The organism is Ruegeria sp. F5 (assembly GCF_056533845.1).
The window spans coordinates 113,956-170,571 of record NZ_JBQFOU010000008.1; the positions used below are offsets into that span (position 1 = coordinate 113,956).

Annotated in this window: 55 protein-coding genes, 1 tRNA gene and 1 riboswitch (1 of these 57 only partly in view); of the genes, 40 read left to right on the plus strand and 16 right to left on the minus strand. The window is 61.8% G+C overall.

What is annotated here, in order from left to right:
- A protein-coding gene (locus tag ACR0K1_RS14020; protein WP_480851098.1) for a PP2C family protein-serine/threonine phosphatase crosses the window boundary here: on the plus strand, positions 1-852 show its 3' portion. Its footprint begins 441 nt before the window's first position; 852 of the gene's 1,293 nt are visible here — the last part of the coding sequence; the start codon falls outside the window, past its left edge; its stop codon occupies positions 850-852.
- Here ACR0K1_RS14020 and ACR0K1_RS14025 read toward each other — a convergent pair.
- The gene (locus ACR0K1_RS14025; protein ID WP_480611882.1) at positions 849-1,292 is read right to left on the minus strand and encodes an NUDIX hydrolase; all 444 of its coding nucleotides are present in this window, start codon (positions 1,290-1,292) and stop codon (positions 849-851) included. The genes ACR0K1_RS14020 and ACR0K1_RS14025 overlap by 4 nt on opposite strands.
- 76 nt (positions 1,293-1,368) lie before the next feature.
- On the opposite strand from ACR0K1_RS14025, the gene hslO reads away from it, so the two are divergent.
- The 8 genes from hslO (at position 1,369) to ACR0K1_RS14065 (ending at position 10,711) form a co-directional block, all read left to right on the plus strand.
- Positions 1,369-2,355, plus strand: a complete 987-nt coding sequence (hslO, locus tag ACR0K1_RS14030) for an Hsp33 family molecular chaperone HslO (RefSeq protein WP_480851099.1) — start codon at positions 1,369-1,371, stop codon at positions 2,353-2,355.
- Entirely contained in the window at positions 2,330-2,944 is a 615-nt protein-coding gene (locus tag ACR0K1_RS14035; protein ID WP_480611884.1) for a CoA pyrophosphatase, read from the plus strand. The genes hslO and ACR0K1_RS14035 overlap by 26 nt, the downstream gene beginning before the upstream one ends.
- Positions 2,941-4,095, plus strand: coding sequence for a CCA tRNA nucleotidyltransferase (locus tag ACR0K1_RS14040; protein ID WP_480611885.1), 1,155 nt, complete (start codon positions 2,941-2,943; stop codon positions 4,093-4,095). Before ACR0K1_RS14035 ends, ACR0K1_RS14040 begins: the two co-directional genes overlap by 4 nt.
- 196 nt (positions 4,096-4,291) lie before the next feature.
- The gene (locus tag ACR0K1_RS14045) at positions 4,292-6,130 is read left to right on the plus strand and encodes an ABC transporter ATP-binding protein (protein ID WP_480611886.1); all 1,839 of its coding nucleotides are present in this window, start codon (positions 4,292-4,294) and stop codon (positions 6,128-6,130) included.
- On the plus strand, positions 6,127-7,959 hold the full coding sequence (locus tag ACR0K1_RS14050; RefSeq protein ID WP_480851100.1) for an ABC transporter ATP-binding protein: 1,833 nt from the start codon (positions 6,127-6,129) through the stop codon (positions 7,957-7,959). The genes ACR0K1_RS14045 and ACR0K1_RS14050 overlap by 4 nt, the downstream gene beginning before the upstream one ends.
- A gap of 140 nt (positions 7,960-8,099) precedes the next feature.
- Positions 8,100-9,329 carry a class I SAM-dependent RNA methyltransferase gene (locus ACR0K1_RS14055; RefSeq protein WP_480611888.1) on the plus strand — a complete coding sequence of 410 codons (1,230 nt, stop codon included), beginning with the start codon at positions 8,100-8,102 and terminating at the stop codon, positions 9,327-9,329.
- A 21-nt stretch (positions 9,330-9,350) separates the two neighbouring features.
- Complete coding sequence (locus tag ACR0K1_RS14060; RefSeq protein WP_480611889.1) at positions 9,351-10,136, plus strand: ion transporter; 786 nt, start codon at positions 9,351-9,353, stop codon at positions 10,134-10,136.
- Positions 10,137-10,192: 56 nt separating this feature from the next.
- A complete protein-coding gene (locus tag ACR0K1_RS14065; protein WP_480611890.1) occupies positions 10,193-10,711 on the plus strand; it encodes a L,D-transpeptidase family protein in 519 nt (172 codons plus the stop codon).
- On the opposite strand, the gene ACR0K1_RS14070 is transcribed toward ACR0K1_RS14065, so the two are convergent.
- From ACR0K1_RS14070 to cysQ, 7 genes are all read right to left on the minus strand, one after another.
- On the minus strand, positions 10,695-12,152 hold the full coding sequence (locus ACR0K1_RS14070) for a nodulation protein NodH (RefSeq protein WP_480851101.1): 1,458 nt from the start codon (positions 12,150-12,152) through the stop codon (positions 10,695-10,697). The genes ACR0K1_RS14065 and ACR0K1_RS14070 overlap by 17 nt on opposite strands.
- Positions 12,153-12,158: 6 nt before the next feature.
- Entirely contained in the window at positions 12,159-13,859 is a 1,701-nt protein-coding gene (locus ACR0K1_RS14075) for a DUF5927 domain-containing protein (RefSeq protein ID WP_480851102.1), read from the minus strand.
- Positions 13,856-14,842, minus strand: coding sequence for a glycosyltransferase family 2 protein (locus ACR0K1_RS14080; protein WP_480851103.1), 987 nt, complete (start codon positions 14,840-14,842; stop codon positions 13,856-13,858). Before ACR0K1_RS14080 ends, ACR0K1_RS14075 begins: the two co-directional genes overlap by 4 nt.
- Before the next feature lie 188 nt (positions 14,843-15,030).
- Complete coding sequence (locus ACR0K1_RS14085) at positions 15,031-16,119, minus strand: glycosyltransferase family 2 protein (RefSeq protein WP_480851104.1); 1,089 nt, start codon at positions 16,117-16,119, stop codon at positions 15,031-15,033.
- On the minus strand, positions 16,079-17,062 hold the full coding sequence (galE, locus tag ACR0K1_RS14090; RefSeq protein WP_480611895.1) for a UDP-glucose 4-epimerase GalE: 984 nt from the start codon (positions 17,060-17,062) through the stop codon (positions 16,079-16,081). Before galE ends, ACR0K1_RS14085 begins: the two co-directional genes overlap by 41 nt.
- A 70-nt stretch (positions 17,063-17,132) precedes the next feature.
- Positions 17,133-17,933 carry a 3-deoxy-manno-octulosonate cytidylyltransferase gene (locus ACR0K1_RS14095; protein WP_480611896.1) on the minus strand — a complete coding sequence of 267 codons (801 nt, stop codon included), beginning with the start codon at positions 17,931-17,933 and terminating at the stop codon, positions 17,133-17,135.
- Positions 17,933-18,730, minus strand: coding sequence for a 3'(2'),5'-bisphosphate nucleotidase CysQ (gene cysQ, locus ACR0K1_RS14100; RefSeq protein WP_480611897.1), 798 nt, complete (start codon positions 18,728-18,730; stop codon positions 17,933-17,935). The genes ACR0K1_RS14095 and cysQ overlap by 1 nt, the downstream gene beginning before the upstream one ends.
- Positions 18,731-18,852: 122 nt before the next feature.
- Here cysQ and ACR0K1_RS14105 point away from each other — a divergent pair, with 122 nt between their 5' ends.
- A complete protein-coding gene (locus ACR0K1_RS14105) occupies positions 18,853-19,674 on the plus strand; it encodes an ABC transporter permease (protein ID WP_480611898.1) in 822 nt (273 codons plus the stop codon).
- On the opposite strand, the gene ACR0K1_RS14110 is transcribed toward ACR0K1_RS14105, so the two are convergent.
- On the minus strand, positions 19,671-20,273 hold the full coding sequence (locus tag ACR0K1_RS14110; RefSeq protein WP_480611899.1) for an alpha-ketoglutarate-dependent dioxygenase AlkB family protein: 603 nt from the start codon (positions 20,271-20,273) through the stop codon (positions 19,671-19,673). The two genes, ACR0K1_RS14105 and ACR0K1_RS14110, sit on opposite strands and share 4 nt — an antisense overlap.
- Before the next feature lie 214 nt (positions 20,274-20,487).
- Between ACR0K1_RS14110 and dnaK the strand changes: the two genes are divergently transcribed.
- From dnaK to radC, 13 genes are all read left to right on the plus strand, one after another.
- Positions 20,488-22,395, plus strand: a complete 1,908-nt coding sequence (gene dnaK / locus ACR0K1_RS14115; RefSeq protein ID WP_480611900.1) for a molecular chaperone DnaK — start codon at positions 20,488-20,490, stop codon at positions 22,393-22,395.
- 74 nt (positions 22,396-22,469) lie between these two features.
- Positions 22,470-23,618: a molecular chaperone DnaJ gene (gene dnaJ / locus ACR0K1_RS14120; RefSeq protein ID WP_480851105.1), complete on the plus strand. Its 1,149-nt coding sequence runs from the start codon at positions 22,470-22,472 to the stop codon at positions 23,616-23,618.
- A 239-nt stretch (positions 23,619-23,857) separates the two neighbouring features.
- Positions 23,858-23,964: riboswitch (TPP riboswitch) on the plus strand.
- A gap of 48 nt (positions 23,965-24,012) precedes the next feature.
- Positions 24,013-24,816: a bifunctional hydroxymethylpyrimidine kinase/phosphomethylpyrimidine kinase gene (thiD, locus tag ACR0K1_RS14125; protein WP_480851106.1), complete on the plus strand. Its 804-nt coding sequence runs from the start codon at positions 24,013-24,015 to the stop codon at positions 24,814-24,816.
- A complete protein-coding gene (locus ACR0K1_RS14130) occupies positions 24,813-25,790 on the plus strand; it encodes an FAD-dependent oxidoreductase (RefSeq protein WP_480851107.1) in 978 nt (325 codons plus the stop codon). Before thiD ends, ACR0K1_RS14130 begins: the two co-directional genes overlap by 4 nt.
- Positions 25,774-25,968 carry a sulfur carrier protein ThiS gene (gene thiS, locus ACR0K1_RS14135; RefSeq protein WP_480611904.1) on the plus strand — a complete coding sequence of 65 codons (195 nt, stop codon included), beginning with the start codon at positions 25,774-25,776 and terminating at the stop codon, positions 25,966-25,968. The genes ACR0K1_RS14130 and thiS overlap by 17 nt, the downstream gene beginning before the upstream one ends.
- Before the next feature lie 2 nt (positions 25,969-25,970).
- Positions 25,971-26,735: a thiazole synthase gene (locus ACR0K1_RS14140; RefSeq protein WP_480611905.1), complete on the plus strand. Its 765-nt coding sequence runs from the start codon at positions 25,971-25,973 to the stop codon at positions 26,733-26,735.
- Positions 26,732-27,328, plus strand: coding sequence for a thiamine phosphate synthase (locus ACR0K1_RS14145; protein WP_480611906.1), 597 nt, complete (start codon positions 26,732-26,734; stop codon positions 27,326-27,328). Before ACR0K1_RS14140 ends, ACR0K1_RS14145 begins: the two co-directional genes overlap by 4 nt.
- Positions 27,325-28,290, plus strand: coding sequence for a HesA/MoeB/ThiF family protein (locus ACR0K1_RS14150; protein WP_480611907.1), 966 nt, complete (start codon positions 27,325-27,327; stop codon positions 28,288-28,290). Before ACR0K1_RS14145 ends, ACR0K1_RS14150 begins: the two co-directional genes overlap by 4 nt.
- Positions 28,291-28,309: 19 nt before the next feature.
- Positions 28,310-29,245, plus strand: a complete 936-nt coding sequence (locus tag ACR0K1_RS14155; RefSeq protein ID WP_480611908.1) for an ABC transporter substrate-binding protein — start codon at positions 28,310-28,312, stop codon at positions 29,243-29,245.
- A complete protein-coding gene (gene tenA, locus ACR0K1_RS14160; protein ID WP_480851108.1) occupies positions 29,242-29,916 on the plus strand; it encodes a thiaminase II in 675 nt (224 codons plus the stop codon). The genes ACR0K1_RS14155 and tenA overlap by 4 nt, the downstream gene beginning before the upstream one ends.
- Positions 29,913-30,638: an ABC transporter ATP-binding protein gene (locus ACR0K1_RS14165; protein WP_480611910.1), complete on the plus strand. Its 726-nt coding sequence runs from the start codon at positions 29,913-29,915 to the stop codon at positions 30,636-30,638. The genes tenA and ACR0K1_RS14165 overlap by 4 nt, the downstream gene beginning before the upstream one ends.
- Positions 30,635-31,369, plus strand: a complete 735-nt coding sequence (locus ACR0K1_RS14170) for an ABC transporter permease (protein WP_480851109.1) — start codon at positions 30,635-30,637, stop codon at positions 31,367-31,369. The genes ACR0K1_RS14165 and ACR0K1_RS14170 overlap by 4 nt, the downstream gene beginning before the upstream one ends.
- A 35-nt stretch (positions 31,370-31,404) precedes the next feature.
- Positions 31,405-32,160 (plus strand): RadC family protein, encoded by a 756-nt coding sequence (gene radC, locus ACR0K1_RS14175; RefSeq protein ID WP_480851110.1) that lies wholly within the window; start codon positions 31,405-31,407, stop codon positions 32,158-32,160.
- Between the two features lie 50 nt (positions 32,161-32,210).
- On the opposite strand, the gene ACR0K1_RS14180 is transcribed toward radC, so the two are convergent.
- The 3 genes from ACR0K1_RS14180 to secA all read right to left on the minus strand — a co-directional run bounded on the left by ACR0K1_RS14180 (position 32,211) and on the right by secA (position 37,536).
- Positions 32,211-33,767 carry a phosphate ABC transporter substrate-binding/OmpA family protein gene (locus ACR0K1_RS14180; protein ID WP_480851111.1) on the minus strand — a complete coding sequence of 519 codons (1,557 nt, stop codon included), beginning with the start codon at positions 33,765-33,767 and terminating at the stop codon, positions 32,211-32,213.
- Between the two features lie 24 nt (positions 33,768-33,791).
- The gene (locus ACR0K1_RS14185; protein ID WP_480611914.1) at positions 33,792-34,718 is read right to left on the minus strand and encodes a hypothetical protein; all 927 of its coding nucleotides are present in this window, start codon (positions 34,716-34,718) and stop codon (positions 33,792-33,794) included.
- A gap of 100 nt (positions 34,719-34,818) precedes the next feature.
- A complete protein-coding gene (secA, locus tag ACR0K1_RS14190) occupies positions 34,819-37,536 on the minus strand; it encodes a preprotein translocase subunit SecA (RefSeq protein WP_480611915.1) in 2,718 nt (905 codons plus the stop codon).
- A 176-nt stretch (positions 37,537-37,712) separates the two neighbouring features.
- Here secA and ACR0K1_RS14195 point away from each other — a divergent pair, with 176 nt between their 5' ends.
- The 15 genes from ACR0K1_RS14195 to ACR0K1_RS14265 all read left to right on the plus strand — a co-directional run bounded on the left by ACR0K1_RS14195 (position 37,713) and on the right by ACR0K1_RS14265 (position 52,409).
- Complete coding sequence (locus ACR0K1_RS14195) at positions 37,713-38,561, plus strand: peptidylprolyl isomerase (RefSeq protein ID WP_480611916.1); 849 nt, start codon at positions 37,713-37,715, stop codon at positions 38,559-38,561.
- Positions 38,562-38,565: 4 nt separating this feature from the next.
- Positions 38,566-39,792, plus strand: a complete 1,227-nt coding sequence (gene argJ, locus ACR0K1_RS14200; RefSeq protein WP_480611917.1) for a bifunctional glutamate N-acetyltransferase/amino-acid acetyltransferase ArgJ — start codon at positions 38,566-38,568, stop codon at positions 39,790-39,792.
- A gap of 55 nt (positions 39,793-39,847) precedes the next feature.
- Positions 39,848-40,246 carry an 8-oxo-dGTP diphosphatase MutT gene (gene mutT, locus ACR0K1_RS14205; protein WP_480611918.1) on the plus strand — a complete coding sequence of 133 codons (399 nt, stop codon included), beginning with the start codon at positions 39,848-39,850 and terminating at the stop codon, positions 40,244-40,246.
- A 75-nt stretch (positions 40,247-40,321) separates the two neighbouring features.
- On the plus strand, positions 40,322-40,717 hold the full coding sequence (locus tag ACR0K1_RS14210) for a hypothetical protein (RefSeq protein ID WP_480851112.1): 396 nt from the start codon (positions 40,322-40,324) through the stop codon (positions 40,715-40,717).
- Between the two features lie 241 nt (positions 40,718-40,958).
- Complete coding sequence (locus ACR0K1_RS14215) at positions 40,959-42,902, plus strand: AMP-binding protein (protein ID WP_480851113.1); 1,944 nt, start codon at positions 40,959-40,961, stop codon at positions 42,900-42,902.
- Between the two features lie 65 nt (positions 42,903-42,967).
- Entirely contained in the window at positions 42,968-43,519 is a 552-nt protein-coding gene (locus ACR0K1_RS14220; protein WP_480611921.1) for a hypothetical protein, read from the plus strand.
- Positions 43,520-43,523: 4 nt separating this feature from the next.
- Positions 43,524-44,342 (plus strand): ABC transporter ATP-binding protein, encoded by an 819-nt coding sequence (locus tag ACR0K1_RS14225; protein ID WP_480851114.1) that lies wholly within the window; start codon positions 43,524-43,526, stop codon positions 44,340-44,342.
- A 29-nt stretch (positions 44,343-44,371) separates the two neighbouring features.
- A complete protein-coding gene (locus ACR0K1_RS14230) occupies positions 44,372-45,358 on the plus strand; it encodes a branched-chain amino acid ABC transporter permease (RefSeq protein WP_480611923.1) in 987 nt (328 codons plus the stop codon).
- A 3-nt stretch (positions 45,359-45,361) separates the two neighbouring features.
- The gene (locus tag ACR0K1_RS14235; RefSeq protein ID WP_480851115.1) at positions 45,362-45,619 is read left to right on the plus strand and encodes a hypothetical protein; all 258 of its coding nucleotides are present in this window, start codon (positions 45,362-45,364) and stop codon (positions 45,617-45,619) included.
- A 3-nt stretch (positions 45,620-45,622) separates the two neighbouring features.
- Positions 45,623-46,699: a branched-chain amino acid ABC transporter permease gene (locus ACR0K1_RS14240; protein ID WP_480851116.1), complete on the plus strand. Its 1,077-nt coding sequence runs from the start codon at positions 45,623-45,625 to the stop codon at positions 46,697-46,699.
- A gap of 72 nt (positions 46,700-46,771) precedes the next feature.
- A complete protein-coding gene (locus ACR0K1_RS14245; RefSeq protein WP_480611926.1) occupies positions 46,772-48,055 on the plus strand; it encodes an ABC transporter substrate-binding protein in 1,284 nt (427 codons plus the stop codon).
- Between the two features lie 71 nt (positions 48,056-48,126).
- Complete coding sequence (locus ACR0K1_RS14250; RefSeq protein WP_480851117.1) at positions 48,127-48,960, plus strand: ABC transporter ATP-binding protein; 834 nt, start codon at positions 48,127-48,129, stop codon at positions 48,958-48,960.
- 19 nt (positions 48,961-48,979) lie between these two features.
- Positions 48,980-50,200: a phenylacetate--CoA ligase family protein gene (locus tag ACR0K1_RS14255; protein WP_480851118.1), complete on the plus strand. Its 1,221-nt coding sequence runs from the start codon at positions 48,980-48,982 to the stop codon at positions 50,198-50,200.
- 120 nt (positions 50,201-50,320) lie between these two features.
- Positions 50,321-51,985 (plus strand): ABC transporter permease, encoded by a 1,665-nt coding sequence (locus ACR0K1_RS14260; RefSeq protein WP_480851119.1) that lies wholly within the window; start codon positions 50,321-50,323, stop codon positions 51,983-51,985.
- A 73-nt stretch (positions 51,986-52,058) separates the two neighbouring features.
- Positions 52,059-52,409, plus strand: a complete 351-nt coding sequence (locus ACR0K1_RS14265; protein WP_480611930.1) for a DUF2794 domain-containing protein — start codon at positions 52,059-52,061, stop codon at positions 52,407-52,409.
- Here the strand turns inward: ACR0K1_RS14265 and ACR0K1_RS14270 are convergent.
- The 3 genes from ACR0K1_RS14270 to ACR0K1_RS14280 all read right to left on the minus strand — a co-directional run bounded on the left by ACR0K1_RS14270 (position 52,406) and on the right by ACR0K1_RS14280 (position 54,973).
- Complete coding sequence (locus tag ACR0K1_RS14270) at positions 52,406-53,143, minus strand: C40 family peptidase (protein ID WP_480611931.1); 738 nt, start codon at positions 53,141-53,143, stop codon at positions 52,406-52,408. The genes ACR0K1_RS14265 and ACR0K1_RS14270 overlap by 4 nt on opposite strands.
- A complete protein-coding gene (locus tag ACR0K1_RS14275) occupies positions 53,140-54,519 on the minus strand; it encodes a leucyl aminopeptidase family protein (RefSeq protein ID WP_480851120.1) in 1,380 nt (459 codons plus the stop codon). Before ACR0K1_RS14275 ends, ACR0K1_RS14270 begins: the two co-directional genes overlap by 4 nt.
- Positions 54,520-54,583: 64 nt before the next feature.
- Complete coding sequence (locus ACR0K1_RS14280; protein WP_480612396.1) at positions 54,584-54,973, minus strand: hypothetical protein; 390 nt, start codon at positions 54,971-54,973, stop codon at positions 54,584-54,586.
- Positions 54,974-55,116: 143 nt separating this feature from the next.
- On the opposite strand from ACR0K1_RS14280, the gene ACR0K1_RS14285 reads away from it, so the two are divergent.
- On the plus strand, positions 55,117-55,767 hold the full coding sequence (locus tag ACR0K1_RS14285) for a carbonic anhydrase (protein WP_480611933.1): 651 nt from the start codon (positions 55,117-55,119) through the stop codon (positions 55,765-55,767).
- A 76-nt stretch (positions 55,768-55,843) separates the two neighbouring features.
- Complete coding sequence (locus ACR0K1_RS14290) at positions 55,844-56,380, plus strand: SRPBCC family protein (RefSeq protein ID WP_480611934.1); 537 nt, start codon at positions 55,844-55,846, stop codon at positions 56,378-56,380.
- A 130-nt stretch (positions 56,381-56,510) separates the two neighbouring features.
- On the opposite strand, the gene ACR0K1_RS14295 is transcribed toward ACR0K1_RS14290, so the two are convergent.
- Positions 56,511-56,587 (minus strand) — tRNA-Arg (locus ACR0K1_RS14295).
- Positions 56,588-56,616 lie beyond the last annotated feature (29 nt).

Genomic DNA, 56,616 nt, shown 5'->3' on the forward strand with positions numbered 1-56,616 from the left:
ATGCAGCGCGAGCTGTCCGAGAAGAACAATATGATCGCATCCGCGCTGGAAGAGCTGAAGCTGGCCCATGACGCGATCGACAAGGACCTGATGCAGGCACGCAAAATTCAGGACTCGCTGGTGCCCGAACTGACGCGCACGTTCGGCAAGTCGCGGGTCAGCCTGCTGCTGAAACCCTGCGGCCATATCGGCGGCGATCTGGTGGGCATGTTCTCACCCGGTGTCAACCGGCTGGGGTTCTACAGTATCGATGTGTCCGGCCATGGCATTACCTCGGCCATGATGACGGCGCGGCTTGGGGGCTATCTGTCCAGCACGCATTTCGATCAGAACGTCGCGATGGAGAAGCGGTTCAACAAGTTCTTTGCGTTACTGCCGCCCGAAGAGGTCGCCGAGATGCTTAACGCCCGCCTGATGGCCGATGCCGGGGTCGAAGAGTATTTCACCATGGTCTATGCCATTGTCGATCTGCGCAACGGGCATCTGAAAATGGTGCAGGCGGGGCACCCGCACCCGCTGTTGCTGCGGTGTGATGGCAGGACCGAGTTTCTGGGCGAAGGCGGCCTGCCTATCGGGCTGCTGCCGGATGTGTCGTTCCAGCAGATCGAAACGCATCTGAATCCCGGCGACAAGCTGTTGCTGTATTCCGACGGGTTTACCGAATGCCAGATGGCGGATGGCGAAATGCTCGACGAAGACGGGCTGCGCCGGATGGCGCTGGAGTGTGTTTCCGGGCGGGGCGGGCCCGAGTTTCTGGAGGATATATTCTGGCGGTTGTCCCAGACCCTGTCGCCGGGCAGCGGCATGGATGATGACGTTTCAGCGGTGTTCTTCGAATACAACGGCCCCTAGAGCCCGTCCAGATGCTGCCGGGCGAAATGGCGGTCTCCGTCATTGCCTAAAAGTTCCACCGCGTCGGCGCTGTCCATCCAGAGCGCCTCGTGAAACGGCTCGGAGGGCGGGCCCATCCGGCGCACGGGGCGGGCGCGGTAGATCAGGCAGACTTTCTCGGCCCACAGGTCATATTCCGGCATATAGGTGAAACGGCGGAACGCGCCGACCCGCCGGGGTGTAGCCACCAGCCAGCCGGTTTCCTCGAACACTTCGCGGTGCAGGGCGGTAACGGGCGATTCGCCCGGGTCGATTCCGCCGCCGGGAAGCTGCAGATCCGGCCCCGGTTCGGTCTGGCATGTCAGCAAAAGATGCCTGCCGCGCGGCAACAGGGCGTAAACGCCGACGCGCCGCGTGTATGTCCGCCCGGCTTCGGGGCTTTCACCGAACCGTCTGATCATGTATGGCCCCTTACAACCCGAACTGTACGACCTATATGGTGCCGGTATGCCAACCCGTGGCGTGTAAGGAAACCCCATGTCTCTTGGAACCAAAATCGCGTGGGACGATACCGTCCTGCCCTTTCAACTCGATGTATCGGATATGCGTGGCCGTGTGGCCCGGCTGGATGGCGTGCTGGACGGCATCCTGAAGCAGCACGACTATCCCGAACAGGTCGAGGCCCTAGTGGCTGAGATGGCCCTGCTGACCGCGTTGATCGGCCAGACGGTATCCTTGCGCTGGAAGCTGTCGCTGCAGGTGCAGTCCAAGGGCGCGGTGAGGATGATCGCAACGGATTACTACGCCCCGAAGGTCGAGGGCGAACCGGCCCGCATCCGCGCCTATGCCAGTTTCGACCGGGATCGCCTGACCAACAGCACGCCTTTCGATCAGGTGGGCGAAGGCTATTTCGCGATCATGATCGATCAGGGCGAAGGCACGCAGCCCTATCAGGGGATCACACCCCTTGCCGGAGGCTCGATCAGCGCCTGCGCCGAGGCGTATTTTGCGCAATCCGAACAGTTGCCGACCCGGTTCTCGCTGAGCTTCGGCAAATCGACCGAGCCGGGTGTCGGTGAACATTGGCGCGCGGGCGGGATCATGTTGCAGCATATGCCCAAAGCCTCGCCCTTTGCCGCGTCGGGCGAAGGCACCGGCGAGATTTTGACCGCTGCCGATCTGGTTGACGGGGAAGAGGGCGAGAACTGGGACCGTGTCAACATTCTGCTGGATACGGTCGAGGATCTGGAAATGATCGGCCCCTCGGTTGCGCCCACCGACCTTCTGATCCGCCTGTTTCACGAGGAACAGCCGCGGGTCTACGACGCGCAATCGGTGCAGTTCGGCTGCACCTGTTCCGAGGATCGGGTGCGGCAAAGCCTGTCGATCTATTCGGCCAAGGACATCGAAAAGATGACCACGCCCGAGGGTGACGTGACCGCCGACTGCCAGTTCTGCGGTGCGCATTACGTGCTTGATCCGGCGACGGTCGGCTTCGATGCCGATGATGCCGCAGGTGCATGACCCCAGCGCCATGATCCGGGCGGCTTTGGGCCGCCCCGGTCACGGGTCCAGCGATTTTGACCTGAATCCGGAAACCGTCCTGCCGCCGGGGCGCAAGCTGCGCCCGGCGGGTGTTCTGGTGCCGATCTTAGTCAACGGCAACACGCCGCGTCTGATTCTGACGAAACGGTCCTCGGCCCTGAAACACCATCCCGGCCAGATCGCTTTTCCGGGCGGCAAGCAGGATGAGGGCGACGCCGATGTCACCGCCGCCGCCCTGCGCGAGGCCGATGAGGAAATCGGCCTGCCAAGGGAGTTACCCGAGGTTCTGGGTTTTCTGCCGACGCATGAGACGGTGACATCCTTTTCGATCACGCCGGTGGTGGCAATCATCCGGCAGCCGTTTCAGCCCGAACCCGAACCGGGAGAGGTCGACGAGGTGTTCTCGGTCCCTTTGACCCATGTTCTGGACCCCGTGAACTATCAGATCGAGTCCCGCCGCTGGCGTGGCCACAGGCGAAAATACTTCACAGTGCCCTTCGGTCCCTATTACATCTGGGGCGCGACGGCCCGCATCTTGCGGGGGCTGGCAGCACGGGTGAGTGAATGAAGCAGATCAAAGCGCCGTGGGTATCAGAGCCTGCGACTCAGGCGGTATGTGCCGCGCTGACCGGATCGGGTGCGCAGGCGCTGTTTGTCGGCGGTTGCGTGCGCAATGCGCTGCTGGGTGCGCCGGTCTCGGATATCGACATCGCCACCGATGCGCGCCCGGACCGGGTTGTTGAACTGGCGCTGGGCGCGGGCCTAAAGGCGATCCCCACCGGTATGGATCACGGCACGATCACCGTGGTCAGCCAGGGTGTCCCGCACGAGATCACCACCTTTCGCCGCGATGTCGAAACCGACGGGCGGCGCGCCGTTGTGGCGTTTTCGGACAAGGTCGAAGAAGACGCGGCGCGGCGCGATTTCACCATGAATGCGATCTATGCCCGGCCCGATGGCACCGTGTTAGACCCGCTTGATGGCCTGCCGGACCTTCAGGCGCGGCACGTGCGCTTCATCGGAACCGCCGCCCATCGCATTCGCGAGGATTATCTGCGCTCGCTGCGCTATTTCCGGTTTCACGCCTGGTACGGCAACCCCGAGGCCGGGTTCGATGCCGACGCGCTGGCGGCGATTGCGGCAAATCTGGACGGTCTGGCGGCGCTGTCCCGCGAACGGGTGGGGGCGGAGTTGCTGAAACTGTTGGGCGCGCCCGATCCGGCCCCCTCCGTGGCGGCGATGCGCAGCGCCGGCGTTCTGGCGCAGCTGCTGCCGGGGGCGGATGACCGGGCGTTGGCCCCGTTGATCCATCTGGAACAGGCCGCAGGCGCGGCACCGGACCCGGTGCGCCGACTGGCGGCCATTGCATCCCCCGACGAGGCCGTCACCCTGCGCCTGAGCCGCGCGCAACTGCAACGCCTGACCCGCATGCGGGACGAGGCCGCCGGCACAACCAGCGTGGCCGAACTGGGCTATCGCTACGGGGATGAGGGCGGCCTGCACGAAACCCTGCTGCGCTGCGCCTTTCTGGAACAGCCGTGGTCGGACGACCTGAAAACCGCGTTGCATCAGGGGGCCGCCGCCCGGTTCCCGATCAAGGCCGCAGACCTGATACCCGATTTCACCGGCCCGGCGCTGGGCAAAAAACTGGCCGAGCTCGAGGCGCGCTGGATCGCCTCGGGATTTGCCCTGACCCGCGACGATCTGCTGGCCGAGTAGCGGGAAGTCTCAAAAGGGGATGACAAATTCGCGCGTTTGTGGTTACGTGCGCCTGTACCTGATTTGGAGGGAGGCATGCGAATGTATTACGGGATCTGGTTCGGCTAAAGCCGGAACGCTCGACCCGTAAGGGTGGTGTTCTGGCGCCATCTTTCTTCGCATGTCCTGATTTACCCGCTCAATCGGAGCACCCTCCATGTTTCGCTATTTCGAAAACCTTGTAGACCCTTTTGTTGCCTATACGGAATCCGACAGGCCGCCGACGCGCTTGTGGCCGTTCATGCTGAACTACTCGCGCCCGTTCTTTCGGGTGTTCTTCTGGGCGGGGCTGATCTCGGTCATCGTTGCGGGGGTCGAGATCGGGCTGATCTATTACATGGGCCGTGTTGTTGACCTGCTGGGCGGCTCCCCAGCCGAAGTGTGGCAGGACCACGGGACCGAGCTGCTGCTGATGGCCGCATTTGTTCTGTTTCTGCGCCCGCTGCTGCATCTGGTCGATGTGCTGCTGCTGAATAACACCATCCTGCCGAATTTCGGCACGCTGATCCGCTGGCGGGCACACAAGCACGTGCTGCGCCAGTCGGTCGGCTGGTTCGAGAACGATTTCGCCGGGCGCATCGCCAACCGTATCATGCAGACCCCGCCCGCAGCGGGTGAGGTGGTGTTTCAGGTTTTTGACGCCATTTCCTTCTCGCTGGCCTATATGATCGGCGCCGCGATCCTTCTGTATGCCGCCGATCCGCGGCTGCTGATCCCGTTGCTGATCTGGTTTGTCTTCTACGCCCTGCTGGTGCGCTGGACGGTGCGGCGGGTCGGGCCCGCGTCCAAGGCGGCCTCGGACGCGCGATCCACGGTGACCGGGCGGGTGGTGGACAGTTATACCAACATCCATTCGGTCAAGATGTTCGCCCATGACACGCAGGAGTTGGACTATGCGCGCGAGGCGATCGAGGAAACCCGCCGCACTTTCCAGATCGAGATGCGGATTTTCACCATCATGGATGCCGTGCTGGTGGCGCTGAACGGTCTGCTGATCGTGGGTGTCGTGGGCTGGGCGATTTCGCTGTGGATGCAGGGCAGCGCCTCGGTCGGTGTGGTCGCTGCCGCGACCGCTCTGACCCTGCGGCTGAATGCCATGACCGGCTGGATCATGTGGGCGCTGACCAGTTTCTTCCGCGAGCTGGGGATCGTCTCGGAAGGGATGGAGACCATTGCCCAGCCCATCGATCTGCTGGACGCGCCCGCAGCGAAACCGCTGAACCTGACCAAAGGTGAGATTCAGGTGCGCGATCTGTCGCACCATTATGGCCGCACGACCGGCGGGCTGGATCACGTCAACATGACCATCCACCCGGGTGAAAAGATCGGCCTGATCGGGCGGTCCGGGGCCGGGAAATCGACCCTGGTGAAGCTGCTTTTGCGGTTTTATGACGTCGAACGCGGTGCGATCCTGATTGACGATCAGAATATTGCGGGCGTGACGCAGGACAGTTTGCGCCAGCATATCGGCATGGTGCAGCAGGACAGCGCCTTGCTGCACCGCTCGGTCCGCGACAACATCCTCTATGGCCGTCCGGACGCGACCGAGGCGCAGATGATCGCCGCCGCAAAACAGGCCGAGGCGCATGAGTTCATCCTCGACCTGCAAGACCCGCAGGGGCGCACCGGCTATGACGCGCATGTGGGTGAACGCGGCGTGAAACTGTCGGGCGGTCAGCGGCAGCGGGTGACGCTGGCGCGGGTGATCCTGAAAGATGCACCGATATTGCTGTTGGACGAGGCGACATCCGCCCTAGATTCCGAGGTCGAAGCGTCCATTCAGGAGACCCTCTACGGCATGATGCAGGGCAAAACCGTGATCGCCATTGCCCACCGGCTGAGCACCATTGCCCAGATGGATCGCATTCTGGTGATGGATGCGGGCCGGATCGTGGAAGAGGGCAGTCATGCCGACCTGCTGGCGCAGGGCGGTCTTTACGCCCAGTTCTGGTCGCGGCAATCTGGGGGTTTCATGAACCCGGAGGCCGCTGAATGAGGATCGCTGACCTCATCAACCCGTTCAAGGACATCGAAACGCCCCCGCCGCAAACGCTGGGGGCTTTCATTCGCTGGAGCCTGTCCGGCGCCTGGCCCATGCTGTTCGTGGCGGCCTTCTTTTCCGCGTTTGCCGGCACGATGGAGGCCGGAACCGCGTGGATTCTGGGCCGTGTCATCGATGTCGCAACCGCCAGCGGGCCCGAGGATCTGCTGAGCGCGGGGAACCTGTGGCTGATCTTCGGCGCGGTGGCGTTTTTTATGCTGCTGCGGCCGGTCTTCTTCGGACTGTCGGCCTTGTCGAACAACTACATCGTCATGCCCAACATCACGCCGCTGGTTCTGGCTAAGCTGAACCGTTGGACGCTGGGCCAGTCCGTCACCTATTTCGATGACGATTTCGCCGGTCGCATCGCGCAGAAGCAGATGCAGACCTCGAACGCCATGGCCTCGGTCGTGTCGGAAACGATCAGTGCGATTGTCTTTGCGTTGGCCTCATTGGTTGGCTCTTTGCTTTTGTTAGGGTCTATTCATCCACTGGTCATGCTGCCCTTTGCCGTCTGGCTAGTGGTCTATTTCCTGTTGGTGCGCTGGTATCTGCCGCGCATCCGCCGCCGTTCGGCGGCGCGGGCCGGGGCGCGGGCGATGGTGTCGGGGCAGGTGGTGGACACGATCACCAACATCAAGACCGTCAAGCTGTTCGCCCATGCCGCGTTCGAGGATCAGGCAGCGCGGAATGCGATGGTCGATCTGCGCGAGAAGTCACTGGATTTCGGTCGGCTCTCGGCCAGTTTCCGGTTCATCCTGATGACGCTGGCGGGAATCCTGCCGGTGCTGCTGCTGGGCGCGACGCTGTGGCTGTGGCAGTTCGGCATGGCGACGCCCGGGGATATCGTGGCGGCTGGCGCGATCTCGATCCGGATTGCGCAGATGACCGGCTGGGTCAGTTTCACGCTGATGGGCCTTTATGCAAATGTGGGCGAGATCGAGAACGGCATGAAAACCCTCGCCAAGCGCGACCGGGTTGAGGATGTGGCGCAGGCGACGGAACTGGTGGTGACCGAGGGCGGCATCGCCTTCGACGCCGTCAGCTTTGCTTATGGCCGCGATATCGGTGGTGTCACTGACCTGAATCTGGCGGTTCAACCCGGTGAGAAACTGGGCATCGTGGGCGCGTCCGGGGCGGGGAAATCCACCCTCGTTTCGCTGTTGCTCAGGCTCTATGACGGGGAAAAAGGCGCCATCTGCATTGACGGGCAGGACGTGTCGCAGGTGACGCAGGACAGTTTGCGCCGCCAGATCGGCATGGTCACGCAGGAAACCGCGATGTTCAATCGCTCAGCGCGCGAGAATATCCTCTATGGCCGCCCCGATGCATCCGAGGCCGAGTTGATCGAAGCGGCACACAAGGCCGAGGCACATGAGTTCATTCTGGGTTTACAAGACGCGCATGGGCGCACCGGCTATGACGCCCATCTTGGCGAACGGGGCGTGAAGCTGTCAGGCGGGCAACGGCAACGCATCGCGCTGGCCCGCGCCATTCTGAAGGACGCGCCGATTCTGGTGCTGGACGAGGCAACCTCGGCGCTGGATTCCGAGGTTGAGGCCTCGATCCAGACCGCTCTGCACCGGGTCATGCAGGGCAAAACGGTTCTGGCCATCGCCCATCGCCTGTCCACCCTGAGCGAGATGGACCGGATCGTCGTTCTGGATCACGGACGTATCGTGGAAAGCGGCACGCACGAGGCGCTGTTGGAACAGGGCGGGCTTTATGCCCGGTTCTGGCATCGCCAGTCCGGCGGCTTCATTCTGGCGGAAGCTGCTGAATAAGGGGCTTTTTGCATTTCTGACAAGTCAAGCATCAAAATACGCGTTCGACCGAAGAGAGAGGCAGCGTATTTCGATCCAATATAAATGCAAAAGACCCAAAGGGGTTTTTTTGTCCGCAAAGCCCGGCTATCAGGCCGGTCATGAGGCAGAACTTTACCATAAACCGTCTGGGACATCAGGGCGACGGCATCGCCGACGGCCCGGTTTACGCCCCGCGCACCTTGCCGGGTGAGGAGGTCAGCGGCGTGCTGGACGGGCAGGTACTGACCGATATCCGCGTCGAAACCCCGTCAGATCAGCGCGTTAAACCGCCGTGCCGGCACTACAAGGCTTGCGGGGGGTGCCAGTTGCAGCATGCCTCGGACGCGTTTGTGGCCGATTGGAAGGTCGCGGTGGTGCGCAACGCTCTGGCCGCGCAAGGGCTCGATGCCCCGATGCGGCCCATTCACACCTCGCCCGACCGATCCCGCCGCCGCGCGACCATCGCGGTCAGGCGCACGAAAAAGGGCACCCTTGCCGGGTTCCACGGCCGCGCCTCGGACACGATCACCGAAATCCCCGATTGCCACCTGCTGGACCCGGCGCTGATCGCCGCCATTCCGGTGGCCGAGGCACTGGCGCTGCTGGGCGGCAGCCGCAAGGGGGTGCTGGCCGTGACCCTGACCTTGTCCGAGAGTGGGCTGGACGTCGCGGTCAAGGGCGGCAAGCCGCTGGACGGGCCGCTGGAACTGGCGCTGGCGCAGGCGACCGAGAAACACGGGCTGGCGCGGCTCAGCTGGGACGGTGAGGTCATCGCAATGCGCCATCCCCCGGTGCAACGGTTCGGAAGCGCCGAAGTGACGCCGCCGCCGGGGGCCTTCCTGCAGGCCACAAAGGACGGAGAACAGGCTCTGTTACAGGCGGTATCCGAGGCAACGGAAGGCGCAAGGCGCATCGTTGATTTGTTTGCGGGCAGCGGAACTTTCTCGCTGCCGCTGGCGCAAACCGCTGAAATCCACGCGGTCGAAGGTGAGGCCGCAATGACGCAAGCGCTGGATCAGGGCTGGCGTCGTGCGCAAGGTTTGAAACGCGTCACAAGCGAAGCGCGCGACCTGTTTCGCCGTCCGCTGATGCCCGACGAACTCAAAGCCTTTGACGCCGTCGTACTGGACCCGCCCCGCGCCGGGGCCGAGGCGCAGGTGGCCGAATTGGCGCAGGCCAGACGCCCGGTGATCGCCTATGTCTCGTGCAACCCGGTCACGTTCGCACGGGATGCAAAAACGCTGGTTAACGCGGGCTACACCCTTGAATGGGTACAGGTCGTTGACCAATTTCGATGGTCGTCACATACGGAACTTGCCGCGCGGTTTGTGCTGAACCCCGCAACTTGAGCAGACAGGAAAGAGACAGGCATGGGGTTCACGCAGCGGTTGCTGTCCATTATCGAAGCGCCCGCCTTCGGGCGGTTCATCACCGGCGTTATCATCTTCAACGCGATCCTGCTGGGGATGGAGACCTCGCCCACGCTGATGGAGGCGGCGGGCCCCCTGATCGTGGTTCTGGACAAGCTGTGCCTTGCCATCTTCGTGGCCGAGATTGCGATGAAGCTGATCGCCACCGGTCGCCGGTTCTTTACAAGCGGCTGGAATATCTTTGACTTTCTGATCGTCGGCATCGCCCTTGTGCCCAGCGCGGGCAGCCTGTCGGTGCTGCGGGCGCTGCGGATTCTGCGGGTTTTGCGCGTCATCTCGGTCGCGCCGCGCCTGCGCCGGGTGGTCGAGGGGTTTATCTCGGCCCTGCCGGGCATGGCCAGCGTGTTCCTGTTGATGGCGATCCTGTTCTATATCGGCGCGGTGATCTCGACCAAGCTGTTCTCGTATTCCTTCCCCGACTGGTTCGGCGATCTGGGTCTGTCGGCCTATACGCTGTTCCAGATCATGACGCTGGAAAGCTGGTCGATGGGCATCGTCCGCCCGGTGATGGAGGTCTATCCCTATGCCTGGCTGTTCTTCGTGCCGTTCATCATGGTCACCACCTTTGCGGTGGTGAACCTGCTGGTGGGTCTGATCGTGAATTCGATGCAGGATGCGCATCACGCGGAAGACGAAGTGAAAACCGACGCTTACCGGGACGAGGTGCTGGAGCGGCTGGAAACCATCGAACGCCGGCTGATCGAGCAGGCGAACAGCAAAAAGTGATTTCAGTTTTCTGGAATTTTGGCATAATGCTGAAAAAAAACAGCAGGCAGTGAAACATGGATCGTCGAGCATTTGGATTGGGTGCGATGGCTACGCTGAGCCTTTCGGCTTGTGCCTCAGCCAACCCGAGATTTCTTACATATAATGGGCCCGAGGTGACCGCATTGGTGGTCAACAAGGGCGCGCGCAAGCTGTACCTTCTGCACAATGAACAGATTTTGCGCGAATACGAGGTCGATCTGGGCTTTGCACCCGACGGTACCAAGACCAAGAAGGGCGACGGCCGCACGCCCGAGGGAACCTATCTGATCGACCGCCGCAACCCGCGCAGCCGCTATCATCTGTCACTGGGGATTTCCTACCCGAACTCTGCCGACCGGGCGCAGGCCAAGGCGGCGGGGGTCGATCCGGGCGGTGACATTTTTATCCACGGCCAGCCCAATCTGCGATCCGAGTTCAAACGCGCGAAAAAGACCCCGGACTGGACGGCGGGCTGTATCGCGGTGAAGAACGAAGAGATTGAAGAGATTTACGCGATGGTGAACGAAGGTACCGTGATCACCCTGCGCCCCTAGGCGCAGGCCATAGCGGTTTCCACGCGCCAAACCCGAATTGCAGATAATCCTGCTGGTAGGTCTCGGCCGCCAGCGCCTCGAGCTGTTTGTCGTAAATCTGGTCGAGCGTATAGGGCGTTTCCGGCGCGCAGCTTTCCACGGCTGGCGGCGTTGTGTGGCCCAGACTGCGGGCCAGATCGGGCAGGGCTGTCGCGACCTCTTCTTCCCGCAGGATCAGGTCGGGTTGGGCGAAGCCCGACATCCCCTCCAAGACGCGGGACTGGCTGCACCAGGTTCCGTCCACCCGGATTGGGGTCTGGCCGTTCAGGTTGTGGCGCAGAAACCGCAGGAAGGCGGCGAAAGCCTCGCGGTGCTGATCCAGCGAATAATTGTGGTCGCGTATCTGACCGGGGATCGGCAGTTTGAACTTGTTTCGCAGCGTGTTGCGGATGATCTGATAGCTGCCGGGGTCCTTGTTCAGGATCCGCGTGCAAAAGGCGGTATGCGCGCGGGCCAACGGGTGGCGCAGGACCGTGAACTTGCGGTGGCCGGGGTGCGAAGACATCCAGCGCCGTGTCTGTTTGCGATTACGGTCGGTCAGCAGCCCGTCCGGTTCGACCCCATCCAGCTTTGCCATCCAGCCAGTAATCGCATGTTCGATCCCGCTGCGGATGGGCAGATACATCAGCGGTGTTTTGGGGGCGGCGACGTAAAACGCCACCGCATGCCCGCGCCGGGGCTCGAAATCCGGCGCGTGGTGCAGAGAAAACCTGTCCACCTGCGACAGGGCCTGCTCCATCTCGTGCGGGTTGGTGACTTTGTCCTGCGCCGTGCCGGGGTTTTGCGGTTTCAGCGTATCGTCCAGACTATCCAGCCGCGCCGTAACTCCTAGCCAGGCGGCGAGGCCGTTCAGAACGTCCAATTGGCTCAGGTCATCGAAACTCAGGCAAAACGCCACCTGCCCCGAGGTCTGAAGCCGGTGCTGCAGCATCTGCTGATAGCGTTGCTGCTGATCCAGATACTCCGCGAATTCATCGGCCAGAAACGCGACCTTGGCGTCGAGCCGGCGTTTGATGTTTTTCAACTGCCATTGCTTCGTTTCACGCGCGATTTTCAGCGACAGGTAGCTGTCCAGCGGATTGCGGGTCAGGATGATCTTGGCGCAGCGCGGATCGTCCAGCGCCATGTCCAGAACGCGCGGGTCATGGTCGTGGAAATAGCGAAACCCGTTCAGCGCGCCGGGTGCTGTGCGAATGGCCTGGATCAGCCGGGTCGGGTCTTCGTCGCGCTCGTCCAGCGTCACGCCCAGCAGGTCCTGCGATTTTACCTTGCCGATGAAATGCGGGTTGAACGCTTCACCATGGCCGGTCACGCCCTGCAGCGCGTTCAGATTGGCCTCGAGCAGGTTCGAGCCCGTGCGCATGGCGGCCAGTATGATGAAATAGTCAAACTTGGCGGTCATGGGCGGTTATTGCACCAGATAGGGTTTGCGATAGGGTCTGGTCTGGGTGCCGAACACGTCATCCACCGGGAAATCGCCCATCAGTTGCGGGTGCATCCCCTGATTCTTGAGGTTCTGCAGGAATTTCCCAAAGCCCGACAGATCGACCATTTTGGGGGTTTCGATCAGATGAGGGGGGTGCGGCGATCCGATCTCTTCAATGATCGTGTGCAACAGCTCCATCGGGGATTCGATGAATTCCACCAGCGACCAACGCCGCATCCGCGCCTTGGTCCAGACCGAGGTCAGAACCTCGAGCTGTTTGGTTTCAATCTGCTGCAGGCGGGCGGCCTCGGTCCGGATGTCGGCGAAATTCATGTTCGACCGGAACAGCGGGATGGCCCAGGCCCCGGTGATGACCGAGATCTGGGCATTCTTGTCGCGCGCCAGAAACCAGTTGATTTCCTGCGTGTCGGTCGGCCCGAACTGAAAGCACTGCCGCTCGCCCCGCGTGTTCCAGATCAGGTTCGACAAAAACGCCGTCGGGTTGTAATCGCGCAGGGTGGCGCAGTCGCTCAGCGCGCCATAGGTGAGGGTTTCCCCATTGGCGAACTCGGCCCGGCCGGGTCCAAACAGATGCCCGTGCACGCGGGTTCCGGTGGCGGCGGTCAGCCAGGGCTGAAAATCCTCGAACAGTTCGGTGAACCCCTGAAACACCGAATAGGGCGATGAAGTCAGGCCGTTTTCCGACCCGTGGCGGGGAAAGCGGCCCTGCATGTACAGCCCGTCGCGCCCGCGGGTGCGCCGCTCGACCGCCTTGGCGAATACGCGGTCGATCTTGCCGGGGTTGGGCTCGGCCGGTTTCATCGCGCTGGCCTGATCGGTCAGAAAGGCCTGATACAAACGATCGGCCCGCCACCAGATTTTGCGGGCAACGAAGCAATCCGAGCGGCGCAGCAATTGCAGGTGATCGTCATAGAAGATGTGCGGGCGGCCTTCGTGGTCGAACTTGGACAGGGTCAGCGACCGGCTTTCGATATGCGTGGAATAGAGCCGCGCCAGCGTCTGGAAATAACTTTCGTCGGGTATCCAGACGCGGCGGAAATAGCGGTGATACAGTTTGCGCTTGGGGTCCTGCAGGATCGCCGACAGGGTCTGGCGGGTCAGGCACCACCACTGGCTGCCCATATGCGGTACCAGCCCCTCGGGGATCTGACGGCGCATGCCCAGGGCGCGCTGCAGTTTGACATAGGCGTCGAACAATTTGCGCTGCCGGCGCCAGTAAAACGGAAACCGCAGGGTGAAGCGTTCGTGGTCCAACCCGCCGATGGTCCAGCTGACATCCGCCGTCGTTGCGCTTTCGATGAAATCGACGCGGGGGCGGTCGGACAGGTAGTCGATCAGTTCCTGCACCGGACGCAGCGGCAGGCACGCGCCCGAGGACAGAAAGACATGGCGCACGTCCGGAAAGCGTTCAAGCATCATCTCGGACGCGGATTGCGAGGCGGCGACGATGCCCCAGCCACCCCATTCGCAGACATGCCGGTCCGAGAACAGGATCAGCGGATTGTCGGAACAGGCCCTGGCGAAGGTGGAATAGGCGCTATTGGGCACTTTGCGGTCCACATGGATCACCACCGGACAGCCCGAGGCGGTCCAGTGCCGCGCCACCTGCTCGGCCCGGTCCAGCGCGGTGTGCACCAGCATGACGATGCCAAGGCTGTTCATGCCCAGTTTCCTTTCGACATGAGGCCCAGAATCTCCAACTGCCGCCAGTTGATGTATTTTTCGGACCAGTCGCAGTGAAAGACGGGGCTGTCCTGCAATTGCGTGGCATAGGCGTGGTATTCGGCTGAACTGCTGAAATGCTGGCCGCGCTGCAATTCCTCGCGCGCCTTATCGCCCAGCGTGCTGATCAGCTTGGCATGCAGCAGCGCGCCGCTGATCTTTTCGCCGCCCCATTCGTCATAGACCTGATTCAGCCCGCGCGGCAGCAGCGCATGAGTGGAGCTGACATAGACATAGCGCCGGTCCCATTTCACCAAAGGGATCTTGTTCAGCGCCGGCGCTTTCGAGGGGTCGTCGCGAAAGAACACCCGCGCGCGCGGACCGCCCTGAATCCAGAGGTTGCGGTAATCGGGGTTCTTGCTGATCACGTAATTGCCCGCGTCGAACCAGCCTGCGGTGTCGAACGGGTTCTGGCCTTCGCTGTAGGGGTCCGCATCCACCGGGCCTTCGGGATACATATCGATCAGCATGGTGCCGAAACTGCGCACTCCGGTCATGTCCAGCCAGTCGGTCAGCGCGCGAATGGGGCGGGTGTCGCAGAACGGGTAGACAAGGAACTCATCCGGGTCGACGGTCAGAACCCAATGCTTATGCGCATATTTCCGCAGCAGATAGTTGGACCAGTCCAGCCCATAACCTGCCTTTTTGTAGCTGGTCCTGGTCTGCCAGACCGAGACATCCGGCTGCGCTTCCAGAAACGCGGCCGTCCCGTCGTCGCTGTCATTGTCGACGAAGAGGAAGTGATTGATACCCAGCTTGCGATAATAGTCCAGAAAATAGGGCAGGCGGATTTTCTCGTTGCGCACCACGCTCATCAGCAGAACGTCGTCGCGGCGGATGGTGTGCGTGTTATTGCTGACCGGCTTCAGGTGCCGCCGTTTGCGCAGACAACGCACCAGACGGCGCTTGCGCCGCAACCTCATCCGGTATGAATCCAACAGGCTCACGCGACTGCCAAACCTTTACTCCTACGCGAGCATGCCCGGGGCTGGTTCAGGCCAGAGTGGTGCCGGGCAATTGCCGTGTTATGACATTTTTGCATGTTTCGAGGCAATGAGTTTAAAACCCGTTAGTTCCCCCCCGTGGTTTTTGGCCAACGTTTCGGGCCTGTTCAGGCAAATCCGCCGGAATTCATCAGGCCAAGCGCCTGCATCTGTTCCCAGCCGGTGTATTTCATCGAGTGTGAAGTCCACATGTCGGGCTGGTTAAGAACATCGTCGTAATAGCCTGCGAACTGGTCCGGGTCGTGGAAATGCTGTCGCCGCTGTTTCTCGATCCATGATTTTTCGACGATTTCGGGCAGGAACTTGGTGTGCAGCAAAACGCCCGAAGGGGACTGACCTTCTGGCCCGTCATAGCCCGCATTCAAGTGCCGGGGCAGAATGGAATGGCTGGAAATGACATAAGCATACCGGCGCGACCAGCGGATCAGGGGAATTTTGTTCAGCGTCGGTGATTTACGCGGGGTATCGGCAAAGAACACCCGCTCACGCGCGCCGCCCTGCAGCCACAGATTGCCCATCGGGCTTTGCCGTTGCGCGCGGTAGGGGCCGGGGTCGAACCAATTGACCACCTCGGTCGGGTCGGTTTCAGGATCATAGGTCTGGGTGCCCAGCGGGCCCTTGGGATAAAGGTCCAGCATCAAAGCGCCGAACGTGTTCCGGCCTGTGCCCTCCAGCCAGGCGGTCAGGTCCTGCAGGGGTCGGACCTCGTGATGGGTATAGATCAACAGCTCATCGGCATCGACCATCAGGGTCCAGTGATCGTGGCCGTAACGCATTTGCAACCAGGTCAGCCACAGCATTCCGTAGCGCGCGGCGCGATAGCTGGCATGGGTCTGCCAGACCGAGACATCCGGTTGCTGCAACAGATACTCGGTGCTGCCATCGTCGCTGCCATTGTCCACGATCAGAAAGTGGTTCACCCCAAGGCGGCGGTAGTGGTCGAGGAACCACGGCAACCGGGTGATTTCATTGCGCAGGGTGGTAAAGGCCAGGATGTCGCCGGGGGTGATCCGGTTGGTGCGGTCGCTCAGGCTGTTCAACTGATGGCGGCTGCGGAAGGATTGCCACAACAGCCTGCGCCGCTTCCACCGCAACCGATAGCGCTGCGCCCAGCTAATCCGGGGCAGTGTCTGGGCCGCGCTGGTCAACGGCCCCTCACTTGTCGTAGTGGCCGTTCTGGTGCCAGCGCCAGGCATCGCCGATCATCGTCTCTAACGTTGATCTTTTGGGCGTCCAGCCCAGTTCAGCCTCGGCCCGGACCGAGCCCGAAACCAGCTTGGTGCAATCGCCCGCCCGGCGGGGTCCGACGGAATAGGGCACGGGGCGATTGGTAACGTTGCGCGATTGCTCGATCACTTCCAGCACCGAAAAGCCCGAGCCGGTGCCAAGGTTGAACACCCGGCTGCCCCTGTCCTGTTCCAGCCAGTTCAGCCCCAGCACATGGGCATCGACCAGATCGCAGACATGGACATAGTCGCGAATACAAGTGCCGTCCGGGGTGTCGTAATCGGTGCCGAACACGGTCAGCCCGTCGCGCTTGCCGTCGATCGCGTCCAGCATCAGCGGCACCAGATGGGTTTCGGGGCGGTGGAATTCTCCGACCTCGCCATCGGGGTCGGCGCCTGCGACGTTGAAATACCGGAAAATCACGCTGCGCAGGCCGTGCGAGGCTTCGAAATCGCGCAGGATATCCTCGATGGCGCGTTTTGAGGCGCCATAGGCGTTCAGCGGATGTTGCGCGGCGGATTCGTCCAACACGACATTGTCCTGATCGCCATAGGTGGCGCAGGTCGAAGAGAACACGAAATCCAGACAACCCGCCGCCACCGCGGCCTCGATCAGGTTCAGAGAGCCGGTGACATTATTCGACCAGTAGCGCCCCGGTTCGCGCATCGCTTCGCCCACCTGGCTGAGGGCGGCGAAATGCATGACGGCGGCGGGCTGGTATTGCGCGAAGACCTCGTCCAGACGCACCCGGTCCAGCAGGTCGCCCTGGGCAAAGGGTCCGAATTTTACCGCGTCCTGCCAGCCTGTGACCAGATTGTCGAAGGTGACCGGCGTATATCCGGCGCGGGCCAGCGCCTTGCAGGCATGCGACCCGACATAGCCCGCACCGCCGGTAACAAGAATGTTCGTCATGGGTTTTCCACTGTCCAAAATCCGGGCGTGTTTAGGGGGTTTCGGCGCTGGGCGCCACGGGGAAAACGGGTCAATCCAACCCCATCGCGGCCATCATCCCTTCGATCTTCGGCACGTCCTCCGGATTGTTCAACTCCCAGAACTGGCGGCCTTTGGCGTCGACCTCGACACACAGAACGGTGCGGCCGTTTTCCATGAAGCGCAGTTGCTCCAGCCCTTCCAGCTGTTCCAGCGGGCCGGTGGACCATGTGGGATAGGCGGCAAGCGCGTCGGGCCGGTAGGCATAGACACCGACATGGTGGAACACCGGGGTCAGTTCGTCATCCGCATAGGTCTGCGCGGTGTAGGGCACGACCTCTTTCGAGAAATACATCGCGCTGTGGTCGGCGGCGAACACGGCGGTCGTGCCGCCGACGCGCCCATGTTTGCGGTCGTTCAGCAACCCGTTCAGAGCCGCGCCATCGCAACGCAGCACTGGGGTCGCAACGCCTGCCTCGGGCGCGGCGCGCAGGCCGGTGATCAGATCCTCGACAAACCAATGCGGGGTCAGGGGGGCGTCGCCCTGAAGATTGACCACGATATCGTAGCCTCCGCCCAGAACATCCAGCGTCTCGGCACAGCGCTCGGTGCCGTTGACGCAGGTGTCCGAGGTCATCACAACCTCGGCGCCAAACCCCTCGGAAACCTCACGGATGCGGTCGTCGTCGGTGGCGACCACCACCTTATCGACGCCTGAGACCGATTTGGCTGCCCGCCACGACCGTTCGATCAGCGTCATTGCGGTGCCATTCGCCCCGGTCAGCGGCACCAGCGGTTTGCCCGGATACCGGGATGAGGCATAGCGGGCGGGGATCGCGATCAGAACGGACATCAGGCCTCCTTCAGCTCAACACCTGGAGCGTAGGCGATGAAGAACGGGTTTGCATAGGCATCCTTGCCATAGGTCAGCGGGCTATGGTCGTCGAACCGCACCACATTGCCGCCGGCACCTGCCAGCACGGCGTGGCCTGCGGCGGTGTCCCACTCCATCGTCCGGCCCACGCGGGGATAGAGATCCGCCTCACCCGTGGCGACCAGACAGAATTTCAGGGATGAGCCGGCGCTTTTGCTGTCAGCCACCTGATATTTGTTGATGTAATCTTCGGTCGCCTGATCCCGGTGCGACTTGGACGCAACGATCAAAAGCGCCGAATTGTCCGGATTAGACACTGATATTGGCGTCACATCGCCTGCTTGCGCCTTGTCCAGCACGCCGGTTTCCTCGACCGACTGCCCATCGGCCCGGGTGTAGAACATGCGCCCTTTGGCCGGGGCGTAAACCACGCCGCGGGTCGGCACCCCGTTTTCCACCAGCGCGATGTTGACGGTGAAATCGCCACGCCGGTTGATGAATTCCTTGGTGCCGTCCAGCGGATCGACGATCAGGAACGTGTCGCCTTTTTCCGAATGCGATTCCGCCTGTTCCTCGGTCACCAACAGGATATCGGGAAATGCCGCACGCAACCCGGCCGCGATCAGCGCATCGGCGGCTTCGTCCGCTTCGGTCACGGGGCTGGCGTCGGATTTGACTTTGACGTCGAAATCATCTGCTTCGTAGATTTCCATGATCTTGTCGCCTGCTTCCAGGGCCAGACGCCGGATAACGGGGATAAGCGCGTCGTAGGTCACAAAAAAGCTCCGTTCCTGTGGTTTGTTGATCCAAAATCCTGACGGACTTATGATGTGCCGGTTACGGAACGGCAAGACAATGATGCCAGATTGAGGGCGGCAAAGCAGGAAAGACCCATCGAGTGTTCTATTTCGACCGCAACAAAACGCTGCTGGGCGGCGCGTTCACCACGGCGGAACTGGTGTTTCACGGCGTGGTGCGCGATGTGCGTGCCAAGCATTCGAACGCGGTGGTCGCGATCGTGATGAACATTCTGCAGATCGTCATGATGGCGATGGTGTTCTATCTGATCATGTCCTTCATGGGGACGCGCGTGGCGAAAATCCGGGGCGAGTTCATCCTGTATCTTCTGTCCGGCGTTTTCCTGTTCATGACCCATATTCAGGGCGTCAGCGCGCTGACCAAGCTGGGCGGGAAAAACAATCCGATGATGCTGCATTCGCCGATGAATGCGATGGTCATGATCCTGTCTGCCGCGTTCGGCACACTGTATAAGCAGTTGATGTCCATTCTGGTGATCCTGTTCATCTACAGCGTCAGCGTTGCCCCGTTGGAGATTCAGGACCCCGGCGGGGCCTTTGCGATGCTGATCCTGGCCTGGTTTACCGGCTGCGCGGTGGGTCTGGTGTTCATGGCGATGAAACCGTGGTTTCCGACAACCGCAGGCATGCTCAGCAATATCTACCGCCGTATGAACATGGTGTTTTCCGGCAAGATGTTTGTCGCCAACGCGCTGGGCGGCGGGCTTCTGATGATGTTTGCCTGGAACCCGCTGTTCCACATAATCGACCAGTGCCGCGGCTTTGTGTTCCGCAATTATTTCCCGCGCAACACCAGTTGGGAATATGCGCTGTGGGTCGGGATTGCCCTGCTGATGATCGGGCTGCTGGCCGAGTTCTACACCCGCCAGCATATCTCGAATAGCTGGAACGCCCGGCGCTAATTCGCCACCCGCATGGTCAGGTTGATCCGCCCGCCTTTTGGCAACAGCTTCGATGACCCGAACCGGATGCGGTCCACCCCGTGATAGGCCAGCCGCGCCGGTCCGCCCATGATCACCACATCGCCCGAGTTCAGCCACAGGGATTCGGTCTTGCCCCCCCGCGTCAGATTGCCGATTCGAAACAGCGCATCATCGCCCAATGAGACGGACAGGACCGGCCAGGAAAAATCCGCCTCATCCTTGTCCTGATGCAGACCCATTCGCGCGCCCTCGCCATAATAGTTGATCAGGCAGCAATCCGGCGCGCGTTCGGAACTGACAAGGTCGCGCCAGATATCAAGGATCGGGTCGGGAATGCCCGGCCAGTGTCCGCCCTTGGGATGTTCGGCCTGATACCGGTATCCCGCCCTGTCGGAGACCCAGCCCAACGCCCCGGCCGAGGTCATGCGCACCGACATTTCCTTGCCCGAGGGCGTCATCGGGCGGAACAGGGGTGCCGCTTTCAGAATCGGGCGCAGCAGGTCGATCAGCCGCGTCTGGGCGGCGCTATCCAGATAGCCCTTTCTGATATCGAAATCCCGCAAAAGCAGCCGCGTCATTCCAGAAACCCCATTCCTTTCCAAATCCTTGCCAAAAAAGGCCTCAGATTCCCGAAAACCTGCGTTTTACGGTGCTTGCAGGCCCTTGGTCTGGCCCTTATATACGCCGGGACGCGCGATGGTGTAGTGCCGTCGCGCACATCAGATCGGGGACAGGATGCCATAACGGGTCCGGCCCTCGGGACATCGCCTTGAAGAGAAAGGGATTGCAAAAATGGGAAAAGTCATCGGGATTGACCTCGGGACCACCAACTCGTGTGTGGCCATCATGGACGGCTCGCAGCCGAAGGTCATCGAAAATGCCGAAGGGGCGCGGACCACGCCCTCGATCGTCGCCTTCACCGAAGATGAGCGACTGGTCGGTCAGCCTGCAAAACGTCAGGCGGTCACCAACCCCGACAACACGATCTTTGGCGTCAAGCGTCTGATCGGTCGTCGCGTGGATGATGCAGAAGTCGAAAAAGACAAGAAAATGGTGCCCTATGCCATCGTCGATGGCGGCAATGGCGACGCATGGGTCGAAGCCCGTGGTGAGAAATACTCGCCCAGCCAGATCTCGGCCTTCACGCTGGGCAAGATGAAGGAAACCGCCGAAAGCTATCTGGGTGAGGATGTCACGCAGGCGGTCATCACCGTTCCGGCCTATTTCAACGACGCCCAGCGTCAGGCCACCAAAGACGCCGGTAAAATCGCCGGTCTGGAAGTGCTGCGGATCATCAACGAACCGACAGCCGCCGCGCTGGCCTATGGTCTGGACAAGGAAGACACCCAAACCATCGCGGTCTATGACCTGGGTGGCGGTACCTTCGACGTGACCATCCTGGAAATCGATGATGGTCTGTTCGAAGTCAAATCGACCAACGGCGACACCTTCCTGGGTGGTGAAGACTTTGACATGCGCATCGTCAACTACCTGGCGGACGAGTTCAAAAAGGAACACGGCGTCGATCTGTCGGCTGACAAGATGGCGCTGCAGCGTCTGAAAGAAGCCGCCGAGAAAGCCAAGATCGAGCTCAGCTCGACCTCGCAGACCGAGATCAACCAGCCGTTCATCTCGATGGGCTCGAACGGCCAGCCGCTGCACATGGTCATGAAGCTGACCCGTGCCAAGCTGGAATCTCTGGTTGGCGACCTGATCAAGAAGTCGATGAAGCCCTGTCAGGCGGCCCTGAAAGACGCGGGCCTGTCGGCTGGCGACGTGGATGAGGTTGTTCTGGTCGGTGGTATGACCCGGATGCCGAAAGTGATCGAAGAGGTCACCAAATTCTTCGGCAAAGAGCCCCACAAGGGTGTGAACCCGGACGAAGTGGTTGCCATGGGCGCCGCCATTCAGGCCGGTGTTCTGCAGGGCGATGTCAAAGACGTAGTTCTGCTGGACGTAACCCCGCTGTCGTTGGGGATCGAGACGCTGGGTGGCGTGTTCACCCGCCTGATCGACCGCAACACGACCATTCCGACCAAGAAGTCTCAGGTCTTCTCGACCGCCGAGGACAACCAGAACGCCGTTACCATCCGCGTGTTCCAGGGCGAACGTGAAATGGCCACGGACAACAAGATCCTGGGTCAGTTCAACCTCGAAGACATCCCGCCGGCACCGCGCGGCATGCCGCAGATCGAGGTGACGTTTGATATCGACGCCAACGGCATTGTCTCAGTTTCGGCCAAGGACAAGGGCACCGGCAAGGAACAGAAGATCACCATCCAAGCCTCGGGCGGTCTGTCCGACGAGGACATCGAAAAGATGGTCAAGGACGCCGAAGAGAACGCGGAAGCCGACAAGGAACGCCGCGAACTGGTCGACGCCAAGAACCAGGCGGAAAGCCTGATCCATTCGACCGAAAAGTCGATGGAAGAGCATTCCGACAAGGTCGACCCGACCACCATCGAGGCGATCGAACTGGCCATTGCCGCGCTGAAGGACGAGCTGGAAACCGAAAATGCCGACAAGATCAAGTCGGGCATCCAGAACGTCACCGAAGCCGCCATGAAGCTGGGCGAGGCGATCTACAAGGCGCAAGCCGAAGAGGGTGAAGATGAGCCTGCGGCGGCAGATGCCGCGCCGGGCGATGATGACATTGTCGACGCCGAGTTCGAAGATCTGGACGACGACAAGCGTAACTAACCGGTAACCGGGCCAAGTCGGGCCGGTCCGCATCCCGGGCCGGCCCGATTACGTTGAGGCAGAAGGAAATACTGATGTCAAAACGCGACTACTATGATGTGCTCGGCGTAGCCAAGGGCGCATCAGCGGATGAGATCAAGAAGGGTTTTCGCAAGAAAGCCAAGGAATTGCATCCCGACCGCAACAAGGACAACCCGGATGCCGAGGCGCAGTTCAAAGAGGCCAACGAGGCTTATGACGTGCTGCGCGATGCCGACAAAAAGGCGGCTTATGACCGCTTTGGCCACGCCGCATTCGAAAACGGCATGGGTGGCGGTGGCCGTCCCGGTGGCGGCTTTGGTCAGGGAGACTTCTCCAGCGCCTTTTCGGACGTGTTCGACGATTTGTTCGGCGATTTCATGGGCGGCCAGCAACGCGGTGGCGGTGGACGTCGCGCCGCCCGCGGGTCTGACCTGCGCTACAACCTGCGCGTGACGCTGGAAGAAGCGTTTTCGGGCCTGCAGAAAACCATCAACGTTCCTGCCGCCGTGGCCTGTTCGGCCTGTGACGGCTCGGGCGCCGAAGGCGGCGTTGAACCGACAACCTGCCCGACCTGTTCCGGCATGGGCAAGGTGCGTGCGCAGCAGGGCTTCTTCACCGTTGAACGGACCTGCCCGACCTGTTCCGGTCTGGGTCAGATCATCAAGAACCCCTGCAAATCCTGCAACGGCGCAGGCCGCGTTGAAAAAGAGCGCGCCCTTTCCGTCAACATCCCCGCCGGTGTCGAAACCGGAACCCGCATCCGTCTGGCGGGCGAGGGTGAGGCCGGGATGCGTGGAGGCCCTCCGGGCGATCTCTATATCTTTGTCGAGGTCTCGGACCACAAACTGTTCGAACGCGACAGCGTGAATCTCTACTGCCGGGTTCCGGTCAGCATGGCCAAGGCAGCACTTGGCGGTTCCATCGAAGTGCCCACCATCGACGGTGGCCGTGGCCGGGTACAGATTCCCGCAGGCAGCCAATCGGGCCGCCAGATGCGCCTGCGCGGCAAGGGCATGCCCGCCCTGCGCGGCGGCGGCGTTGGTGACATGTTCATCGAACTCGCCGTGGAAACGCCGGTCAACCTGACTGCCCGTCAGAAAGAATTGTTGCGCGAATTTGACGATCTGGGCGAAGACAACCATCCGGAATCAAAAAGCTTCTTCTCGTCGGTCAAATCCTTCTGGGACGGTATGAAAGGCTGACCCGGTGCAATTGGGGGCTCTGCCCCCGCCGCCCTTCGGGCGACTCCCCCGGGATATTTATAGCCAGATGAAGCAGGGGATCCGTTCTTCATCTGGCCACAAATATCCCGGAGCGCGAGGCAGAGCCTCGCACAACATCTATCTGCGAAACGTCGTTTTGGCCTTACCAACGCGCCGCAATTGGCCTTAAACCGGGCCAATTGACCCTTGATTTTCAAAGCGTCTCCTGAGATGTTCCGCGCCAACCGTTGGGGTGCCCGCTTGCGCGGGCTGAGAGGTGCTGTGGCATCAACCCATCGAACCTGATCCGGGCAATACCGGCGGAGGGAACGGTCTTACGATACGCAGACGTTTTCCACGCCACCGTTGCCCAAAACCGAGTTGGAGCAACGATATGGCACCTATCGCCTTAACAATCGCGGGATCGGACAGCGGCGGCGGCGCCGGAATTCAGGCTGATCTCAAGGCCATGTCCGCGCTGGGTGTCTATGGGGCCAGCGTGATCACCGCGGTGACGGCGCAGAACACCAGGGCCGTGACGGCGGTGCATGGCATTCCGCTGGATGTGATTGCGGCCCAGATCGACGCGGTTCTGACCGATCTGGATGTCGGCGCGATCAAGATCGGCATGCTTGCCACGCCCGAAATCATCCGAACCGTCGCCGAGGGCATTGCCGGTTTCAAAGGTCCTGTTGTTCTGGACCCGGTGATGATCGCCAAATCGGGCGATGCTCTGCTGGCCGCAGAGGCGGTGGCGACCCTGCGCGATGTCCTTTTGCCCCGCGCCACGGTGCTGACCCCGAACCTGCCCGAAGCGGCTTGTTTGTTGGGTCGGTCGGATGCCGCCAGCCCAAAGGAGATGATCGAGCAGGGTCTCGATCTATGCGAACTGGGCGCACAGGCCGTGTTGATGAAGGGCGGGCACGGCACGGGCGAGGTCTGCCACGATCTGCTGGTTGACGCCTCGGGCTTTGTGGCCGAGTTTACAGCGCAGCGCCAGTGCACCCGAAACACCCATGGCACCGGCTGCACGCTGTCTTCCTCCATCGCGGCCGGTCTGGCCAAGGGGCTGTCTTTGACCGATGCCGTGGATCAGGCGCACGTGTACCTTCAGGAAGCCATCGCGCAGGCCGACGCTCTGAAGATCGGTCAGGGCCATGGACCGGTGCATCATTTCCACCGGGTCTGGGCGGCGTGACGGTCTGGTCCGTCATAGGGGCCGGCGTGGCTGGTCTGGCGGTTGCGTCCGAGCTTGTCGCGCGCGGGGCGAAGGTTCAGGTGTTCGACCCCGGGGGGCCTCCGGGCCCGCATGGATGTTCTTGGTGGGCCGGGGGCATGCTGGCGCCGTGGTGCGAGTATGAAAACGCCGAGGAACCAGTGCTGCGGCTGGGGCAGCAGGCGATCGACTGGTGGGCAGACCGAACCCGGGTTCACCGGCGGGGAACACTGGTGGTCGCCAATACCCGTGACCTGCCTGATCTACGCCGGTTTGCCCGTCGCACGGAGGGTTATTCTGAGGTCAATCGCGATGAAATCGCTTGTTTAGAACCTGATTTGCACGGGTTCGGCAAAGGTCTCCACTTTCGGTCCGAGGCGCATATCGATCCGCGTCAGGCCTTGCGGGATGTCCACCGCCAGCTTGACAAGGCGGGTGTTGCGTTCCACCGCGCGCTCGCCCCGGCGCAGCTGGACAACGTCATCGACTGCCGGGGCCTGCACGCGCGGGAATACCTGCATGACCTGCGCGGCGTGAAGGGTGAGATGCTGGTGATCCGCTGCCCGGATGTAACGCTGACGCGCCCGGTGCGCCTGCTGCACCCGCGCATGCCGCTTTACATCGTGCCGCGCGGCGACGGTATCTACATGCTGGGCGCGACGATGATCGAATCCGAGGACAGCAGCCGGATCACCGCGCGCTCGATGCTGGAACTGCTCAGTGCCGCTTACGCGCTGAACCCGGCCTTTGGCGAGGCCGAGGTGCTGGAAATCGGCGTCGATCTGCGCCCGGCCTTCCCGGACAACCTGCCCCGCATCCGGCGGCTGGGGCGGGTCATTTATGCCAACGGGCTCTACCGCCACGGCTATCTGCTGGCCCCGGCGCTGGCGCAGGGCGTGGCCGATCTGGCGCTGGAAAACAAACATTCGGAGATGGTCGATGAAGATCGTGCTTAACGGCGCACCGCGCGAGGTGCGGGCCGAAACTTTGGCAGACCTGCTGGCGGAATGCGGGTTCTCGGGCCGTGTCGCGACGGCGGTGAACGAAGATTTCGTGCCCTCCAGCCTGCGCGTCGCCCACAAATTGGCCGATGGCGACCGCGTTGAAGTCGTGGCACCGATGCAGGGGGGCTGAGGATGAAGGAGTTTTATGGTACCGAACTGCCCAACCCGCTGATGCTGGGCACCGCGCAATACCCCAGCCCGGCGATACTGGAGCAGGCGTTTCGCGACAGCGGGGCAGCGGTCGCCACCGTGTCCCTGCGCCGCGAATCCGGTGCGGGGCAGACATTCTGGCAGATGATCCGCGATCTGGGTGTTCTGGTTCTGCCAAACACCGCCGGGTGCCATACCGTCAAAGAGGCCGTGACAACTGCCCATATGGCGCGCGAGGTGTTCGATACCAGCTGGATCAAGTTGGAATTGATCGGCCACACCGACAGCCTGCAGCCGGATGTGTTCCAGCTGGTCGAGGCTGCGCGCATCCTGACCGAAGACGGGTTTCACGTGTTCCCCTATACCACCGACGACCTGATCGTCGGCGAACGTCTGCTCGCCGCCGGGTGTGAGGTGCTGATGCCCTGGGGCGCGCCCATCGGATCGGGGCGCGGGCTGAACAACGAATACGCCTTGCGGGCCATGCGGGCGGAATTTCCCGATGTGCCGCTGGTGATCGATGCAGGTATCGGCCTGCCCAGCCACGCGGCCCATGCGATGGAACTGGGCTATGATGCCGTGCTGCTGAACACCGCCGTGGCACGGGCCGGCGATCCGGCCAAGATGGCCCGCGCCATGATGCGCGCGATTGAGGCCGGGCAACTGGCCCATCAGGCCGACCCGATCGAGGCGCGCGACATGGCCGAACCCTCAACCCCCGTGATCGGAAAGGCCTTTCTGTCATGACGCTCGACCGGTTTTACCCGATCTTCGACCACTCCGATTGGTTGCGCCGGATGCTGCCGCTGGGCGTGAAGCTGGTGCAGTTGCGCGTAAAGGACCAGCCCGAGGATGTGGTACGCGACCAGATCGCCGTGTCGCGCGACCTGTGCCGGGACCATGGCGCGGTGCTGGTGGTGAACGACTATTGGCAGCAGGCGATTGATCTGGGCTGCGACTGGATTCATCTGGGGCAGGAGGATCTGGACGACGCCGATCTGACGGCCATCCGAAAAGCGGGTCTGAAACTGGGTGTTTCGACCCATGACGATGATGAGCTTGAGCGGGTGCTGGCCATGGACCCGGATTATGTCGCGCTGGGGCCTGTCTATCCCACCATCCTGAAAAAGATGAAATGGCATCAGCAGGGCCTGCCCCGCGTCACCGAATGGAAGGCGCGGGTGGGCGAGATCCCTCTGGTCGGGATCGGCGGAATGAGCGTGGAACGCGCGCCGGGTGTGTTGCAGGCCGGGGCGGATATCGTCTCGGTCGTCACGGATATCACCCTGAACACCGACCCCGAAGCGCGCGTGCGCCAATGGATCGGGGTCACCAGATGAGCCGCTATATGCGCCAAACCCTGCTGCCCGAGGTCGGGGCGGATGGCCAGGCGCGTTTGGCCTCGGCCCGCGTTCTGGTGGTGGGGGCAGGTGGTCTGGCGGCTCCGGTTCTGCCCTTGCTGGCCGGGGCCGGAGTGGGGCGGATCACGATTGTGGATGGCGATACGGTCGCGCTGTCGAACCTGCACCGGCAGACCTTGTTCACCGAGGCGGATTGCGGCCAGCCCAAGGCCGAGATTGCCGGGGATCGCTGTCGTGCCTTGAACGGTCAGATCGAAATCACCGCTCGAAAACAGGCTCTGACAAGTGAAAATGCGCCTAATCTGGTGGCGCAGGCGGATGTGGTTCTGGACTGCGCCGACAGCTATGCGGCCAGCTATATCCTTTCGGACACCTGTCTGGCGCAGGGCAAGCCGTTGATCAGCGCCTCGGTTCTGGGTCTGTCGGGTTATGTGGGCGGTTTCTGTGGCGGAGCACCCTCGCTGCGCGCCCTGTTCCCAAATGCGCCGGACAGCGGCGCCAGTTGCGCCACTGCGGGCGTTCTGGGTCCGGTCGTAGGCATGATCGGGGCAATGCAGGCGCAGATGGCGATGAACCTGATTTTGGGCATCGACCCGTCGCCGCTGGGTCAGATGGTGCAATATGATGGCCGGACCCTGCGCAGCAGCGGGTTTCGCTTTGACGACGCGCCCGAGCCCAGCAGTTGTTTCCGCTTTCTTTCGGTCGGGCAACTAACGGCGGATGACCAGATTGTCGAACTGCGCGGCCCGGACGAAGCGCCCGTTCCGGCGCACCCCGGCGCAGCGCGTGTCTCACCCGACAAACTGCGCGAAATAGACCCAAACAAAGGCAAAAGGCTGGCGCTGTGCTGCGCCACCGGCCTGCGCGCATGGCGCGCGGCCGAGCAAATCAAACCGGATTGGCCGGGCGAGATCGTCCTCGTCGCGGCCTCAACCTCGTGAACAGAAGGAAACGCGAGACATGAAAAAACTGATCGCTGCAATCGCCCTGCTGGCCGCCGCGCCCGCCTGGGCCGAGGACAAGATGACCGTCCTGCTGGACTGGTTCATCAACCCCGACCACGGTCCCATCATCGTGGCGCAGGAAAACGGTTATTTCGCCGAGCAGGGGCTTGAGGTCGAGATCGTTCCGCCCGCCGACCCGTCCGCCCCGCCGCGTCTGGTGGCGGCAGGTCAGGCCGATCTGGCCGTGTCCTACCAGCCGCAGTTGCACCTGCAAATCCACGAGGGCCTGCCCCTGAAACGCGTCGGCACGCTGGTCGCGACGCCGCTGAACTGCCTGCTGGTGCTGAAAGACGGCCCGATCAAATCGCCCGCCGATCTAAAGGGTAAGAAGATCGGCTTTTCCGTCGCTGGAGTGGAAGAGGCGGTGCTCAGCACCGTTCTGGGCAAGTACGGCGTCAAGCTGGATGAGGTCGAGCTGATCAACGTCAATTTCTCGCTGTCGCCCTCGCTGATGACGGGTCAGGTGGATGCGGTGATCGGCGCGTATCGGAACTTTGAGCTGAACCAGATGGACATCGAAGGCGTCCCCGGCACCTGTTTCTATATCGAGGAAGAAGGCGTGCCGCCCTATGACGAACTGATCTATGTCGCCAACCCCGAGACCATGGATACCGACAAGGTGGCCCGTTTCCTGGCCGCGACTGAAAAGGCGACGCAGTATATCGTCAACAACCCGGAAAAAAGCTGGGAAATCTTCTCGGGCACCTCGCCCGAATTGCAGGATGAGCTGAACGCCCGCGCCTGGGTCGATACGCTGCCGCGGTTTGCGCTGCGCCCGGCGGGGCTCGAGGCCGGTCGCTATGCGCGGTTCGAGGCATTTCTGAAAGACAGCGGCATGATCGACAGCATCAACCCGGTCAGCGATATCGCCATCGATGTGACCGCGCAATGAGCGGGTATGGCACAGCCTTCACCCTGATGCGGGATGCCGCACAGGGCCCGTGGCGGGAGTACACCCGCCACGGTTTTGTCGAGGGGCTAAAGGACGGAACACTGCCGCGGGAATCGTTCCTGCATTATCTGCGGCAGGACTACGTGTTCCTGACCCATTTCTCGCGGGCCTGGGCATTGGCCGTGGTCAAGGCGCAGACCCATGAGGAAATGCAGGTCGCCGCCGCCACGGTGAACGGGCTGATGCAGGAAGAAATGATGTTGCATGTCGGCGTCTGCGAGGCCGAGGGCATTTCCCGCGACGAGCTGATGGCGACGCCGGAACGGCCCGAGAACCTGGCCTATACCCGCTTCGTGCTCGAGGCCGGGTATTCGGGTGACTACCTGACCCTGCTGGCGGCGCTGTTGCCCTGTGTCATCGGCTATGCCGAGATCGGCGCGCGTTTGGCGCAAGAGGCCAGTTCCGAGACCTACCGCCCGTGGATCGACACCTATGCGGGTGATCAGTACCAAAGCTACTGCCATGACATCGGCGCGCTGATGGACAGCGCCCTGATCCGCAGGCTGGGTCCGGACTATACCGCGTTGCCGATCTGGTCGGATCTCTGCAAGACCTTCGAGATGGCAACGAAGCTTGAGGTCAATTTCTGGCAGATGGGCCTGACCCCATGACGCCTGCGCCCGATCTGACCATCAGCGGCACGGCCACAATCGACGGCGCGACCCTGTTCGCACCGTTGACCCTGACCCTTGGGGCCGGGCAGTGGACCTGTCTGCTGGGCGGATCGGGCGTTGGCAAGACCACCGTTTTGCGGCTGATTGCAGGGCTTGAAACCGGGGCCGATTTCAGCGGTCAGATCACCGCCAGCGACGGCCAACCGGTGCCGGATCGGGTGGCTTATATGGCGCAGGACGATCTGCTGCTGCCCTGGGCGACGGTGGCGCGGAATGTCTCGCTGGGCGCGCGGCTGCGGGGTGAAACGGTCGATCTGAACCGCCGGGACCGGCTGATCGAACGGATGCGGTTGCAGGATCACCTGACCAAGAAGCCCGCCGAATTGTCGGGCGGTCAGCGTCAGCGCGTGGCCCTTGCCCGCACGCTGATGGAGGATCGCCCCATCGTGCTGCTGGACGAGCCGTTCTCGGCCCTCGACGCGCGCACCCGCGCCGACATGCAGGATCTGGCGGCCGAGGCGCTGCAGGGCCGCACCGTTCTGCTGGTAACCCATGATCCGGGCGAGGCCGCGCGGTTGGGTCAATCCATCGTGGTGATGACGCAGCAGGGTCTGACGCCGTGCGATCCGCCACGGGCCCCGGCGCCGCGCCATGTCGACGATCTGGAAACGCTGGAAACCCAAGGCGCGCTGCTGAAGCTGCTGAGGGAAGCGGCATGAAGTTCGTTTCGGCCCTTGCAGCAACGGTTTTTGCGCTGGCGGTCTGGCAGGCGATTGTCAGCCTGACCGGCTTGCCGAAATTCATCCTGCCGGGCCCCGCGCTGGTGGCCGAGACCTGGTGGCAAAACCGCTGGCTGATTGCGGAACACACATGGATCACGGCGGTCGAGGTGGTCATCGGTCTGGCCGTCGGCACCGTGCTGGGCGTGGTGACGGCGCTGCAACTGGCCAATTCCCGCGCCGCGCGGGTGCTGGTGCAACCGATGCTGGTCTTTACGCAGGCTCTGCCGGTCTTTGCGCTGGCCCCGCTGCTGACGTTGTGGCTGGGCTATGGGCTGTGGTCCAAAGTGGCGATGGCGGTGCTGATCATTTATTTCCCGATCACCTCGTCCTTTTTCGACGGGCTGATGCGCACCCCGACCGGTTATCTGGATCTTGCCCGCACGATGCAGGCCAGCAAGCGGACGGTGTTGTGGCATATCCGCATTCCGACGGCCTTGCCCTCGTTGGCCTCGGGGATGCGGCTGGCCGCCGTCTACGCGCCGATCGGGGCGGTGATTGGCGAATGGGTGGGTTCGTCGCAAGGGTTGGGCTATCTGATGCTGCTGGCCAATGGCCGCGCCAAGACCGATCTGATGTTTGCGGCGATGCTGACGCTGGGCGTGTTCTCGATTGTGCTGCACATGATTATCCGCCGCGCCACCGCGCGCATGGCGGGTGAGGCGCGTTAACCATTCGGAAACCGAATCCGGGGCAGGGTGGGCGCATGACACAGGACGCCTTTGCCGAAGCCCCGATGCTGTTTGAAACGGACGAAGCGCCCGCGCAGCCGCTGCCGACGGGTCGGTTACCCTCGTACATCAAAGACCATCGCAAGCGGCTGCGCGAACGGTTCATGGCGGGCGGCTCGGCGGCGATGCCGGATTACGAGTTGCTGGAGCTGGTCCTGTTCCGATCCATTCCCCGGCAGGACGTGAAACCCCTGGCACGGGCGCTGATGGATACGTTCGGCGATTTCAACCGGGTGCTGACCGCGCCCGTGGACCGGCTGCGGCAGATCAAGGGGGTGGGCGATACGGTGATCACCGACCTGAAAATCCTCGAGGCGTGCGCCCATCGCATGGCCCGCGCGCGGGTGATGCAGCGGCACGTGATCTCGGGTTGGGACGCGCTGGTGGATTACTGTCACACGACGATGGCCCATCGCGAGACCGAGCAGTTCCGCGTGTTCTTTCTGGACCGCAAGAACGTCCTGATCGCGGATGAGGAGCAGGCCAAGGGTACGGTAGATCACGTCCCGGTCTATCCGCGCGAAGTGGCGAAGCGGGCGCTGGAACTGAACGCCTCGGCCCTGATACTGGTGCATAATCACCCGTCGGGCGATCCGACGCCGTCGCAATCGGATATCGATATGACCAACCGGATTCAGGATGCGTGTTCGGCGCTGGGCCTGACCTTGCATGATCATCTGATCATCGGCAAATCGACCGAGCTGAGTTTTCGGTCGCAGGGGTATTTGTAGGGGCGTTGCCCCTCTGCAACCCCATCGTATTTGGAACTAGGCGAAGGGGGTTATTGCACCCAAACCTCGACGCGGCGGTTGACCTTGCGGCCCCATTCGGTGTCGTCGCAGGCCATTGGCATGGCTTCGCCAAAGCCCTCGACCGCGATTTCGATACTGTCGGGGATGTCGGTTTCAACCGCGGCCAGCACGGCGTTGCGCACGGTCTGCGCCCGGCGCAGGGCAATTCTGGAATTGGCTGATGCCGCGCCGTCGCCATCGCTGAAACCGGCAAAGACCAGCTTGCGCGCGTCGATCGCCCCGGATTCGAGCGCCTGCGCCAATTGCTGGATGTTCGAGCGCGATTGCGCATCCGGGCGCGACGAGCCTGTTTCAAAACGGAACGACAGCGACAGGCGGGACATGGGCCGCAGCGTTTCGATCATCCGCTGCAGTTCCTCCAGCCCGACCTCGGCGCCGCCATTGACGATGGCATTGGACAGACGGTCACCTTGCAGACCGATCCGCATCACCTCGGGCGACTGGTCCACATAACCTGCCTGACGGATCGCCATCTGCGCATCCGCGCTTTGGCTATAGGCCAGGAATTGCCGCCCGATCCGGGGTAGCCTGCGGGCGGGCAGGTACAGAAACATCGGCGCGGTCAGCGGGTAATCCTCGGTCTTGATCGACTGACGCGTCGCGGCCAGAGCATGGCCGCAGCCGCCGGTCAGAGGCAACATCCGCGCCGCATCGGCTGAGGCCTGAGAGGCGATGCCGATGGCAAACGGGTCTTTGGCAACCGCGCGGACCAGATCGCTGCTTCGGGTGTGGCGGATCACATCGTCGGTCAGAGACACGCCCGCAGGGTCCAGAAGCTGATCGGTGACGGCCTGCGCCAGCCCGGACCCCTGATCCGGCATGTGCAGCGTTATCGGCGCAGCGGGTCCGCCCAGCCCGGACCAGTCGGTGATCTGGCCCGACAGAACCAGCGCCAGATCCGATGGCGATATCTGCCGCAGGATGTTGTCGGGTGCCACCACCGGCACCATCGCATCCAGCGCCACAACCCGGGACCGGCGCGCCTGTGTCAGATCGCCCAGCCCCGCCGCCGCCGCGGCATCACGCTCGGCCTCGCGAATCTCGCGCAGGGCCATCACGATGTCCGTGACGTTCGCCGTCAGGTCGGCAAAGCCCTGATCCGTGGTGCCGACGCGAAAGAACAGCCGCGCCAGGGGGGCGGGCCGCTCGGGCTGATGCAATTCGTACATGAATGTGTCGGGGCTGACGCGTTCGGGCGTGGCGGTCAGCCCCTCGTGCCGGGCGAAGCCCACGATCAGGGCGGGCAGGACGGTTTCGGCCATGACGGATGAGCCGGAAAACCGCAGCTCGGCCACGAAATCGGTCAGGTTGGGGCAGGCGGGGCCGTCGCAGGTGACGCCCGAGCCGTCTACGGTCAACTCTCCGAACTGGGTATCGACGCGGTAGAACTCTCCGTCAAAACTCAGAAAGGTGCCGGTGACCTCGACCTTGCCGTCATGCGAGGTCAGCGTGATGTCCTGCGCCACGGCCCCAAAGGTCAGCGCAAGCCAGAACACTGCAGCCATCGCAGCACGAAGAATTGTCATGAGAGTGTTGAGCCTGCCTGCGGTTTACTTTGCCGCGATTGTCAGGTCTTGGAACAGATTATTCAACACCAGAAACTCACCGGCCTGCGAACAGTCGGGCAGGGCCAGTGTCAGGTCGCGGGACCGCAGGCGGCGGTCGGCGCGCAATTCCAGCGACTGCACGTTCAGGTCGCGCCCGCAATTGGCTTCGGTCACTTCCGCTTCGACCGTCAGAGCGATCAAGCCGGACTGGTCGGACTGGCCTGCGGGGAAGGAATAGACCTCGATATTCTTGGCGTCGCCAAAACCCGCATGGCCCAGATGCACCACCGTGCCGGCGCCATCGGCCTTTTCATCCGCCCAGACATGGCCTTTGGCGCCGTAGCTGGCGCCAAATTCCAGCGCGTGGATCTGCAGGCTTGTATCGCCCTGCCATTGCAGCGCCACGCGGTCATATTGGGCGATATCGGTGACATGTGTGGTGGCGACGGTTCCGGTTTGATCCGCGAAGGACACCAAAAAGATCGCGTATTCCGACAGCGCCGGGATGGTCAGGGACAGCGCGCCCCTGTCATCCGTCATCTGCGTGACGGTCAGGCCGCTGTGATGAATCTCGACCCGTTCATTGCCGTGGCAGGGCGCTTTGATCGCAAGGCGCGCGGCGGCACCGGGTAGCGCGGTCGCCCGGGCGCTGAGCGCGCAATTGCCGCGTTTGCGCTGCGCGCCGGGGGTGATCTGAATACTGCGGGTTTTGGGGGCAACACTGGCCGGGGTGGCCGTTGGGGACGGGGAAGAGGTCAGCGCGAAACTGTCCAGCCCCGCCAGGACCGAGGCCTGTTGGGCGGAGGCGACAGAAATACCCTCCTGCGCAGCATCAGGTTGCGCGGCGGTTCCATTCTGCATTATGTAACCGATGGCCAGGGCACAGGCGACTGTGCCGCACATGGTCACATAGTTTCGGACTACAAACAAAACACCCTCCCCAGTTGAAGGAGCGAGTCGCACTGTCGTTAAAAATCGCGGCCAATTTGTGGCCGCGAGACGGAGTGATTGTGGTTGAAAGAGGGTGACGTTAGGTCAGCCTGCCATGGCAGTGCTTGAACTTCTTGCCCGATCCGCAGGGGCATTTGTCGTTGCGCGACGGGTTGCCCCAGGTCGACGGATCGTTTTCGTCAAAGCCGGGCAGGGCGTCGCCCGAAGCTTCGGCCTCGGCCACCGCTTCGGCCCGATCCGCCGCCTGATCGACAGCCTTTTGCGCCTGCGCCTGTTGCGCGGCCATCTGGGCCAGCATTTCCTTTTGCTCTTCCTCGGTCAGCGGGCGCACGCGTGACAATTGCTGGGTCACGGTTTCGCGCAAGGAATCCAGCATGCTTTCGAACAGCTGGAAGCTTTCATTCTTGTATTCATTCAGCGGGTCGCGCTGGGCATAGCCCCGGAAACCCACGACCGAGCGCAGATGTTCCAGCGTCAGCAGATGCTCGCGCCATTTGCCGTCGATGGTCTGCAGCAGCACCTGTTTTTCGATGTTGCGCATGTTCTCGGGGCCGAAGGCGACGGCCTTCTGCGCCATCATCTCATCAGCCGCCTTGACCAGACGCTCGCGCATCTGTTCGTCATCGACGCCTTCCTCGGCGGCCCAGTCCTGAACCGGGGCGTCGATGGTCAGCTTGTCCTTGACCGCTTCGTGCAGGCCATCGGTATCCCACTGATCGGCATAAGATTTCGGCGGCATATATTCGTCGATCAGATCGTCGATCACCTGCTCGCGCATGTCCGAGACGATCTCGGACAGGTCATCCGCCGACATGATCTCGCGCCGCTGGCTGAACACCACTTTCCGCTGATCGTTCATCACGTCGTCGAATTTCAGAACGTTCTTGCGCATGTCAAAGTTGCGCCCTTCGACCTTGGACTGGGCGCGTTCCAGCGATTTGTTAACCCAGGGGTGGATGATCGCCTCGCCCTCTTTCATGCCCAGCGTGGTCAGCACCTTGTCCAGCCGTTCCGAGCCGAAGATGCGCATCAGGTCGTCTTCGAGGCTCAGGTAGAACACGGTGCGGCCCGGGTCGCCCTGACGGCCCGAGCGGCCCCGCAGCTGGTTGTCGATGCGGCGGCTTTCGTGCCGTTCCGAGGCCATGACGTACAGTCCGCCGGCCTCGAGCACTTTTTGCTTTTCTTCCGAATGGCGCGCCTCTTCCGCGGCGCGCAGGTCGGCGGGGTCGGCCTCGGGGTTTTCGGCCAGCGCCTGCAGCACCTTCATTTCCACGTTGCCGCCCAGCTGAATGTCGGTGCCGCGCCCTGCCATGTTGGTGGCGATGGTCACCGCGCCCAGACGGCCCGCATCGGCCACGATCTGCGCTTCCTGCTCGTGCTGGCGGGCGTTCAGAACGTTATGCTCGATGCCCTCTTTCTGCAGAAGCTGGCTCAGCAGTTCCGATTTCTCGATCGAGGTGGTGCCCAGCAGAACCGGCTGGCCGGTTTCCTGCGCCTTTTTGGTTTGTTCGATCATCGCGCCGTATTTCTCGGCAGCGGTGCGATAGACCTGATCGTCCTTGTCTTCGCGGGCAATCGGCTTGTTGGTCGGAACCTCGACCACGCCGAGGCCGTAGATTTCGGCAAATTCCTCGGCCTCGGTCAGCGCGGTGCCGGTCATGCCGCCCAGCTTGTCATACAGGCGGAAGTAGTTCTGGAAGGTGACACTGGCCAGCGTCACGTTTTCCGGCTGAATCTGCACGCCTTCCTTGGCTTCGATGGCCTGATGCAGACCCTCGGACAGGCGGCGGCCCGGCATCATCCGGCCGGTGAATTCGTCGATCAGGACAACGTTGCCGTCGCGGACGATGTAATCCTTGTCGCGCTGGAACAGCTTATGCGCGCGCAGGCCCTGATTGACGTGGTGCACGACCGTGGTGCTTTCGGGATCGTACAGCGAGTGGCCTTCGGGGATCAGGCCGTTGGCCAGCAATTGCTGTTCCAGGAATTCGTTGCCTTCGTCGGTGAAGGTCACGTTGCGCGATTTCTCGTCCAGCGTGAAGTGATCGTCGCCCAGCGATGGGATCAGCGCATCGATGGCGGTATACAGCTCGGACCGGTCCTGCGACGGCCCCGAGATGATCAGCGGCGTCCGCGCCTCATCAATCAGGATCGAGTCGACCTCGTCCACAATCGCGAAATTGTGGTGCTTCTGATAAACCTGCTCCAGATCGGCCTTCATGTTGTCGCGCAGATAGTCGAAGCCAAGCTCGTTATTGGTGGCATAGGTGATATCGCTGGAATAGGCGGCCATCTTTTCGGCATCCGCCTGACCGGACCAGATCACGCCGGTGGTCATACCCACGGCACCAAACACCTTGCCCATCCATTCCGCGTCACGCTTGGCCAGGTATTCGTTGACGGTGACGATATGCACGCCCTTGCCGGTCAGCGCGTTCAGATAGGCGGGGAAGGTGGCGACCAGCGTCTTGCCCTCACCCGTCTTCATTTCCGAGATGTTGCCCTGGTGCAGGAACACGCCGCCCATCAGTTGCACGTCAAAGGCGCGCAGACCCAGCGCGCGTTTGGCCCCTTCGCGGACATTGGCAAAGGCTTCGGGCAACAGGCTATCCAGGCTTTCCCCGTCCAGCGCCCGCTGGCGCAGCTCGGCGGTCTTTTCGGTCAGCGCCTCATCCGGCAGATTCTCGAACTCGGGCTCCAGCGCGTTGATCTTTTCGATCAGGGGGCGGGTCGCCTTGATCTTGCGGTCGTTCGGTGTTCCGAACACCTTTTTGGCGAGCGTTCCGAGTCCCAGCATGTTCACTCCAGCGGATCTGTTCTTGTCTTGGTTGCGACAGACTTGCCCACCTTGCGCGCAACCCATAGATACGGGGGGTGAAAGGCGGCCCTGTCCAAGGCTTCAAGGCGATGTAAGCGGCAGGTTCTGAAGTGTCAACGCCGCGCCCTGTCGCGGCAAAGAAATAGGATGATTCCATGCCCAAAGGCCTCACTTTTCTGCCATCGCTGGCGCTGACCGCCGTGATGGCGCTGCCGCTGGCCGCCCAGACCGCGCCCGATGCCGCCACGGTTGTCGCCCGAGTGAACGGGGATGAGATCACATTGGGTCACATCATCGCCACCGCATCGGCCCTGCCGGCGCAATACCAGCAACTGGAAGATGACGTTCTGTATGATTTCATCCTCGAACAGCTGATCCAGCAGGAGCTGCTGAGCCAGCAGCAGGACGATCTGTCAACACAGGGCGCGCTGACGCTGGACAACGAAAAACGGTCCCTGCTGGCGGTTCAGACCGTCAACACCGTGACGGACGAGGCCGTGACGGATGAGACGGTCCAGGCCGCCTATGACGCGCAATTCGCCGATTTTGTGGGCGAGGATGAGTTCGACGCCAGCCACATTCTGGTCGAGACCGAGGACGAGGCCAAAGACATCAAGACGCAACTGGATGACGGTGCGGATTTTGCAGAACTGGCGCGCGAGAAATCCACCGGTCCGTCGGGTCCCAGCGGCGGCGCGCTGGGCTGGTTCGGCAAGGGCCAGATGGTGCCAGAGTTCGAAGCGGCCGTGCTGGGGCTGGAAAAGGGTCAGGTCTCGGACCCGGTGCAGACCCAGTTCGGCTGGCACCTCGTCATCCTGAACGACACCCGCAAAACCGAAGCGCCCGAGTTGGCCGACGTGCGGGGTGAGCTGGTTCAGACCCTGCAGCAAGAGGCGGTTCAGGCCCGCATCGACGAACTGACCCAGCAGGCGCAGATCGAGCGCCCGGCCCTGGACGGCGCGGGCCCCGAGATCATGCGGCAACTGGACCTGATTCAGGAGTAACCCCGTGGCCACGATTACCAAAGTTTCCCCGCTGGCCCCGGCGGCCTTTCCAGAACTGCCCGCGATTGACGGTGTGCGCTTTGCCACCGTCGAGGCGGGCGTGCGCTATCAGGGCCGGACCGATGTGATGCTGGCCGTGCTGGATCCGGGCACGTCCGTGGCGGGTGTTTTCACCCGTTCGGCCACCCGCGCGGCACCGGTGCTGAACTGTCAGGACAAGATCGGCGGACCCAGCGACGGGCCTGCGGCGATCCTGGTGAATTCGGGCAATGCCAATGCGTTTACCGGCCATTATGGCCAGACCTCGGTCGCCGAGGTGACGCAGGCGGTTGCCGAGGCCACCGGTGTACCGGTGGAACGGGTCTTTACCTCGTCCACCGGGGTGATCGGCGAACCGCTGCCGCATGACCGGATCGTGGCGCAGCTTGAAGCGCTGAAAACGGGCCTCAGTCGCCATGCCATCGAGGATGCGGCGCGGGCGATCATGACCACCGATACCTTCCCCAAGGGCGCGTCTGCACAGGTCGAGATTGACAGCAAAACAGTCTCTGTTGCGGGGATTGCCAAGGGGTCGGGCATGATCGCGCCCGATATGGCGACGATGCTGGTCTATATCTTCACCGATGCGCAGGTCGATCAATCCGCCCTGCAGGCGATGCTGGGCGCGCAGACGGACCGCACGATCAACTGCATCACCGTGGACAGCGATACCTCGACCTCGGACAGCCTGCTTTTGTGCGCGACCGGGGCTTCGGGCGTCGATGCCACCGGCAACGCGGCTTTTGCCGAAGCTTTGGAAACGGTCATGCTGGACCTCGCGCAACAGGTGGTGCGCGATGGGGAAGGGGCCACGAAATTCGTGGAAATCCGCGTGACCGGGGCGGCGACGGACGCCGATGCCAAGACCCACGGGCTGGCCATCGCCAATTCGCCGCTGGTCAAAACCGCCATCGCGGGCGAGGATCCGAACTGGGGCCGCATCGTCATGGCCATCGGCAAATCCGGCGCAGCTGCGGACCGCGACCTGCTGAGCATTTCCTTCGGAGACATCCTGGTGGCCGAAAAAGGCTGGGTCAGTCCCGATTACCGCGAAGAAGATGCTGCTGCCTACATGAAAGGTCAGGACCTTATCATCGCGGTCGATCTTGGACTGGGCGAGGGGAAATCCACCGTCTGGACCTGCGACCTGACCCATGGCTATATCGAGATCAACGCGGATTATCGCTCGTGAAGCCGGAGCAATTCCAGCAAAAGTGGAGCCCGGTTTTGCGTCCGGGATTGCGACCATGAAGACAGTTCTGGTGTCTGCGGTGGCTCTGATCGATGTCGAGGGCCGGGTGCTGCTTGGGCAACGCCCCGAGGGCAAGTCGATGGCCGGTCTCTGGGAATTCCCCGGCGGCAAGATCGAGCCCGGCGAAACCCCCGAAGCCGCCCTGATCCGCGAATTGCACGAGGAATTGGGCATCGACACCTGGGCCTCCTGCCTCGCACCGCTGACATTTGCCAGCCACAGCTATGATGAGTTCCACCTGCTGATGCCGCTATTCGCCTGCCGCAAATGGGAGGGCATTCCGCAGTCGAAAGAAGGACAGGCGTTGAAATGGGTGCGGGCGAACGATCTGCGGAACTATCCGATGCCGGCGGCGGATGTGCCGTTGATCCCGATATTGCGGGATTGGTTGTGAATGCGGAGCGTAAAGATGGCCTAGTGCTGCGTTTGCCGAAAACTCAGATCGGGTGCATTGGAGAGCTTTGCTGGAATGTCTAAGGTCAATTTTTCCCAATTAACTGTCGCTGAACGCAGTAAAATCGCAAAGCGGGCGCGTCGCAATATCGGCTCTGAGATCACCCTTATTCTGTCTGCTGGTTTTGCCGTGCTGATGGTCGCATTGTTTTGGTTTGGTGACCTTACATTCTTACCTTTAGCCGAATTTTTGCAGATACGCCCTACGGTTACGTGGGTTTTGTTGGCGGCACTTTTGGCTATTGTCATCGCTTCAATCCATGGCTTGATCGGGTCGAGAAGGATCGCTTTTGCTCGACAACTTGAGTTTGAGTTAAGTCAGTTCGAAGAGGCCAAAAAGAAACAAGAACAAGATATGAAAATCGTGACGATGAGAGAGGCTGAGAAAGGACGTTGCAAGGAAGAACTTTGAAAGACAAGTTTTTTCTGCGGCTAAGTTGTCTTGCGAAAAATAGGAAAAACCCTCCTCCACCCCTGTTACAATTCGTAAGAATTGAGAAAACATCAGGCAAAACTTGATGCTGATCGTGCAGGCACCCCGTAATCGGGGCATTGGCGTTCGGGTCTGACCCGAACCCGCCATTTCCGGCCCGGGGAGGGGCCGGATGGGGAGGAGAGGAAGATTGGCTCAGATGCAGTCAAGCGCTGAAGGGATGGCCTCCCTTCCGGCGCTGTTACACCGCAATGCGACGCAGTTCGGGGATGCTCCGGCGTATCGGGAAAAGGAATTCGGCATCTGGCAATGCTGGTCCTGGGCCGAGACGGCCAGGGAAATCCGCGCGATTGCGCTCGGTTTTCTGGAACTGGGCGTTGAGAAGGGCGACCATATCGCCGTCATAGGCCGCAACCGTCCGGCGCATTACTGGTCGATGGTGGCGGCGCAGATGGTCGGCGCGGTGCCGGTGCCGCTGTATCAGGACTCGGTCGCGGAAGAGATGGCTTATGTGCTGGAACATTGCGGCGCGAAATATGTCGTCTGCGGCGATCAGGAGCAGGTCGACAAGGTCATCGAGATTCAGGAAAACCTGCATCAGGTCAAGCACATCCTCTATACCGACAAGCGGGGGATGCGGAAATACGACCATTCCCAGATGAACGCGCTCGAGGACATCATGGCCGAGGGCAGCGCCGGGCACGCGCGGTTCGATGCGGAACTGGACAAGCGTATCGCCGCGATCACCTATGACGATACCTGCGTGATGCTCTATACCTCGGGCACGACCGGAAAGCCCAAGGGCGTGGTGCTGTCGAACCGGAATGTCATCGAAAGCGCCAAGAATTCGGCCGAGTTCGATCACCTGACCCGGAACGAGGATATCCTGTCCTACCTGCCGATGGCCTGGGTGGGGGACTTCATCTTTTCCATCGGTCAGGCCTATTGGTGTGGTTTCTGCGTGAACTGCCCCGAAAGCGCCGACACGATGATGACCGACCTGCGCGAGATCGGGCCGACATACTTTTTCGCGCCGCCGCGCGTGTTCGAGACTCAGCTGACCAATGTGATGATCCGGATGGAGGATGCGGGCAAGCTGAAGCAGCGGATGTTCCACCACTTCATGGCCCATGCCAAGAAGGTCGGCGGGTTGCTGCTGGATGGCAAGCCGGTGGGCTTTGGCGACAAGCTGAAATACGCGCTGGGAAATCTGCTGGTCTACGGTCCGCTCAAGGACACGCTGGGCTATGGACGGTTCCGCGTGGGATATACCGCGGGGGAGGCGATCGGCCCGGAAATCTTTGACTTTTATCGCTCTCTGGGCATCAACCTGAAACAGCTTTACGGCCAGACCGAAGCCACGGTGTTCATCACCGTGCAGCCCGATGGTGAGGTGCGCGCGGATACGGTTGGCGTTCCGGCGCCGGATGTTGAGCTGAGGATCGACGACAAGGGCGAGATTCACTACCGCTCGCCCGGTGTGTTTGTCGAGTATTACAACAACCCGGACTCGACCGCCTCGACCAAGGATGCCGAGGGTTGGGTGGCCACCGGCGATGCCGGGTTCATCGAAGAAGGCTCGGGCCATCTGCGGATCATCGACCGGGCCAAGGATGTGGGCAAGATGGCCGATGGCTCGATGTTTGCGCCGAAATATGTCGAGAACAAGCTGAAATTCTATCCTGACATCCTTGAGGTCGTGCTGTTCGGCAACGGCAAGGATCGCTGCGTAGCTTTCATCAATATCGACCTGACGGCGGTGGGAAATTGGGCCGAGCGCAACAATGTGGCCTATGCGTCTTATCAGGAGCTGACGGCCAATCCGCGTGTGTTAGAGACGATCAGGGCCCATGTGGAAGAGGTGAACAAGTCGGTTGCCGCGGACGAGATGCTGTCGGGCTGTCAGGTGCACCGCTTTGTGGTTCTGCACAAGGAGTTGGACGCCGATGATGGCGAGATGACCCGGACCCGCAAGGTGCGGCGCGGCTTTGTCGAGGAGAAGTTCCACGACATTATCGATGCCCTTTATGATGGGTCGCCCAGCGTCTCTACCACCACGGAAGTGACCTATGAGGATGGCCGCAAGGGCTCGATTTCCGCAACGCTCGAGATTGTCGATGCGCCGGTTGTGTCGGTGGCGCAGCATAAGGTGGCAGCGGAATGAGGGCCGTTCGAGCGCCGCTCGACCCGCGGTCATCGCCCCGCCCGCCGTCCCGTTTTTTGGCTGGGATGGTTGCGACAGTATTGGCGGGTGCGGCTTGCGCGGCGGAGACGCAGAATGGACAAGATGCTGCTCTTGAAACCTCGGTAGACGTTTTTGATCGCTACTGCGTTCCGGCCTTGGTTAATGATGGCGGGTTGCGCCCGGATCTTGACCCGGCGGAACATGATCCATCGCAGAAGCGGATCGTCAATGCGTGGTGGGCCAGCCCGTTCAGCCTTCTGAAAGAACTGAAAACGCCCAACGGATATCGCGGCTGTCAAATTGAGCCGGTTCCCACGGCTGCGTCCCCTGAACGACCATCACCCGGGGTTCTAACCGAGCTGCAGCATCGGTTTGATGAATGGGCAGATGCGCAAAAGACTCAGAGCGTTTTTTCCGACGTGCCGCTCTGTTCGGAACCGCCGACGGCCTATCAGAGGGTGTTGGAAACACGCGTGCCGAATCCTGACGGAAACTATGTGAAAGTTTTCATGGCAGTGTTTGATGATCCCCGGAACTTCTTCATTGTAGCAGCAGAATCCGGTCCGACACCCCATTCCTGCGAGGAGGGACGTTAAAGATATGCTGGATAACTCCGAAGGATATGTCACCGAAGACGGCCGCAAGATCGGCGGTGTGGTGATGGAGATGAAGAACATCACCCTGCGGTTCGGCGGTGTGGTGGCGATCAAGGATATCTCGTTCGACATCCGCGAGGGTGAAATTCGGGCCATTATCGGGCCGAACGGGGCGGGCAAGTCCTCGATGCTGAACGTGATCTCGGGCTTTTATGTCCCGCAGGAAGGCGAGGTCTGGTTTCACGGGGCCAAACGCCCGCCGATGCGGCCCTTTGAGGTGGCGCAGCAGGGCATTGCGCGGACGTTTCAAAACATCGCCCTGTTCGAAGGGATGAGCGTTCTGGACAACGTGATGACCGGGCGGTTGGGTTTCATGAAGACCAACATCCTGCAGCAGGCCTGGTGGAAGGGCAAAGCCGAGGCGGAAGAGACCGAGAACCGTGAGGCGGTCGAGAAGATCATCGACTTTCTCGAAATCCAGCACATCCGCAAGACGCCTGTCTCGCGCCTGCCCTACGGCCTGAAAAAACGCGTCGAACTGGCGCGGGCCTTGGCGGCGGAGCCCAAGCTGCTGCTGCTGGACGAGCCGATGGCCGGGATGAATGTCGAAGAGAAAGAGGACATGAGCCGCTTTATCCTCGACGTGAATGACGAATTCGGCACGACGATTGCCCTGATCGAACACGATATGGGCGTGGTCATGGACCTGAGCGACCGGGTGGTCGTGATGGACTACGGCAAGAAGATCGGTGACGGCACTCCGGATGAGGTGCGCAGCAACCAGGAAGTCATCGACGCCTATCTGGGGGTCAGCCATGACTGATATCCGGGCAGAAATCTGGGGAGGCACCTATGCCTGAACAACTCGTATTCGCGATGGAGGTCATCCTCAACGGTCTGATGGCCGGGGTGCTGTATGCGCTGGTCGCGCTGGGCTTTGTGCTGATCTACAAGGCCTCGGGGATTTTCAATTATGCCCAAGGGGTTATGGCGCTGTTTGCGGCGATGACGTTGGTCGGGATCATGAACGGACAGGTGCCCTTTGCGCATCTGATCAACGCGATCTTCGGCACCCATGTGCATTATTTCGGCTGGAACGTTCCGGCGCTGCTGGCAATCATCCTGACCATGGCGGTGATGGTTCTGCTGGCCTGGGCGGTGCAGCGGTTCGTGATGCGGCATCTGGTCGGGCAGGAGCCGATCATCCTGTTCATGGCGACCATCGGGCTGGCCTATTTCCTTGAGGGCGTGGCCGATCTGATGTGGGGGTCCGAGATCAAGACGCTGGATGTGGGCCTGCCGCAGGGCATCAACCTGTGGATTGATGAAAGCACGTTCAACATCTTCGGCTACGGCTTCTTTATCGACAATCTGGATATCGTGGCGACGGTGATTGCGGCGCTTCTGGTGGCGGCGCTGGTGGCGTTCAGCCAATACACCAAACAGGGCCGGGCGATGCGCGCGGTGGCCGATGACCATCAGGCGGCTTTGTCGGTGGGAATCTCGCTGAACTTCATCTGGATCATGGTCTGGTCGGTGGCAGGGTTTGTCGCGCTGGTCGCGGGCATCATGTGGGGCACCAAATCGGGCGTGCAGTTTTCGCTGTCGCTGATCGCGCTCAAGGCGTTGCCGGTGCTGATGCTGGGCGGGTTCACCTCGATCCCCGGCGCCATCGTCGGCGGGCTGATCATCGGTGTGGGCGAGAAGCTGTTCGAGTTTGCCATCGGCCCGATGGTCGGCGGCGCGACCGAGAACTGGTTTGCCTACGTGCTGGCGCTGATCTTTCTGGTGTTCCGGCCGCAGGGCCTGTTCGGCGAGAAGATCATTGAGAGGGTGTAGGGCATGACCAAGCTGCTCGCCATCATCAACGTGATCGCATGGGCGGGGTTCTGGGCCTTTGGCTATATCGCGCTCACCTCGGATGATCTGAGCGTAGGCCAACTGACCGTCGCGGCGGTTCTGGCCTTTGCCGGGCTGATCATGGGGGTTCTGGCCTATCTGAAACTGGTGCGCGCGTCCGAGGCCACCGGATACGCCAAAGGCTCCAACCAACTCGACACTGAGGCCCGCAACCGGGCGCAGGAAGAATGGGGAAAGTAAGACATGTTCTATCGTGAGGCCGGGGACTTCAAAGTCTCTTACGTGGATGACAGCCAGACCTTCCCGATCAAATTTGACCGGTATCGTTATTATGTCGTTCTGGCGGTGGCGTTCGGGATCATCCCCTTCATCATCAACGATTACTGGGCCAACGCCCTGCTGCTGCCGTTCCTGATCTATGCCATCGCCGCGATCGGGCTGAACATTCTGGTGGGCTATTGCGGGCAGGTGTCCTTGGGCACCGGCGGGTTCATGGCCGTGGGGGCCTATGCCTGTTATAAGCTGATGACTGCCTTTCCGGATGTCAGCATGTTCATCCATATCATCCTTGCCGGAGGCATCACGGCCATTGTCGGCGTGTTGTTCGGCCTGCCGTCCCTGCGGATCAAGGGGTTCTATCTGGCGGTGGCGACGCTTGCGGCGCAGTTCTTCCTTGTGTGGCTGTTCAACCGGGTGCCGTGGTTCTACAACTATTCGGCCTCGGGCCAAATCAACGCGCCAGAGCGCGATGTGTTCGGCATCATCATCACCGGCCCCAACGCGCCCGCATGGGCCACCTACCTGTTCTGCCTGATCTTCCTGACCCTCTGCGCCCTGATTGCGCGCAACCTGACGCGCGGCACCACGGGCCGGAAATGGATGGCGATCCGCGACATGGACATCGCCGCCGAGATCATCGGGGTGAACCCGCTGAAGGCCAAGCTGACGGCCTTTGCGGTCAGCTCCTTCTTCGTCGGCGTCTCGGGCGCGTTGTTCTTTGCGGTCTATCTGGGCGCGGTCGAAGTCGGCGAGGTGTTCGGCATCCAGAAATCGTTCCTGGTGTTGTTCATGATCATTATCGGCGGATTAGGGTCTATTTTCGGGTCCTTTGCCGGCGCGGCGTTTCTGGTGCTGCTGCCGGTGGTGCTGAAGCTGATCGGCGTCGATGTGCTGGGCTGGCCCACCGATATCGTGGCGCATCTGCAACTTGTAGTCGTCGGCGCGTTGATCGTGATGTTCCTGATCCTGGAACCGCACGGGCTGGCGCAGCTGTGGCGCGTCGCGAAAGAGAAACTCAGACTCTGGCCGTTCCCGCATTAGGGCCGGCCCAATCAAAAGACGGGTGGCAAGCCCGAAACCCAACATCGGATCAATCAAGGGAGGAGACACCCGATGAAGAAGAAACTGGCAACCATGGCGCTGGGCGCCCTGATGGCTGCAGGTCCCGCACTGGCGGATCTGGTTATCCCGTCGCTCAGCTATCGCACCGGGCCTTTCGCAGCGGGTGGTATTCCGTTTGCAGATGGGTATGCGGACTATTTCACCATGCTGAATGAACGGGATGGCGGCATCGGTGGCGTTCCGATCCGTCTGATCGAATGTGAGACCGGCTATACAACGGAAAAGGGCGTTGAATGCTACGAGTCCACCAAGAATGAAGGCTCACTGGTGTATCAGCCGCTGTCGACGGGCATCACCTATCAGTTGATCCCAAAGGTCTCTGCCGATGGCATTCCATTGCAGACCGTTGGCTACGGACGGACCTCGGCGGCCAATGGTGACGTTTTCAAATGGGTATTCAACTACCCTGCGAATTACTGGAACGGTGCGTCGGGTGCGGTGAACCACATTCTTGAGGAAAACGGCGGTGACATCAGCGGCAAGAAAGTGGCGCTGGTCTATCACAACTCGGCCTATGGCAAAGAGCCGATCCGTACGCTGGAAGAACTGTCCAAGAAACACGGGTTCGAACTTGCCTTGCTGCCTGTCGATTCCCCCGGTCAGGAACAGAAGTCGCAATGGCTGCAAATCCGACGTGACCGGCCGGATTATGTGGTTCTCTGGGGCTGGGGCGTGATGAACCAGGTCGCCATTCAGGAGGCTGCCAACATCCGCTTCCCGATGGAGAACTTCATCGGTGTCTGGTGGTCCGGGGCCGAGCCGGACGTGTTGCCGTCTGGCGAAGCATCGAATGGCTACAAGGCGCTGGCCTTTACAGCGACCGGGGACAACTTCCCTGTCTTTGAGGACATCAAGAAATATGTCCACGATGCCGACAAAGCCGCCGGTGCGGGCGACAAGGTTGGAACGGTGCAGTATAACCGCGCCGTCTATTCGGCGATGCTTGCTGCCGAGGCCATACGGAAAGCGCAGGAAATCCACGGCGTTGCAGATATCACGCCTGCCATGATGCGCGACGGTATGGAAGCTCTGAGCATCACCGATGAGCGCATGGCCGAGCTGGGGATGAGCGGGTTTGGTCCGACATTCGATGTCAGCTGTGAAAACCACGGCGGTCCGGGACTGGTTGCCGTCACCCAATGGGACGCAACCGCGCAAGAGTGGAATGTCATTTCGGATTTCAAACCGACTGACACCGAAGTTATCGGGGCGCTGATCGCCGAGGATTCTGCAGCCTATGCCGCAGAAAACAACATCGAAGGGCGCTGCAGCTAAGGCGCTTTGATATCCGGGGCGGTGGTGCGTTGCCGCCCCGACCCAAACACAAGGCATGAGGACACGCGCTGATGCTGGATGCGGCACAAACCACCGACGTGCAGGCCGAAACCCTGCTTGAAGTGAACAATATCGAGGTGATCTATAACCACGTCATCCTCGTGCTGAAAGGTGTCAGCCTGACGGTGCCCAAGGGCGGCATCACCGCGCTGCTGGGCGGCAACGGGGCGGGCAAGACCACCACGCTCAAGGCGGTGTCGAACCTGCTGCATTCGGAACGGGGCGAGGTCACCAAAGGCTCGATCAAGTATCGCGGCACCAGCGTGCATGAAAGCGACCCCGCCGATCTGGTGGAAAAAGGCGTCATTCAGGTGATGGAAGGCCGCCACTGTTTCGAACATCTGACGGTCGAGGAAAACCTGCTGACCGGAGCCTATACCTGCAAGGATGGCTCAGCCGCGATTCAGCAGGATCTGGAACTGGTCTACAATTATTTCCCGCGTCTGAAGGAACGCCGCCGGAGCCAGGCGGGCTATACCTCGGGCGGGGAACAGCAGATGGTGGCGATTGGCCGGGCGCTGATGTCGCGGCCCGAGACGATCCTGCTGGATGAGCCTTCGATGGGGCTGGCGCCGCAGCTGGTCGAAGAGATTTTCGGCATCGTGAAGGATTTGAACGAGAAAGAGGGCGTCTCGTTCCTGCTGGCCGAGCAGAACACAAATGTGGCTCTAAGGTTTGCCCATTACGGCTATATTCTGGAATCGGGCCGGGTGGTGATGGACGGCCCCGCCGCCGAACTGCGCGAGAACCCGGACGTCAAGGAATTCTATCTCGGCATGTCCGAAGAGGGGCGCAAAAGCTTCCGGGACGTGCGCTCGTACCGCCGCCGCAAACGGTGGCTGTAAGCGGAAGGAGGATCAGGTGATGACCAAATATTACGATACGCTCGAAACCCGGTCCGCCGACCAGCGCGCCGCAGATCAGGCGCAGGCATTGCGCGTACAGCTTGACCGGGCCAGATCTGCCCCGGGGTTTCAGGCGCATCTGGCCGGGGTCGAGGCGGGCGCCGTTACCTCGGTCGAGGATCTGGTGCAACTGCCGGTGCTGCGCAAATCCGATCTGGCACAGGCGCAGGCATCGCGCCCGCCCTTTGGCGGCTTCACCGTGAAACCGGCGCGGCATTTTCAGCATGTGTTTCAGTCTCCGGGGCCGATCTATGAACCCGGCAGCACCGATCCCGACTGGTGGCGCATGGGGCGGTTCCTGCATGCGGCGGGGGTTGGTCCGGGTGACATCGTGCACAATTGTTTCGGGTACCATCTGACCCCCGCGGGCATGATTTTTGAAAGCGGCGCGCGGGCCGTTGGGGCCTCGGTCCTGCCTGCGGGCACCGGCCAGACCGAGCTGCAGGCGACCGCCGCGCGTGATGTGGGCTGCACCGCCTATGCCGGGACGCCGGATTATTTGAAGGTGATTCTGGACAAGGCGGATGAGATGGGCGTTGCGCTGGGCTTCACCTCGGCTGTTGTGGGCGGCGGCGCGCTGTTCCCCTCGCTGCGTCAGGACTACGCGGATCGGGGGATTTCCTGCCTGCAATGCTATGCCACCGCCGATCTGGGCAATATCGCTTATGAAAGCCCGGCGATGGAGGGGATGATCATCGACGAGCACGTGATTGTCGAGATCGTTACCCCCGGCACCGGGACCCCGGTTGCGCCGGGTGAGGTGGGCGAGGTCGTTGTAACCTCGCTGAACCCCGACTATCCGCTGATCCGTTTCGCCACCGGCGATCTGTCGGCGATCATGCCGGGCGTTTCGCCCTGTGGCCGCACCAACCTGCGGATCAAGGGCTGGATGGGCCGGGCCGATCAGACCACCAAGATCAAGGGCATGTTCGTGCGCCCCGAACAGGTGGCCGCGCTGGTCGACAAGCATGATGAAATCGTCAAGGCTCGCGTCATCGCCGCCCGTCAGGGCGAAATGGACACGATGACCGTTCAGATCGAAAGCCGGGGCGGGGATGATATGACCTATGCCCGGTCGGTGGCCGAGGTGCTGAAATTGAAAGGCGCGATCGAGATTGTCGCCCCCGGCTCCCTGCCCAAGGACGGTCTGGTGATCGAGGATCAGCGGGTTTACGAGTGACAAAACCCCTTACTGCGGCAGGTAGTGCCGCAGATTTGTTGCCCGGCCCACTGGTGTTTCTTAGCGTTTTGGTCGATTAAAGGCGGGCATTTTCGCCTTTGCCAGTCACAAGCCGGGATGATGGCCCACATCGACTATTCTCAGAACGGATCGCGAAATCGCGGCGTGCGCGGCACCCGCCTGCTGGCCGGGGTGGCGTATTTTGTCTCGGCGGCCTGCCTGTTGCCGATGGTTGCGGTTGTGCTGGCGGCGCTGACCGGCGGGACGGATACGATCGCTCATCTGATGGACACGGTACTGCCGCGCTACACCGCGACCACGTTGATCCTTGTGGTTCTGGTGGCGGCGGGCACGTTTTCCATCGGAACAGGGGCCGCCTGGCTGGTGACGATGACCCGCTTTCCCGGCGTGCGGCTGCTGGAGATTGCGCTGGTCCTGCCGCTGGCCTTTCCGGCCTATGTGCTGGCTTATGCCTATACGTTCATTCTGGATCATCCCGGGATCGTTCAGTCCACCCTGCGCGACGTGACCGGGTGGGGGCCGCGCGACTACTGGTTCCCGGAAATCCGCTCGACCGAGGGCGCGGCGGTGATGTTGATCCTTGTCCTCTACCCCTATGTCTACCTGCTGGCGCGGGCGGCGTTCCTGCAGCAAAGCGCCACGGCCTTTCTGGCCGCGCGGGCGCTGGGCAACAACCCGTGGCTGGCCTTCCGGCGCGTCTCGCTGCCGATGGCGCGCCCGGCGATTGCCGGAGGGGTGCTGCTGGCGATCATGGAGACCATCGCCGATTTCGGCACCGTGTCCTATTTCGGCGTGCAGACCTTTGCCACCGGCATCTATACCAGCTGGTTTTCCATGGCGGACCGGGCGGCAGCGGCGCAGCTTGCCCTGTGCCTGCTGGTCTTTGCGCTGGTCATGGCGGTGGCCGAACGCACCCAGCGCGGCAAGGCGAAATACTATCAGGCGGGCAAGCAACATGCAGCGCAACCGGCGGCGAATTTGTCCGGCTGGAAGGCGCTTGGCGCGTTCCTGCTCTGCGCAATTCCGGTGCTGTTCGGGTTTCTGCTGCCGGTGATCATTCTGGTCGAGATGGGGCTGGAGTCGGAACAGAACCTGCTGTCGCAGCGGTATCTGGACTTCATCCAGAATTCGCTGATCCTTGCGGGCACTGCGGCGGTCATCACCGTCTGCGCGGCCATCAGCGTCGGGTTTTTCCAGCGGCTGCGGCCTGGTCGCGCCTCGTCTGCCACCGCCTATATCGCGCGGCTGGGCTATGCGGTGCCGGGCGGGGTGATCGCGGTGGGGCTGATCGTGCCGTTTGCCGGGTTCGACAACGCGCTGGACGCGTGGATGCGTGAGACCTTCGATGTCTCGACCGGGCTGCTGGTGACGGGTTCGATCTGGCTGCTGGTGGCGGCTTACATGGTGCGGTTTCTGGCCGCCGCCCTCAGCGCTTACGAGGGCGGGCAGAGCACGGTGCACGCCAATATGGACGCTGCCGCGCGGTCATTGGGGCAGACCCCGCTTGGGACGTTGCGGCGGGTGCATCTGCCGATCCTGACCCCATCGCTGCTGACCGCGTTGCTGATCGTGTTTGTCGATGTGATGAAAGAACTGCCCGCGACGCTGATCATGCGGCCCTTCAATTTTGACACGCTGGCGGTGCAGGCCTATCGGCTGGCCTCGGACGAGCGGTTGGAGGGGGCTGCAGTGCCGTCCTTGGTCATTCTGGCGGTTGGATTGCTGCCGGTGATCCTGATCTGCCGTCAGGTCGGGCGCAGGTAACACTCGCGCCGCAATTCGTGTGCAAACGCGCATCGGGCTTGATTCGAATGCGATTTCCGGCAAGGCTTGGGGTATGAACATGCAGCCTCCCAGCCGGTTCTCTGCAAACTCGGCCCAGATGCCCGTCGCGTTCGACCGGCGCGAGATGTCCCAGATCATGTCCGTTTACGGCCGGATGGTCGCCGCCGGAGAATGGCGCGATTACGGCATTTCCAACCTGCGCGACATGGCGGTGTTTTCCATTTTCCGACGGACCGCGGAACACCCGATCTACCGGGTCGAAAAAGACCCGCGGCTGCGGTCGAAACAGGGCATGTACTCGGTGGTGGGCATGGACGGGCGCATCCTGAAACGCGGGCAGGACCTGCGCACGGTGCTGCGGGTGCTGGAACGCAAGCTGATCCGGGCGGTCAACCCGGATTAGAGCCGCTTATGCGCGGTCACGGGCCCGTCGCCCTGCGCCTCAATGCGCGCGATGGCCTGATCCATCGGTTCAAATGCAACGGCCATGTCATGGGCATTGGCATGCAGGATCAGGTTGTCGCCATAGACCCACGCCACATGCCCTTTCCAGAACAGAAGATCACCCCGTTCGGCTTTTGCCCGTTCGGGCAGGGCCGTGCCTAATGCGCGTTCCTGATCGTCGCTGTCGCCGGGGCAGGGGATGCCACAGGCCAACAGCCCGGCCTGCACGATACCGGAACAGTCGATTCCAAAGCGGCTGTTGCCGCCCCACAGGTAGGGCGTGCCCAGAAACAATTCGGCCACCGCGACCGGATCGTTCATTTTGTCTGCGATGGGCGCGGTGTGAATGGTTGGAACGAACCCCAGTTCGGTTTCCAGAAACTTGCCCTGTTCCGAGGTGGCCCGGACCCTGCTGCCAAAACTCAGCGCGGCCAGATCGGGGCTTTTTATATTCGCCTGCGTGTAAGCATGGGTTGATGGCGCGGTGATCCAGTGTGTCGCCTCGGCGTCTTCACCCAGATGCGCGGAGGATACCCAACCGGGATAGCCATCCTTGTCTGCGGTGATCCGGCTCCACCCCTCGTTGTCCTGCGTGACCTGCACCGTATCCCCAAAGATCAATTGCCGGTCGCGCGGCCCGTCCGGGCTGCGCAGCAGGTCGACGACCGGTTGGATGATGCGCTTGCGGGTCACAGGCCCAATACCTTGGGCAATGCGGTCAGGATCGCGCGTGGCCCTTGCCCGAGGCCGCCTTTGCTGCGCCCGGGAGCTTTGCTGGGCTGCCAGGAGTAGATGTCGAAATGCATGTAGGCGCTGGTTTCCACAAAACGGCGCAGGAACAGCGCTGCGGTGATCGACCCGGCAAACCCGCCAGAGGGCGCGTTGTCCAGATCGGCGATGCCGGGTTCGATCATCGCCTCGTATGGTTCATGAAACGGCATCCGCCAGACCGGATCGGCGGCCCGAGGGGCGCTTGCCGCCAACGCTGCGGCGGTGGTGTCGTCATCGGTGTAGAACGGGGCCAGATCGGGGCCCACGGCCACCCGCGCGGCGCCGGTCAGGGTGGCCATCGAGATCAGCAGATCGGGCTGCCCCTCATCCGCCAGCGCCAGCGCGTCGGCCAGCACCAGCCGCCCCTCGGCATCGGTATTGTTGATCTCGACCACCAGACCCTTGCGCGAGGTCAGGATATCGCCGGGCCGGAAGGCGTTGCCTGCGACCGCGTTTTCAACCGCCGGGATCAGCACCCGCAATTGCAGCGGTAGGTCCAGCGCCATGATCATCCGTGCCAGCCCCAGCACGTTAGCGGCCCCGCCCATGTCCTTTTTCATCAGGCCCATCGAATTGCCGGGCTTCAGGTTCAGGCCACCGGTGTCAAAGCAAACCCCCTTGCCCACCAGCGTCAGCTTCGGCCCGCTTTCGCCCCAGTTCATGTCGATCAGCCGAGGCGCTTGCGCCGCCGCGCGCCCGACCGCGTGGATCATGGGGAAATCCTGTTGTAGCGCATCGCCGCGCACCACCTCGCAGTACGCACCATATTCCTGTGCAAGCTCTTCCGCCGCCGCCTGCAACTGGTCCGGCCCCATATCCGAAGCAGGCGTGTTGACCAGATCGCGGGTCAGCGCCTCGGCCTGCGCCATGACCTCGATCCGGGCGGCATCGACGCCGTCGGGCGCGATCAGAGCGGCCTTGGCGGGCGATTGGCTGGCATAACGGTCATAGGCATAGCCGGTCATCAGCCAGCCGAGACACTCCACCTCCAACCGATCGGCGGGAATGCCTGACGCGATGTGATAGGTGGCCTTGGGCAAAGCCTCGGCCGCTGCGGCCAGCGGGAACCGCTTGCGCGCCCGTTTGGTCGTGGTCCCGTATCCGGCCAACGCCATCTGCGGCGTGCCATCCGTGCCGGGCACCAACAGCGTTTGACCCATCGCGCCGGTAAACCCGTTGCTGCCCACCCAACTTTGCACGCGGTCCGGCTGATCCTGCAGCCACCCGTCCAGATCGGGCTGCGCGATCACATAAAGCGGCAAGGACGGGTCAGAGGGCGAGGCAAAGGTCAGGGGCATAGGCGTCTCGGGCTTGGTCAATTCGTCCCCAGACTAGCGGCCCACCATCTGCCCGCAACCCCCGTCAGACTGACATGTCCTGCTGATCCCAGACCGCCGTCAGCGACCGTTCGCCCACGCGGATCAGCCGACCCAGCGTTGCGCCCGTGGCCACCACGTCACCGGCATCCACCGTCTGCGCCACGTCGCCTGCCACGCGGGCCAGCGCGGTCATGCCGATCTGGTCCGATATCGCCACCAGCGATCTGGCGCATTTGCGCAGGTCAACCCAGTCGCGCTGCCGCCAGAAGCGTTCGCAGTTTGACAGGCGCACCGCCAGTTCTTCGACCGTGCGGCACAAGACGTCCAGCGCGTTCTTGTCGCCCAGTTGCCGGTAAAGCCCATTCAGCCGCTCGGAATCCAGACGCACGGATTCCGTGTGTTCCAGTGTAAGTATCTTATCCACCACATTCACCCCAATCGTCACGCCCCCACGGCGCAGTCAGATACTGCGGTGCAATTCCTTTGCAAAACCTTGCGCCGAGTTTGGATAATGGCTCGAATTTTTCGCGAATTCGGTATAGAGCAACCGGCAGCATAAAGAACAGGGACGCCGAAATGGACTTAGCCAAACCTCTACCGACCTATCTGGTAAAGCGCTATCACGGCTGGAAGGCCACCACTTATTCAGAAAATCAGGTCTGGTACCGGCGGCTTGCGACCGAAGGCCAGCGCCCGCGCGCAATGGTGATTTCGTGCTGCGACAGCCGGGTGCATGTGACATCGATGTTCGGCGCGGATCAGGGCGATTTCTTCATTCACCGCAATATCGCGAACCTGGTGCCGCCTTATGCGCCCGATGGCGACCACCACGGCACCAGCGCCGCGATCGAATATGCCGTCACCGCGCTGAAAGTGGCGCATCTGATCGTGCTGGGGCATTCGCAATGCGGCGGCGTGCAGGGCTGTATCGACATGTGCAAGGGTCAGGCGCCGCAACTGGAAGCAAAAGAAAGTTTTGTGGGCCGCTGGATGGACATCCTGAAACCCAAATACGAACTGGTCGCGGATGTCGAAGACAGCGTGGAACAGGCGCGCCTGTTCGAGCGTCAGGCGGTTGTGGCCTCGCTTGAGAACCTGATGAGCTTTCCATTCGTTTCGGCGGCGGTGGAACAGGATGCGCTTAGCGTGCATGGGCTGTGGACGGATATCGGCGAGGGCGGGCTGGAATGTTACGACCCGCATCAAAAGAAGTTCGTCCCGGTCTGAACCCGCGCCATTTGGGGTCTTGTGCCCTGCCGTTTTGGTGTAAGCTCTGAACATTCGTTTATGTTCGGAGCACCCCATGACTTTTCTAAAACGCATTTTCGGCGGCCTGATCGTCATTGTTCTGATTCTGGTCGGCGTCTCCTACCTGCTGCCCGGCAAGGCCGAGGTCTCGCGCAGCGTCCTGATCGACGCCCCGCCCGAGGCCATCTTTCCCTATGTGAACTCGATGCAGGAGACCGAAAAATGGTCGCCCTGGCTGGAGCGTGATCCCGAAACCAAGCTCAGCTATTCCGGCCCCGACGCGGGTGTCGGCAATACGCTGAGCTGGAGTTCCGATAACGATCAGGTCGGGTCCGGCACGCAGGAAATCATCGACAGCGTCGAAAACCAATCCGTCAAAACCGCACTGGATTTCGGTTCGATGGGCACCGCAACCGCGTTTTTTACCTTGCAGCCAGAGGGCGCGCAGACAGAGGTCACATGGGGGTTTGACTCGGACCTCGGGCTCAACCCGATGGCCCGCTGGATGGGGCTGATGATGGACAGCTGGGTCGGCGGCGATTATGAGCGCGGGCTGGACAATCTGAAAACCGTGGTCGAAGCGCAGGGGTGACAGCAGGACGTGTACGGGATTTGTACGGACAGTTTGCGTTTTGGGGCGTATGTTCCTGCAAAGTTCTGCAAGTTACGCTGTTTTGATTCTGGATCGGGATCGCGCAACCTTTAACTTTAAAAGGTTTTTCTGGCGACCCCGGCAGGATTCGAACCTGCAACCTGCCCCTTAGGAGGGGGCTGCTCTATCCAGTTGAGCCACGGGGCCGCGCAAGGCTCTCTGTACCGTGGATTTTT

Bases quoted from the DNA above. Each gene is read 5' to 3' on its own strand.
- ACR0K1_RS14025 (WP_480611882.1), bottom strand. From the start codon at position 1,292: ATGATCAGACGGTTCGGTGAAAGCCCCGAAGCCGGGCGGACATACACG.
- hslO (WP_480851099.1), top strand. From the start codon at position 1,369: ATGTCTCTTGGAACCAAAATCGCGTGGGACGATACCGTCCTGCCCTTT.
- ACR0K1_RS14035 (WP_480611884.1), top strand. From the start codon at position 2,330: ATGCCGATGATGCCGCAGGTGCATGACCCCAGCGCCATGATCCGGGCG.
- ACR0K1_RS14040 (WP_480611885.1), top strand. From the start codon at position 2,941: ATGAAGCAGATCAAAGCGCCGTGGGTATCAGAGCCTGCGACTCAGGCG.
- ACR0K1_RS14045 (WP_480611886.1), top strand. From the start codon at position 4,292: ATGTTTCGCTATTTCGAAAACCTTGTAGACCCTTTTGTTGCCTATACG.
- ACR0K1_RS14050 (WP_480851100.1), top strand. From the start codon at position 6,127: ATGAGGATCGCTGACCTCATCAACCCGTTCAAGGACATCGAAACGCCC.
- ACR0K1_RS14055 (WP_480611888.1), top strand. From the start codon at position 8,100: ATGAGGCAGAACTTTACCATAAACCGTCTGGGACATCAGGGCGACGGC.
- ACR0K1_RS14060 (WP_480611889.1), top strand. From the start codon at position 9,351: ATGGGGTTCACGCAGCGGTTGCTGTCCATTATCGAAGCGCCCGCCTTC.
- ACR0K1_RS14065 (WP_480611890.1), top strand. From the start codon at position 10,193: ATGGATCGTCGAGCATTTGGATTGGGTGCGATGGCTACGCTGAGCCTT.
- ACR0K1_RS14070 (WP_480851101.1), bottom strand. From the start codon at position 12,152: ATGACCGCCAAGTTTGACTATTTCATCATACTGGCCGCCATGCGCACG.
- ACR0K1_RS14075 (WP_480851102.1), bottom strand. From the start codon at position 13,859: ATGAACAGCCTTGGCATCGTCATGCTGGTGCACACCGCGCTGGACCGG.
- ACR0K1_RS14080 (WP_480851103.1), bottom strand. From the start codon at position 14,842: ATGAGGTTGCGGCGCAAGCGCCGTCTGGTGCGTTGTCTGCGCAAACGG.
- ACR0K1_RS14085 (WP_480851104.1), bottom strand. From the start codon at position 16,119: ATGCCTGGCGCTGGCACCAGAACGGCCACTACGACAAGTGAGGGGCCG.
- galE (WP_480611895.1), bottom strand. From the start codon at position 17,062: ATGACGAACATTCTTGTTACCGGCGGTGCGGGCTATGTCGGGTCGCAT.
- ACR0K1_RS14095 (WP_480611896.1), bottom strand. From the start codon at position 17,933: ATGTCCGTTCTGATCGCGATCCCCGCCCGCTATGCCTCATCCCGGTAT.
- ACR0K1_RS14110 (WP_480611899.1), bottom strand. From the start codon at position 20,273: ATGACGCGGCTGCTTTTGCGGGATTTCGATATCAGAAAGGGCTATCTG.
- dnaK (WP_480611900.1), top strand. From the start codon at position 20,488: ATGGGAAAAGTCATCGGGATTGACCTCGGGACCACCAACTCGTGTGTG.
- dnaJ (WP_480851105.1), top strand. From the start codon at position 22,470: ATGTCAAAACGCGACTACTATGATGTGCTCGGCGTAGCCAAGGGCGCA.
- thiD (WP_480851106.1), top strand. From the start codon at position 24,013: ATGGCACCTATCGCCTTAACAATCGCGGGATCGGACAGCGGCGGCGGC.
- thiS (WP_480611904.1), top strand. From the start codon at position 25,774: ATGAAGATCGTGCTTAACGGCGCACCGCGCGAGGTGCGGGCCGAAACT.
- ACR0K1_RS14140 (WP_480611905.1), top strand. From the start codon at position 25,971: ATGAAGGAGTTTTATGGTACCGAACTGCCCAACCCGCTGATGCTGGGC.
- ACR0K1_RS14145 (WP_480611906.1), top strand. From the start codon at position 26,732: ATGACGCTCGACCGGTTTTACCCGATCTTCGACCACTCCGATTGGTTG.
- ACR0K1_RS14150 (WP_480611907.1), top strand. From the start codon at position 27,325: ATGAGCCGCTATATGCGCCAAACCCTGCTGCCCGAGGTCGGGGCGGAT.
- ACR0K1_RS14155 (WP_480611908.1), top strand. From the start codon at position 28,310: ATGAAAAAACTGATCGCTGCAATCGCCCTGCTGGCCGCCGCGCCCGCC.
- tenA (WP_480851108.1), top strand. From the start codon at position 29,242: ATGAGCGGGTATGGCACAGCCTTCACCCTGATGCGGGATGCCGCACAG.
- ACR0K1_RS14165 (WP_480611910.1), top strand. From the start codon at position 29,913: ATGACGCCTGCGCCCGATCTGACCATCAGCGGCACGGCCACAATCGAC.
- ACR0K1_RS14170 (WP_480851109.1), top strand. From the start codon at position 30,635: ATGAAGTTCGTTTCGGCCCTTGCAGCAACGGTTTTTGCGCTGGCGGTC.
- radC (WP_480851110.1), top strand. From the start codon at position 31,405: ATGACACAGGACGCCTTTGCCGAAGCCCCGATGCTGTTTGAAACGGAC.
- ACR0K1_RS14180 (WP_480851111.1), bottom strand. From the start codon at position 33,767: ATGACAATTCTTCGTGCTGCGATGGCTGCAGTGTTCTGGCTTGCGCTG.
- secA (WP_480611915.1), bottom strand. From the start codon at position 37,536: ATGCTGGGACTCGGAACGCTCGCCAAAAAGGTGTTCGGAACACCGAAC.
- ACR0K1_RS14195 (WP_480611916.1), top strand. From the start codon at position 37,713: ATGCCCAAAGGCCTCACTTTTCTGCCATCGCTGGCGCTGACCGCCGTG.
- mutT (WP_480611918.1), top strand. From the start codon at position 39,848: ATGAAGACAGTTCTGGTGTCTGCGGTGGCTCTGATCGATGTCGAGGGC.
- ACR0K1_RS14210 (WP_480851112.1), top strand. From the start codon at position 40,322: ATGTCTAAGGTCAATTTTTCCCAATTAACTGTCGCTGAACGCAGTAAA.
- ACR0K1_RS14215 (WP_480851113.1), top strand. From the start codon at position 40,959: ATGGCCTCCCTTCCGGCGCTGTTACACCGCAATGCGACGCAGTTCGGG.
- ACR0K1_RS14220 (WP_480611921.1), top strand. From the start codon at position 42,968: ATGGTTGCGACAGTATTGGCGGGTGCGGCTTGCGCGGCGGAGACGCAG.
- ACR0K1_RS14225 (WP_480851114.1), top strand. From the start codon at position 43,524: ATGCTGGATAACTCCGAAGGATATGTCACCGAAGACGGCCGCAAGATC.
- ACR0K1_RS14230 (WP_480611923.1), top strand. From the start codon at position 44,372: ATGCCTGAACAACTCGTATTCGCGATGGAGGTCATCCTCAACGGTCTG.
- ACR0K1_RS14235 (WP_480851115.1), top strand. From the start codon at position 45,362: ATGACCAAGCTGCTCGCCATCATCAACGTGATCGCATGGGCGGGGTTC.
- ACR0K1_RS14240 (WP_480851116.1), top strand. From the start codon at position 45,623: ATGTTCTATCGTGAGGCCGGGGACTTCAAAGTCTCTTACGTGGATGAC.
- ACR0K1_RS14245 (WP_480611926.1), top strand. From the start codon at position 46,772: ATGAAGAAGAAACTGGCAACCATGGCGCTGGGCGCCCTGATGGCTGCA.
- ACR0K1_RS14250 (WP_480851117.1), top strand. From the start codon at position 48,127: ATGCTGGATGCGGCACAAACCACCGACGTGCAGGCCGAAACCCTGCTT.
- ACR0K1_RS14255 (WP_480851118.1), top strand. From the start codon at position 48,980: ATGACCAAATATTACGATACGCTCGAAACCCGGTCCGCCGACCAGCGC.
- ACR0K1_RS14260 (WP_480851119.1), top strand. From the start codon at position 50,321: ATGGCCCACATCGACTATTCTCAGAACGGATCGCGAAATCGCGGCGTG.
- ACR0K1_RS14265 (WP_480611930.1), top strand. From the start codon at position 52,059: ATGAACATGCAGCCTCCCAGCCGGTTCTCTGCAAACTCGGCCCAGATG.
- ACR0K1_RS14275 (WP_480851120.1), bottom strand. From the start codon at position 54,519: ATGCCCCTGACCTTTGCCTCGCCCTCTGACCCGTCCTTGCCGCTTTAT.
- ACR0K1_RS14285 (WP_480611933.1), top strand. From the start codon at position 55,117: ATGGACTTAGCCAAACCTCTACCGACCTATCTGGTAAAGCGCTATCAC.
- ACR0K1_RS14290 (WP_480611934.1), top strand. From the start codon at position 55,844: ATGACTTTTCTAAAACGCATTTTCGGCGGCCTGATCGTCATTGTTCTG.